We start from the raw sequence: 57,671 nt of genomic DNA, 5'->3' as shown, positions 1-57,671 counted from the left end.
ATCATTTGAAGTTAGAAAGAATGACAGAGATTATGAAGTAGGAGATATACTTCACTTAAAAGAGTTTAGTAATCAGGATTGGCAAAATATGCAAGGAATATTCAGAAAGGTGGTTTACTTGCTTGAAGGAGGACAATACGGAATAGAAAATGGTTACGTAGTGTTAGGTTTAAGAGAAGTTGAAATAAAATAAAAAAGTAGTTAATATTTAAACCTTGTTAAGTCTAAACCCACTCGTTAAAAGAGTGGGTTTTTTGTTATATTTACAATATGAAAAAGGTTACTGTACTTATAATGTTTTTAGTGTCTTTTACGGCCTTTTCTCAGGTTGATTTAACCAGGGATAAAGAAAAGCTTTTTAGATCCGTTTCAACCTATCCAAATGAAAACTTAAAAACTGCTGAAGTCGTTGTAACTAAAAGCATGTACGGCTTAACTTTTGAAAACAAACACTTGTCAGAAAATACAAAAAAGACTGTTAAAAGGTTCTTTAAACAGTCTTTAAATAAGTATTCAAGTCTCAAAAAATACCGTTTAAAACTTGAAAAAAGAATCGACGGTATGTATATCGATGGAATTAAGATATTACATCAACCGTTGTAAAAATCGTTCCTTCTTGTTGTACTTCGTCAATTGCTCCAGCTTGATAATTTGTTTTTGCAATTTTGCTTTTTCCTGTGTAGCTGCACCTGTAGTTTAAAGAATGTGTGTCGGTGATGGTGTCCTCGATGTTTAGTTCTTCAGATAGTAATGTAAATTTACTCGTGTGTTCCGTTTCAATTTCTTTTAAAACTTCATCAACCAGGTTTATAAAATCCATGAACCTTAACGCTTCTTCAGGTGTCTCGTTTAAGCTACTGGTGTCTCTTAATTGTTCCCAACATACACGAAAGGTTAATAATGCTGAAGGCGGATTTTGCAAATAATCGATAGACCATTTTACAAACAAAGCAGGGAATAAATGAGCTTCAAACGCTGATTCATTGTAATCTTGGCCTGCGTATAGGTCAATCGTTTTGATGTATGGTAATCCTTTTTCGGTAAACCTTTCTATGGTTTCAATTCGGTTAAACTTATCGATTATCTTGAGATATAAGTTTTTCATATTAGTTCTTTTTTAATTCGTTAATTACTCGTTTGTGCATGTGTCTTTCAATTCTCCTGGTTAGAACTGCGGACTCGCCCATAAATTGACGTTTAGCGATACGTAGGTTCATTCTACGTGTGTGGCTTCTTACTTTAGTTGTAGCTTTTACGGGTTTTCCGTTTCCTCTTTTAGTCTTTCGTCTTCTTGAGTTTATTTTACGACTATGACTTCTTACGGACACCGTTTTGTTGATAGTTCCACCTTCGTTATGGATTTGGGCGTATGGTACATCAGTACCTATAAAAACATAATAATTCCCTTCAGCTAGTTTGCGAATAGACCGTTTTAGTCGTCCTGATTGACTTAATAACGAGCCTCTCCCTTTTCGTTTTCTAGCTTGCCAACTTTCTCGGCTTCTATCAACCCAATTTTTAGCACGAAATCGCTCTTTAGAAAAGTTGACAGCCAATATCCCCGCTTCATTTGTCATTTTCTTCAGGAATGCAGGCTTGTCAATTTTCTCAAGCTTTTTAAAGAAGTCGTCTTGAAACTTTACACTCATTTTATTACGATTGTTCAGCATTTCTAATAGTTTTCATCATGGTCTCGTTAAACCAATTTTCAACGTCTTGTAACGTTAGTCCTCTTGTTTCGCTTCCTTTGATATTAATGCCTCCTTTGTTTAGTGCATCTATTGTTATGGTGATGTTTCTTACTTTTGAAGCTTCACCAGTAACTTTAGTTACATCGTTTTTCAACTTATCATCAGGATTCGTTGAGTTGGTAGGTGTTTTCGTGCCGTCTCCATAGACTCCCTTGTTAGATTCCTGTTCCTGCTTTTCTTTTTCTTTTTTCTTTTCTTCAGGAGATATCAATTCTAACTTGGCTCTTATGGCTTCCACTTGGTTTTTAGCGTTTTTCGCCCAATCCCATCCTGTTACTTCAGCTATCCATCCAAGTATTCTTTGTAGTGGGTGCATTAATGTATCCAGTAGCACAAGCCCTATTCGTTTTAAACCACCAATGATGCCTTCAGACTTGAAAGCTTCCACGATACTGTCCCAATTTCTTTTTATGAGCATTACAGCATTTATAAGCATCCCTATAGGGCCGAGCATATTTAAAATAACAGAACCCCAAGTATCAAACTTTTTAATAGCGAAAACAATCAACGTTATTAATAAGGTGATAGCAGCTGCAATAAGTCCTACAGGGTTGGCAGCCATAGCAGCATTCAATGCCCATTGTGCAAATGTTAATCCTTTGGTAGCTGCTGCTGCTGCTTGGAAAGCTTTTTGTATTTTAAAGAAAATCATAAGCCCTGTATAGACAGGAATAGCCGTCGTTATCAGGGTTGTTAAGTCGTCAAAGTTCTCGTACACAAAACGCAAAGCAGGTGATAACATATCAAAGATGCCCGCTACAAATGGAAGCACTTTTTCGCCAAGCTTTGAGAATGTCATCTCAAGTTGATTATAAAACGTTGATTTCATTATAGCAAAATCGCCTTCAGCATTTTCTAAAGCTTCTTTTAAGCTAAAAGCAGAACTGTCAAAAGCATTAAACGTGGTTATCATATCTTCAGCTCCCGTCTTCACTTTTGATAAAGCAGCTCTTAAACCTTCAGCTCCACCAATTTTATTAATTACGTTGGTAATGTCCTTGTCCGACATTGTTTTGAACTTGTCGCTAATTTGAATCAAGAGCTTATCGGCTTCTTTCATTGTGCCGTCAGCGTTAAAAACATCAATATTCAAATGCTTCTTTATGTTCTCAGCTTGCGCTCCTAAACTTTGAAAAAACGTTTTTGTTTGATTGGCTGCAATATCTGAGTTTTTGGAAATAGAGGTAAACATGGCAAATATCTTGTTACCAACGTCAACGGTTTGACCTGCTGCACTTGTCGCTCCTGCATATTCTGTTTGTACCTTGGCTAGTTCGTCAAAGGTTGTAATACCGACCTGAACCGTTTTAGCGTTTGAAGCTAAGAGGTTGTCAATTTCGTTCACGCCAATTCCAAAGGCTTTCATACTCTTTGTGGTGGCGTTCATGGCATCGTTGATGTTTGCACCTGTAGCGTTTGAATACCTACCTACTTTTTTAAATATTGCTATAGCGTCATCGCCATACGTTCCTGTAGCACTTTGTAAGTCGTACATTGCGTTAGTTGCTTGAACCAAGTTAGCGCCTACATCGAACGCAGCGTCCCTTATGTCGCTTCTATACTCGTCTAGTTCTGACCTTGGTTTGTCAAGGTTTAGCTGTCTAATAGGTAGGAAAGCGGAATCAAACTTTTCTACAGCGGCGACCCCTTTCGCCGAGAGCGCTCCAAAGGAGAGCATAGCAGCTGTGGCTAAGGCTATGGGGTTTGTGGCTAATTCAAAAGCTTTACCTAAAAGTGGTACTTCATTAATCAAGCTTTGATACTTGATTTTCATCTTATCGATGTTTTGGTTAAACTTCTTACGGAGTTTTGTTACTTTATTGTTGAAAAGCTTTTTACTCAAGTCAATCAACATTGTAAGTTTTGCAGATGCTCCCATGTTATTTTGTTTTTATTAAAAGTCCTTTTCGTAAGTCCTTGCTGTCATTTTTTACCATCTTCCAAGAAGTTATTTTTAGTCCTTGGTTCTGTTCCAGGTCTCCATCAATAACCAGGATGCCGTCTTTAAAAAATCTTAGGTATCTTGATTTAAAAACGCCTTTTTTGAAATCGTGATACCAAACTTCATCAGGGGACTTTAAAGCTTCTTTAATAAGTGGAAATAGTGAAAACTCGTTACTATCAATATGCTTATTAAAAATATCTTCAGTTAGTATCATCTTTCTTTTTAAGTAATCATCAAATCCCATAAAATCGACCTTCTTGTCGTTGGTTGTGATTGTTCCTGATTTTTTAAATAGCTCTTTGGCGTTTGTCTTTGTAATGGTTTTGTCAATTGAAACCTTCTTTAAAGAGTCTTTAAAGGCTTTAAAAGCTTTAAGACCGTAGTTTCCAAAAGTCATTTTATCGATAGTACTTGCAAGGTTTTTAGTACTGGTGTAAAATTCTTTTTTAGTAAATACTTGAGCTAGGTTTGCTCTGTTCACTTCAAAGGCTGAACCTTTGTATTTAGGGTCGCTTTCTCTAAGTAGTTCTTTGGCTCTTTTTCCTGATGTTGGTTTAAGGTCTCCTAAATATTGTACAAATTCACAACGACAACCGTATCCGTTTGGAGCTAGTAAGTCCATTGCTTCCTTGTCGTTTAAATCGAAAATTAAACCATCTAAAACACGGTGAGCGCTCCTTACTTTATCATCGCCAACGGTTCTGTATTGAACAAGATTTGTAACTGTGTCCTTTTCGGCCATAAAGCGAACAAAAGCCGCTGAGTTTTGACCTACGGCAACCGATAGATTGTATTCCGTTAACAAGTAGTTTGTATTGAGTTGTCCTACTTCTTTCTCAGCAAGCTTTTTAAACTCGTTAAACTCTCTTAGTTTTTGGTTTTCCTTATCGATTAACAGCTCTGTCATTGAGGCCAAGCGAGCTTCTGACTTACTGGCTGCAAACTCAAAGATGTTGTACTCCATCATTTGAAGCATTAGTAAGTCAGGTGATGTATATGCAGATTTAGGAGTAACCGCAGACCTTAATCCGTTAAACAATTCTAAACCTTCAGCAGCTATCATTTTACCAATAATACCCGAAGTGTCCTTTTTTTCGTGCAATGCTTTAATCAGGTCTCTTGTTAATTTTTGTAGTTCCCTGGTTATGTTTTTACCTAAAGCTGTAACCTGTGAAGGACAGCAGTTTTCAGGATATTTGTATAGCTTGTTTTCAGGCTGTTTAATCGGTGTTATTGGGCTTTTTTTTTTGCCATCAATTGGTATGTTGAAAGTTTTTGAAAGCCACTCGTCAGGTATTTCTCGCCCTTTGTCAAGTAGCCCGCTAGTGATGTTCCATAGTTCAGTTATCTTGATTTCTTCCTTTGCTGTTTTGAACTCGAATACGTCGTCTTCAGATATGTTGTAACCTTGTAATCTTAATAAAGGGAATAACTGGTCGTTTACATTAAAGGCTATTTCTCTTTTGTCGGCCAAGGCTATTTTGTTATCTAAAGAGCGCTCGTGTACTTCTGTTTGACTTCTATTAGTTCCCTGGTCGGATAACATGGTAGAACCTACAAGCTGCTTGCTTATAATATCTTGATTTGTTTTTATGAATTGTAAATACGTGTTGTAAGCATCTGTTCTGCTCGCTTCTTGGAATTGTATTTGTGTTCCGTGCGGGAATGTACCCACCGAAGCTTCTCCAAGTTCCAACAACATAGCGTGAACGTTATCGATTGTTGCGGTGTCTGAAGTGGTAGTTGTTGCTGTGATTAACGGCATCCCGAATTTCTCGCAAAACTCAGCCCATGCTTGTGTTACATTTTTAATCCATATAAGGTTTGGAATGATGTTGTTTATGATTCCTAAATCGCCACTCTCCCCGATTTGAATTAACCAAGCTTTAAAGAACTCGTCAGAGTAATCAATGAAACCAGGCTTTTGTAAATCGGGTACGATTTTTTGCTGCGTTGATATAACGTTTCTTCGTGGTATTACATGGTGTTTAATAAGTTCGTAGTTGAACTCTGAAAACTCCACCAAGGTGCAGCCAAATATTATTTTTTGGGTGTTACGCTCTAGGTACTTGTAAAACCATTGTTGGTTTAGTATATAAGTAACCTCCTCATTCGTTTCTCGTGTTTTTCTGTTATAAACATGAAAAGGTGTGTTTAGTGTTGACATTATACGCATTTGAATCTGCGATTGTAAATGTCCGTCTGTTAAAAGGTCGTCAACTAAATCATAGTACACATCTAGTTTAGGCTCAGTCGGATGTTGTGCTAGTTTTAAAGCCATTCTCCACTTATCAATATCTTTTCTTGAAGTGTCTTTAAACTGCTCGCCAATTTTTGTGATTTTTGGGTTTCTTCTTCCTTTAGTATTTCCACTATTAGCTGCGGATTGTGGCGAACTCTTTTTAATGCCTATATCAAAACCTAAAATGTTTTTAAGTACTTTCATATTGTGTATTCTGTTAATAGGCTTAAAAATGAATTTAAAGCCTTTTTAAAGGTTGTTTTACCAACGTTGATTTGACGGTCTGTATTTAGAGGTTATTTTTATCCCTTGTAGTTCTTCTCCATTCTCGTCTTTAATTCGAGGTAAATCCGCAGAAGGAGTTGTTGCGCTTTTTTCAGCTTTGAGCCAGTCGATAGCATCTTGATATCTATTAGCTCTTGTATCAGGCATTTTTTTTCTAGCGACACTTGTATATAAATGGTATAGAGTACAATCCAATACAATCATTACAATGTGTTTGTTTCTAGCTTCTCCAGTAGCTGTAAAAATGGCCTCTATATCATACTTACCTGCTAAGTAATTTTTTACTTGAGATATAGCCATTTGCTCTGCCGCATTTAATTTGGTGTCTGAGTAATCCTCTAAAAGAATTGCTTTTATTTCGTTGCGTATTAAAGCGGTGTAATCTTCAGTTGTTATAAAGGCCATTAGTATCTGTTTTTTTTGGTTTTGTTAATTTCTTTACGACTGGTGGTTCTAGGTGGTATTGAGTTTACAATAGCTGCTGTATTTAGTTTCAATATTGCACCATGTAAAGCATCGGGAGCATCATCATGCGCACCACTACCTTTTTGGAAGGCTAAAAGTTGATTGACTAACTCTTGGCAGTCTGTACTATTTTCAATAGCGCTATTAAACCATACATTACCCCGTTCAAAGTAACCTGCCATACTTTCGATACGGTCAAACTTTCCACTCTTGCTTCTTTTGTCAGCTACTACAGGAACATACCAACCAAGCTCGTCGCCCACTAAATCAAAATCGCTTACAAACTCATCTTGTGCAAACAGTCCTTCAATCCAGTAACTCACATTATTTTTTAAAAGGTTGTCGCTTTCCACTTTTTCGTAAAGCCATAGTGCAGCGTTATGTCTTGAAGTTTGACGCACGTAACAATCCAGTATATGAAATTCTCTTTTTGCTTTCCCTACAAGTACTAAGGCTTTGAAATCTCCTGCTATTTTATATGATAAATCGCCATAAAGACAAATCGCATCGTATTGTCTGTATTGTAAACGTTGTTTGTATTGTATTTGCTTGTTTTTGAAAATTGACCCCTCTACAATATGTGCGTGCATATACTCACGCATAAAAGAGCGATAAGGTGTAGTGTGGTACTTTTCTTTCCAATGTGCAGCGGATGTTTTCTCAGGCCATTCAGGTTCGAAAGTGGTAAGGTTTTTAACCGCTTTTACTGACACGATAAAATGTGTTTTTTTAAAACCGTGTTCCTTCGCTTTTTTATTGTTACGCTCGAAGTCTTTTTTGAGTTGGTTTATAATGGTGTTTTTGTGAAAATTGTTGTTTGCAACGACAAATCGTTGACGTTCTGAACCTTCATCGAACGTACCTTTTAAATCTTCCCATACCCAATCAGCAGCTTTTTTGCTTCTCTCATCATTATTACATCTCTCTTTGGTGTCAACATCATCAACGGCGATATAATCGGGTCTTTGTTCCGCTTCACGAAGTCCACGAGGCGACTGACCGATACCCATCGCTTTAAATTTAGCTCCGTCGGTTGTAGAAAAATCTCCGTCTGCCCAATCTCCAAACTTGAATTTTTTTCCGTAATAGTGAATGAATCTTCTATTATGGGTGAGTTGCACTTGGATGTCTGAAATTAGCTTTTTGGCCTTGGGTTCTGTTTGGCCTATCAAAAGCATGAATTTTAGCTTTCCTGTTACATATAAGTATAAAGGAATCCCCATACATAAATGAACCGATTTAGCACCTGACCTGTAAATCTCAGCAAGTAGGTTGCAAATGTCATTTTCTATTAAAAGTTTCGCCAGTTTTTTATGAAACCAAGCGCATTCACTTTTGGCGTAAAAAGGAAACAACTCAGTAAACCAACGAGCATAATCTTTCTCAAGCTCTTTAATGTACTTTCGTCTTTCCGCAGGGGTTTGATTGATGTTAATAAAGGTAGCTTGCGACACCGATTTACAGTGCGCATCATATTGCTTTAAAAGCTTTTCTAACGTCTTATTTAACCCTACATCACTCATTATTGCTCTTGTTGTGCTTTATGTAATAGGAATAGTTTGTGCCACTCTAAAAATGAAACTGCAATCTCAGGGTCTTGTTCGGCCATCCAGTTGTCGAACTCACGAAATACGGTGTAGACGATTTGTACTGAAACTTTATCCGATAAAGTTTCAATCACTCGAGTAATACTAGCAAGCGCTTTTACATCGATGCTTGCGTCTTTCCCTTCAGCTACTTTGGTAAGCTCATCCATCAATGTCTTTTTAATGTTGTGGGGAGCTGCTAAAAACGACCTTCTTTTTTCATCCCAACTAATCGGGTTTTCTCCATGACCTTTACGCCATCTTCCAATAGTTTGTTGTGTGACATCTATTGCCTCAGCAATGGCCTTGGCGGTCATTCCCTGTTCCACAAACATCTTTTCTGCAAGCGCTCTTAACGTTTCTTTATTTGTCCTTTTAGCCATGGATTTAGGTTAGATTTTTTTCAAAAATCCAAACTTTAATTCACTTAAAAACAAATAGTTGCAACCCTTGCGGATAATCTTTTTTACCCCATTATGCAGGCGTATGTTTGTGATAAGATTGGAAAAAATCAAGGGAAACAATGATTATAAAGACTGATAAAAATTTACTTATCGCGTACGGTGATATTTGGTGGGGAGACGGACACTATTTTGTGTCGCATTTATCAAGGCTAGAAGCTGAGTATGACAATATAGAAGTGAGATTGTACACTCCTGGAGGATGTGTGTTTGACGGTGATTTAATATACAATGCGATAAATAAGTCTGATAACATTGAGAAACTTGTTATCGACGGAATGGCTGCCAGTATGGGTGCTATAATAATGGTTTCGCACGATAATGTTGAAATCGTAGAAAACGGGTATGTAATGATACATGCGCCCTCTTCAGGGTCTTATGGCAATGCTAAAGACAAAGAAGCCGAAGCTAAGCTATTAAGAATGATGGAGAAAAACTTCATTTCAAAATTAATGGCTCGAACTGGTAAGTCGAGAAAGTTTGTAGAAAAATGGATGGACGGTAGCGACCATTGGTTAAATGCTGAAGAATGTTTGGAGCTTGGATTGGTATCTAAAATCATTCCTTCAATAGTAAAGACAGCTCGTCCTATTGAGAACCCTGAAAGCATGGGGAATCAAGAAGTGTACAATATGTATGCTTCCTTACTTACCTACGATTTTCCTACCTCAAAAACTGAAATATTAAATAGAAATTCAAATATGAAACAACCATTAATTACTGCTTTGGGCTTGGTTGGATTTACTGCTCAAAGTTCGGATACAGCAATTATTGAAGCTGTACAAGCGAGAATTACAAAAGCGGAAGCCGAAAAGGACGACGCTGAAAAGAAGCTGAAGGAGTACGTCAAAGCTCAAGTAAAAACTGTTTTAGACCAACACGAGGGAAAAACATTTGAAAAAGAGCAGCGAGCTGTTTACGAGAATATCGGACAGACTTCAGGAGTTGACGCCTTAATGACAGTTTTAGGAACTGCTAGTGCTAAAACTCAAGCGCCTAACGTAACAAGCCTAATTCAAAACAACGGTTCTGACGCAAGAGCTGATTGGGATTTTGACAAGTGGCAAAAAGAGGACAGAAAAGGATTGGAAGCAATGGCTGAGAAAAACCCTGCTCAATTCAATCAATTGTTTAACGCTAAATATAATAGAGACTAAGAAATGGCAGGAGAAGTAGATGGATTGTGGCTTGAACAATATGTAGAGCCTCAATTATTAGAGGATTTTAGAAACTATGAGGATGACTTCATGGGTGTTTTAAAGCGCCCAAATCCCGCAGCAATTGATAAGGATGGTATTCGTTTTAACCGTCTTGTAAATAACATAGGTTTTCACGTGAATAAAGACTCTGACTTTGTGCCTAAAGCAATGGCAGGTAAAAAAACGTTAGTGGAGTATGATAAGTTGGATACAGAACCGACAGAGTGTACAGATGCTGAATTACGTGCAATGGCCTTTGATAAAGATGCAGCGATTCGTGTGGAGCATACAAATTCTTGGAAAATTGGTGTGCGTAATTATGTCTTACACAAATTAGCTCCAGCTGCTAACAGCACAAAAATGCCTGTAGTAAGAACAACTGGAGAAAACGTTGATGGTAGAAAACGATTAACCTATGATGACTTAGTTAATTTCTATGCTAAACTGCAAAAATTAAATCTAAATGATAAGGATAGTTGGTATATGGTGTTGAGTGACGACCATGCTACGGACTTAATCAAAGACCGTGCCTCAACTAATAACAATAGAGATATTGTTATTGACCAAAAAACAGGAAAGTTAATTCGTTTTTACAAGATTAAATTCTTTGAAAACAACGATTGCCCTTTTTACGATGCAACAGGAAACTTAAAATCGTTAGGGTCTACACCAGTAGCAACCGATCAAAAAGCATCAATCTTTTTCTATGCACCAAATACGGTATATCATATTGAAGGAGTTGACGTGCTTAAAACAGAGCGTAAAACAGATACACGCTCTAAAGACCCTAAGAATGAAATGAGATTACATTCTTACGGGTTGTGTGATAAAAAACAAGAACACGGATTTGCAGCTATTATCTCAGGTAACGCAGCATAAAACTTTGAATCATGACACAAGAGCAAAGAAAAATAGTAGCGGAAATTTTCAAAGACAAGCCTTCAGTAGATGAAGTTCTCATCAATCCAAAAGGAGAATTTTTTACTGAAGAAAGCTATGCCCTTAACAGCTTACCAAAAGACAAAGACGGTAAGCGTGATGCAAGTAAATTACAAAGAGTCAAAAGACAAGTAAAAAAAGACTAAGCCATGGCAGACTTAAATGCGGTTAATATTGAAAAAGGCCAAATTGGTGTCAATAGATTGGGTGGAACTGATGCAATAAGTGGAATCATTATAGGAGCACCTGCTCCTGATTCCCTTTTGTTAGATACTCCAACAACTATTTACACTTTAAAAGGCGCTAAAGACTTAGGGATTACTCAAGCTTTTGACAATACAAATAAAGTAAATGTGTTCCGTCATGTTTCGGAGTTTTACCGTAATGCAGGCGAAGGAACAGAATTACATTTGATGTTAGTTGCTCAAGCAACTTCAATGAGCGATATGTGCGAGCTAAAAGCTAAAAGCTTGCTTACGCACGCTAAAGGAAAAATTAAGCAATTAGCCGTTGCTGCAAATGTTGTTCCTGGTACACCTCCAACAATGTTAGACGGTATTCCAAAAGACGTACACGACGCTATTGTTAAAGCACAAGGTTTGGCTGATTGGGCGTATAGCTACAATATGCCGTGTCAAGTATTCTTAGAAGGGTATTATTTTGGAGGGAATGCGACAAGTGCTTTGCATTTACGAGAGATTCCTGATTTAAGCGCTCCTAAAGTTAGTGTGTTTATCGGTCAGGATTTTGCTTATGCAGAAACAAGACAAGACGATGCTAAAAAGTTTGCTGAAGTAGGTACGCTTTTAGGGGTATGTTCTAAGGCTAAGGTTAATCAAGATGTTGGAAATAACGAGCTATTTAATCTAACGGATGAGATTAAGAAAACTTGGATTGAACCAGGGCTTTCTTCTCATGTAGCCAACAAAAATACTTTTGAGGATTTACAAATATTAGAAGACAAAGGGTATTTATTTGGCGTAGAGTATTCAGGAATCGCAGGGGTAAGAATAAACAACGACCATACCTGCACACCTATTGTTGTCGATGATAACTATTCTACAAACGAACATACAATTGCTTATGGTCGTGTTCACGACAAAGCGGTTCGAGCTTTAAGAGCTGTGTATTTACCAAAAGTAAAAACCGATTGGCCTGTTGACCCAAAAACAGGAAAACTTACTCCTGGAGTAGTTGTCGCTTTGGAAGATTTAGGAGATAAGATTTTCGAGGATATGAAGAAACGTGGTGAAATCACATTTGGTAAAACCACAGTTGATAAAGAGAGCGATTTGTTGGTAGACAAAACGCTGAGGGTCTCTTACAAAATTGTACCGAAAGGAAACATTGATGAGATATCAGGAACAATCAATCTTAAAACTCAAATATAATGGCTGAAATAATTAGAAACGGAAAAGCCTATGATTCAGGCGATGTAAAGGCCTATATAAATGGCGCTCCTATTGAGGTAAGTAAAATTGTTTACGGAAACGAGCAAGACCATCAGCTTAATTTTTCTTTAGGAAATAAAGCGACCTCATGGTCTATGGGTAAAATTAACCCAAACGCAACGATGGGAATAGCAATGCACGATATCATTCCATTAGAACGAGCTGCTAATGGAAGTATAATGAAAATTAAACCTTTCACTATTACGGTGGAGTTTGTAAACGATTTTAATGTAATCGTTGTGGATAAAATTGTTGCCAAGTTTAAAAACGAAGGAAGAGACGTAACTGGCGATATGGGACTAGAAAAAGAATACGAATTATTTGCGCTTGATGTGCAATTAGACGTAGCAGCATAGTAAAAATTTAACCTTTAAACAATATTTAAAATGGCTTTAAAAGCACAACCAAAAGAAGTAAAAGAAAACCTTAAAAAAGAACACGGACATAAGTTAAAATCTTTGATTTTACCATTAGATGATGTTGGAGTTGATGAGATTGAAGTGTTAGCTGTTATTCCTACTCGTTCGGTAGTAGGTCAAAGTATGAAGTTTATGAACTCAGACCCAAAAAAAGGACAGGAAATCCTAGTTAAAAACTGTTTGTTAACCAACAAAGAGGAAGTAATGGCTGATGATGGGTTGTTTTATGCTGCTGTAGGGTTATTAACTGATTTAATGCCTATCCGCCAGGGAAAGTTTGGGAAAGTCTAGAGCGTTGCCCTGGACTCAATGTTGCCCCAGGAAAGGACTTGTATTTTAAAGCTGATGCTTTAATATCTCATTTTTTACACATTCCTTTTCCTGAAGATTTGTCCGATGATGTTTGGGCTATTAAATGGGCGCAAGTAAACTGGTTAGCCGACCAAGGAATTTTAAGTGTTAAGAAACAAAAATAATGTCAGAATCTATTGTAATCAATTTAGCGGAAAGGTATCAAGCAGCTTTTGGAATTAATGCCAAGGGTGTTAGTGTAAACTTTGCGGTTGTTAATGCTCAAGAGAATGAAGAATTGGAGCTGTCTAATAGCGATTATTCAGTTGAGTATTATGGTGATTACAATAAAGATTCTGAAAAAGTTATTTTCCAGTTTGATGCTCAAAAACTGGTTTTTACTGAAATGCTTTCAGGGGATGATTCTAACATTTACGCTCCGCCATTAATTATGAGTTTCTCGAGAGAAAAGCAGCTCATTGAAACTGAGCCGTCGGGGAGTGATGATTTTGTTGTCGAGCGTTGGTCGACAAGTCCGTGGATAATTGATATTAGAGGTGTGTTGATAGATGTAAAAAACAGACAGTATCCAAAAGATAAAATTAATCAGTTGACACGTCTATTTCAGTTTAACGACGTAGTAAAAGTTGTTGGTGAGCAATTTTATGCACACGAAATAGATAGTATTTATTTTACATCAGTCAATGTGACTCCAGTAGAAGGTTTCCAGGACACGATACAAATTAACTTATCAGCTAAGAGTAAGAAAGGAGTTTTTTACACGCTTTTAAAACCGTTGTAAATGAATTACCACTATTACAATATAGATGTTAAGGTTACTATTAACGATTTAGTTCAATTTACTGCTGTGGATTCTGTGAGAATAGAAAACACAGTCGAAAAGTTCTCTGACATAGCAAAAATATCTCTACCAAGAGAGTTTAAAAATGCCCGACAAGGCGACCAAGGTTTGTCATTAGTACAACGAAACATTTTAGACTTTATAAGCCCTGGACACACCATCAAAATTGAGGCAGGTTATAATGGAAATTTAACGACTGAATTTGAGGGGTATGTAGACGAAATCGGGGCAGATATTCCTTTAGTATTAACATGCGAGGATGAAATGTATAAGCTCAAGAAGAAACCAAAAGTTAACAAGACTTTTGCTTCTGTGAGTTTAGAAGACCTTGTTAAGTTTTTAGCTCCTGAATACGAAGTTGAAGCTTTGCAAATGCCTTTAGGAAAGTTTATGATTGAAAACGCTACTCCTTACAAAGTGATTGAAGAGCTGAAGCAACAATACGGTATTCGATGCTACTTTAAAGGTAAGAAACTTATAGCAGGCCTTTCAATCGATTTTAAACCAGGAACAACACACACGTTTGTTTTTGGGCGAAATATTCGTAAGTCTAGCAGTCTGAAGTATATCACCAAAGAGCAGCGCAAACGCTTTTATAAAGGTATCAGTCATCAAACAGGTACTTCAAAGAAAATTACCTATGAGTTTGGCGACGAATCAGGCGACCACAGAACGCTACACCTTCCTTTAAACCTTAGTTTGTCTGAAGTAAAAGAATGGGTTGAAAAAGCTCATAAAGATAACGTCTTTAACGGTTACGAAGGAAGTATTGACAGTTGGGCAATACCAGTTACTAAGGCAGGTGATAACGCTGAAATAATCGATTTAAACTACCCTGATAAGCATAGAGATATGACGCTGTTTATAGAGAGTGTTATTGTTACAATTAATAAAACTGAGGGCTATAAAAGAGAAAATAAACTGTCCTTTAAAATCAAGTAAAAAATGAAAACAATTTATAGAGTATTAACGTGCTTTTATTTGTTCATCCTTGTTGGTTGTTCATCACAAAAAGCTCCCGTCGAAACTACAAAAACCGAAACCAATAAAATAACTGAGTTGATTATAAGAGACACAGTATTCGAAGTCGAAAAAGACAGTTCTTTTTATAAGTCATGGATTGAATGTGTAAATAATAAACCTGTCTTAAAACCACTTGAAACCGCATCAACTCCAACAAAAGAAACACCTGTGAAAGAAACTAAAAAGTCAGGGAAATATTTAAAAACCCCTGATGTTAGTCTCCATGGCAATGTATTAGAAGTGTCTTGTGAAGCTGAAGCACAAAGGTTATTCTTTCAATGGAAAGAAAAGTTTGTCCAGGAACAAAAGACAATCACAAAAACGGTAGTGCTGCCACCTGTGGAAGTGCCAAGGGAATTAACCTGGTGGCAAAAGTTATGGATAGGACATGGGAAAACATCGGCTTTTGTGTTGTTAGTATGGTTAGTAACTAAAATACAATGGAAAAGTTTATTCAGGCTGTTAAAGTCGCTTTAGAACCAAAAGGTAAAACGAGTATTGGTGTAGTTTCTAAAATTACTGGAGATACTTGTACGGTTGTTAGAGATGGATTACCTGAGCTTTTGGATGTTCGTTTAAATGCAGTTTCAGGAAACTTTAAAAACACGTTTATCGTGTTTCCAAAAATAGGTTCTGAAGTATTGGTTCTTGAAGTAGAAAATGCCCCTGCCGAAACATCGATAGTTAAATGGACTGAGGTGGATAGCGTACAAATTAAGATTGAACAATTTGAATTAGACGCAGATAATTCAGGAATAAAACTATCTAACCAGGGCGAAAATTTCAAGTCAGTTTATAACGATATGATTGACGAGGTAAATAAAATTTTAGTCATACAAGGAAACACAATCAACGTCGGAGCAATGAACAGTATCCGAAGTAGATTTAATAAGATATTTAAGTAATGGCAATTAGTGTAAATGATTTAGCGCAAAGGCTTCAGAGTATTAAAGACGAATATTCTAACAACCCAAACATAAACCCTGCCGTTGCACGAAGAGAAATGTCGGAAAAGGAAGCTCAAGCAATAGCTGACTTTGTTATCGGACGAGAAACAACGGTTACAGGAACAAGTCAATCAGGTGGAACGGTTACAGGAACTGGAGTAATTAAAGAGTGATGAAAGATATATTATTAGACGAAAATGGCGACTTGTTAATCGTTGACGGTGATTTGGTTATTGGAGATGCAAAACAGCAATCTGTTGAAACTTTAATACTAGCGAATAAGGGAGAGTTTAAAGAATTTCCTTTGGTCGGATTTGGAGCAATCAACTACGTTAAAAGCGATGTTTCTGAAGTAGAGTTTAAACGTGATTTAAAAGTTCAATTAGAGTATATCGGATTTAAAAATCCTGAGATTGATTTGTCTGAAGGGTTTGAAAACTTAAAGATTAAAATACAATAAACAAAGATTAAAATGAAATATCAAATAGATACAACATTGAAAGGGATAATGCAAGCAATCAGCTATGCGCTTGTATGTGCTTATGCCTGGTTACATAGTAAAGGAATTGACACGCATGCTTTTACTGTATTAGTGGTTTTTATGGTTTTAGATATGGCTTTTGGAGCTTGGAAAGCAAGAAGAGTAAAAGACTTACCAAACCCGTCTTCAGACATAGCAAAAAAAGGAATTGCTGTAAAGGCTGTAATGTTTTCAATCCCGATTGTTGTTGGGTTAATGTGGAGCTTGTTTGACAAGTCTAATGCTGTAAAAGTGGTTAATACTTTGTTGATAGCGCTTGCCATAGCTGAAGGTTATTCTGTAATTGGAAATGCGGGTGCAATTTACTCAAGAAAAAACATAACTGAGTATGATGCAGTAACGTATGTGTTTAAAACAATTAGCTTAATTATTAAAAACATGTTGGAGCAATTTTTAAACAAGTTAAAAAACGATGCTAGTAACAGTACTAAATAATCAATCGCTGTTTGATTTAGCAGTTCAATTAACGGGTGATGCGATAAACGCTCTTGAATTGGCTAGGGATAACGGACTGACTCCTTCAGACAATTTAGTTCCTGGAGTGGAATTAAAAGTGCCTGAAGAGTTGGTAAAAGATGAGGGGATTTTACAGTACTATAAAAACAATGCAATACGACCTGCAACTGGATTAACGAAGTCAAATATTGATGATATCGTAGGTTGTGAAGGTATAGGATGTTGGGCAATAGGAATAGATTTTAAAGTAAGTTAAATGAACGACGTACAGGATATAAAAAATGAAATGATTGCGGTTAAAAACAACGAATCCGCATTGCAGGACTTAAACAGTAGTAGTAAGGTTTCTGTGTGGAATTTACTGTTTTATATCGTGGCCGTATGTGGTATTGATTTGCGAAAAATGCACAGAGAACATCGTACTTATGTGGATTACCGTTTAGATAATCAGAAATCGGGAACGTTGCCTTGGTATCGTTCAAAGGCTTTAGAGTTTCAATATGGTTTTGACTTAATTCCTGGTACTGATAAATATATTAACGGAGAAGCTACTGAAGAGCAAATAGAAGCTTCAAAAATTATAAAATATGCTACTGCAAGTAATGGGGCTACAAGAGGTTCTATTGTAATTAAAGTTGCTACGGAAAAGGAAGGTAAATTGTCTCCGATAGAACCAGGAGAACAAAACGCACTCGAGGAATATTTCGAGGAAGTAAAATGGGCAGGAAGAGAGATAACTATAATCAATCATTTAGCAGATAAACTCTACTTGAACTTACGAATATATAGAGACCCGCTCATTCTTGACGTAAATGGTATATCAATACTTGATGGAAATAAACCCGTAGAAGATGCACTTCAGGAGTTTATGAAAGAATTGCCTTTTAATGGCGAGTTAGTATTGCAGAGTTTAGTTGATAAGTTACAGCTTGTTAGGGGAGTTAAAATAGCTCATATCATAGAGGTAAAAAGCAGCTCTTTAGATCCTGCCAATGATGCTTACGGAACACCTCAATACATTGAAGTTAGCAAGATACCTGCAAGCGGATACTTTGAAATAGTGGACTTTAATAATGTCAATTATGTGGTATAATATAGATTTTTATATATGGGCGGTAAACTTACTTGTAATCAGACTAAGAAAGCCTAAAATGATTGCTTTTGTAAAAAGTTTGGTAACACCAATAGTCAATATTCACTACGATTTTTTACAAAAGAAAGCGATTGACGAATTTATATTAAATCATAATGGGCAGGTTTGCTACTTGCGTAAGGCTTTGAATGATGTATTTGATAATGAATTAAGGCGCATACGTATAGGTAGCGGAAACCAATACAATCGCCAATACATTTATACAAGGGCAGAACAAAAACCCGTGTATTTAGGTAAAATTTATATACGTGATAAATCAGCTTTTGCCGATACGGGTATTGATTATATAGTGTACGTTCCAAAGAAGATTTTAGCCTCTAGGGAATTGGAACTAATAAAATGGATTGAAATTTTTAACGAAGCAGGAACAGCTTATAAAATTATAGGAGAATGAATTTAATAGACTTCTTACAAACAGGAGGCTTTCCTCTTGAGACAAATACCCTCGATTTTTTACAACAAGCTAATAAGTCACTTAGTGCTTTTGGTGCGATGGCAGGAGATAAAACAATTATTAGTGGTTGTGTAGCTAGTGGGCAAACAGTTAGCGACGGTTATATCTATTATAATGGGGAGCTGCTATTTTTTAAAGGCGGGACTGAAATCGATAACATTGTGATTATTGAGGAAGAGGAGAAAGTAGAGTTTGAGGACGGAACTCTTAAAGGAGTATATAAAAATCGTTATGCCACTTTTGGATTTGCGGGCGATGGTAGCTCTGTAGACTGGAGCGAGTTTAAAAGATTTGACCCGTTAGCCTCTTTAACTACAAGAATTGCCAAGCTAGAAAAAAGAGCTTCGGTGTTTACAAGTGGTGGAGCAATGGTTTTTTGGAATAAGCCTGCAAGTGAAATTCCTGAAGGGTGGCGTGAAGTAGTAAACTGGAGGGGAAGAATGCCTGTAGGATTTTCGCCTGGGGAATATGAATTTAATTACTTGGGGAAAATAGGTGGTGAAAAAACACATCGCTTAACAATAGCAGAAATGCCTAGACATCGTTTTGGTTTTGAAAATAACCAAGCGGGAGGCGATGACGGGAACGGGTATTTGGTATCAGGTAGCGACTATAGAAATCAAAGTTTGTCCAAAGCTTTTACAAAGTATATGGGTAATGATAAGCCACATAATAATCTTCCGCCTTATCGAGTAGTAATGTTTATTGAATGTATAGAAAATAATTAATATGGCTTTTATAGACACACTAAAAGGTTGGTTTAAAACAGGTGACAAGCCAACACAGACACAATTTTATGCTTTTTTTAATTGGATACGAGGTAAGGACGAAAAAGTCCCTTTAGCCGATGTAGATGAGTTACCAGGAATACTAGCGAAAAAAGTTGAAATATCTGTTTTTAACCCTGTGAAAACTGATGTTGATATTCTAAAAGGTCAAGTTGGTAAAGGACTTCAATCACTCAACGAAATATCATTATTGGTGGATGCCGCTTTCGAATTGGTGCTCCCCGAAAATTCAATGTTGTTTGCTTTGGTTATAAATGGAGCTTCAAAAGTTATTGTAGGAACGGACACGGGACTGGATGACTTAGGAGATAGTGCTTACCCGTTTAAAAGAACTTTTCAGGTGGGGCTTCCGCCAAATGATACTATTTGGTTACAGTCAGATACGGCAGTCACAGTTAACCCAATCATACTTCAAATGTAAAATTAATTAAAATCAATTTATATGAACACACAAGATGTAGTAACACAAAAACACACGCAACAATCCACCGCAGGAGGAACTGTTTATTTTCCGTTTGAAAATGGAAAGATAGTTACAGGGGTTTATTTTTCAGAGCCAACTGGTTATGTTGTAAAAGTAGTTGAAGGGTATAAAACTTTAGCTGAATCTCAAGACGATGCCGAGACAGTAAGTTTAGGGATGAAAAAAACTTTTTGCTTGGTGGTAGAAACGACCAGAGCAGTCGCTGTAGATGTTTACAGCCGTTAATCATTAATCATTAATCAAAAAACGAATAGAAATGAAAAAATCAATTTTTACACTTATTGCTGTATTATGTTTAGTACTTACAGCGAACGCACAACGAGACGGGTCTTTTGATAGGTTACAAATAAAAAAAGTATCTGAAGGAACTGAAGTGGATAGTCTTTTGGCGATTAATTCAAAAGGTCATGTAAAATATATACCACAAAGTAAATTAGCAATACCAGTTCCTGATTTATCTAATTACGTTGATTTAAATTCAAATCAAACAATAACAGGAACAAAAACATTCAACTCAAACATATCTGCTAACAATGTAACATCATCTTCTGGTGCTTTGACTGGTGCAGCCATAATTGCAAGGTCAACTTATCCTAGATTCCAAATTAACGACACCGATGTGAATGGAGGAAATGTTAGTCTGAGGTTAGCAGAGACTCCGTCTTTTTTTGATGTTAATGTTGAATTACCAATTGCTTCAGGTAGGCTGTTATTAGAGAATGGTGACGGTAGTCAGCTAGCAAATGTAAATGCGACTACTTTTGGAAATAAAACCGTTTCAGATTTTTTAGATAACTCAAGCAACCAGTATAATATTCTAGGTTTAAAAGAGTTTACAAACCGAATTACTTTTAATGGTGGTTCTTTAGCTTCAAGACTAGATTTAAAACCATCAACAGCAATTTCTATAAATAGCAGTTATGCGGGTATGCAAACAGATAGCAACGGTTATCTTATGTTTAATACACCTAACTCTAATACTACTAATTTCGCTTTTAACAATAGTAATTTAACTGCTAAAAGAACTTATATTTTACCAGATGCTCCTGGTACACTTTTATTAGATACAGCTTTAAATGCAGAATTTGCGAATAAATTCCCTAATAACGGTTCATTTATTCCTACTATGGTAGATAGTGGAGGCGGTGCTACTTTTACTTACAGCCAACAAACAGGGAAATACAAAATAATAGATAATGTTCTGTTTTTTCAGCTTACTATGGCGGTTACACAAACGGGGTCTGTTTCAGGAATTGTACATATTGAGGGACTTCCGTCTGATGGTAGTGTAATCAATTTAGATAATCTAAACATACAAAGAATAACAAATTCAGCTTTAACTGTTTCTCAATTGAATCAAATAAGGCTAGAAGTGTCTACGTTAGGACATATTTTGTTTAAAGACGTTAAAGGTTCTCTTGTAGACCATTTACAATTGTCGGGTACTTCTGTAATAGAGATTACAGGGTATTATTCAATACAATAAAAAAGTATTTAGGGGATAAAAAGAGTCCCCCAACAATTTAAAAACTTCCTACGGTATTTTAAATTTAGCAACAAAGCCCAGTTGGAGGACATAAAGTCTTCTGATTGGGCTTTGTTTCGTTAATACCGTAGGAGCTTCAAAAATAAGAATAGTAATCAAAAAACGAATAATAAATGAGTAAAAATTATGCAACAGCACCTTTGCCGTTTCAAGGGCAAAAACGGAACTTTATAAAACAGTTTAAAGAAGCTTTAAAAACGTATCCTGAAGATTCAGTTTATATTGATTTATTTGGGGGAAGTGGGTTGTTGAGTCATACCGTAAAACAAGAAAAGCCAAACGTTAAAGTAATATATAATGATTACGATAATTTTAAAGAACGTTTAAAGGCTATACCTGAAACAAATAATTTGCTTTCTGAGATTCGTGTATTGGTAGAGCATATCCCAAATAAGAAGGCTATTACTGATGATGTTAGGTATAAAATATTAGATGTGGTAAAGTCAGCAGACAAAAAGGGGTATGTTGATTACATCACATTGTCAGCCAGTCTACTGTTTAGTATGAATTATGTTCAAAGCTTTGAGGAATTAAAGAAACAACGTTTTTATAATAGAGTTCGTAAAAGTGATTACGATGCGAGTAATTACTTAAATAATGTTGATTTTGTTAGGTATGATTATAAAGAGCTGTTTGAGTTGTATAAAAATAAAACTAATGTAGTTTTCTTAGTAGACCCACCATACTTATCAACTGATTGCTCTACTTACAAAAACTACTGGAGGCTATCTGATTATTTGGATGTATTGAAAGTATTAATGAATACTAACTACTTTTATTTTACATCTAACAAGTCCAGTATAGTTGAGCTGTGTGAGTGGATTGAAACAAATACAGGAGGTAAAAATCCATTTAATCAAGCTGAAGTGGTGTATCATTATAATAAAACGAGTCATAATACAGGTTATACGGATATTATGCTGCATAAAAGATATACAACTACTTCTACTCTTTAAAGTTGTTTTAAACCCCGTTTAAATGAGTCTTAAACGGGGTTATTTTTTTCGGGATTTTTGTATTTTTGGGTGTTCAAAAAAATGAATTTTTCGTTTTGCCGATTATATCATATGAACTTAAATAAGTTGAAAATTAATAATTTATATAGAGAAGAGAAGTTTGCTGAAGCCATTCAATATTTACAAAGAATAGATACCATAGCACCCAATGAACATTACACACAGAAAATGCTAGGGCGTTGTTTTTTCAATCTAAAGAAATATGACGAAGCAAAAAAGTACTTTAATAAAGCTATAAGAATTGATAGATCAGATTTTAAAGCGTATACCTATTTAGGAGACATCAATTTTGAAAAGAAAAAGTTTTATAAAGCTCAGCTAGATTATATGGTGGCAACTTTTGCGGGTAAAGAGCCACGAGATGTTGAGTACTATCAATTAGCTAGAGTGTACGAAAAATTAGGAAACCCAAAAGAAGAGGTAAAGTCTTATAAAAGAGCTTTTGAAGAGAATAGAAAAAATTATAAAGCCTTGTACCAACTAGCTAAAACTAGTGAAGATTATTATAAGGATAAACGAATAGCTTATAAACATTACAAAAATTACGTAAATCGTTTTGAAAGAAAAGATTCAGTTTTAACCAAATATGCAAAAGAGAGAATAAAAGAAATTAAAAAGTACTATTTCTTACAAGGAGAGATTTTACAATAGTATTTAATTTTGTATATTCATCTTAAAATCAATAAGATGAATTCTCGTTGTGTAGCTTTTTTATTTTGTGCTTTACTATATTCTTCTTGTGACTTCTTTTCATATTTAAAAAAAGATAACTCACAAGTTGTAGATACAGTAGTTGACTTTACAAAAGTAGATGAGTACCCTGCTTTTAATAAATGTAAAGATCTACTTGATAAAGCAAAAGCGAATTGTTTTAGAAAAGAAATTCATAAAAGAATAACGACGAGTTTACAGCAACATAATTTTGTTACTAAAAATAGTTTAGATGAAGAAGTTTTAATTGATATTCTAATTAATAAAGAAGGGAAATTTGTTTTAACTGAGGTTACTGCTTCTAGTGTTGTTATGACTCAATTACCAGAATTAGATAGTATAATAAAGTTGGCAATAGAAAAATTACCAAGAATTGCTCCCGCTACCAAAAGAGAAATTCCAGTAGTAACAAAATACCAATTACCTATTAAAATTAAAACAGAATAGTAAATTATAGCTTCAAAAGCTCTTCAACAAAATCACGACTATTAGATAAACGAGGAATTTTATGTTGTCCACCTAATTTTCCTTTTTTCTTCATCCAGTCATAAAACAGGCCTTCACGAGCTTGATGTATCTTAGGCATTGCTAAAGTCATATTATTATAACGCTTAGCTTCATAGTCAGAGTTGCAGCTTTTTAAAGCTTCGTCTAATTCTTCAGTAAAAAAGGTAAGGTTTTCAGGAGCTTTTTTAAATTCAATAACCCATTCATGGGCTCCATTTTCTTTACCGTTCATAAAAATAGGACCAACGGTATATTCTTTAATTTCACAGTTGGTTTTATCACTCGCTACTTTTAAAGCATCCTCAGCGTTTTCAATAATTAACTCTTCTCCAAAAACATTGATATGATGCTTAGTACGTCCAGTAATTTTTATACGATAAGGATTGGTTGAGGTAAACTTAACAGTATCTCCTATTAAGTAACGCCATAAACCACCATTTGTGGTAATAATAATAGCATAATTAATGCCTTTTTTTACTTCAGAAAGAGGAATTGCTTTAGAATTTTCTCCGTTGTATTCGCTCATTGGAATAAACTCGTAAAAAATTCCGTAGTCTAACATTAACAACATTTCGTCAGAATCATTTCGGTCTTGAATAGCAAAAAAACCTTCTGATGCATTATAGGTTTCATAATATTTAAAATCGTCTCTTGGAATGAGTTTCTTATACTGCTCTCTATACGGGTTAAAGTTTATTCCTCCATGAAAATAAACCTCCAAATTAGGCCAAACTTCTAAAATATTATCCTTTCCTGTTTTTTCTAATACTCTATTTAATAAAACTAACATCCAAGAAGGAACACCAACTAAGCTTGTAATATTTTCATGAATGGTTTCGTTAATAATAGCTTCCATTTTTGTTTCCCACTCACTCATTAAAGCAGTTTCTTGCTTTGGAGCTGAGCTAAAATCTGCCCAAAAAGGCATGTTTTCAATAATTATAGCCGATAAATCACCAAAATAACTGTTGTTGTCTTCGTATACAGCAGAACTACCACCTAAACGGAGTCCTTTACCAGTGAAAAGCTTTGCGTTTTCATTGTTATTGATATATAAGCATAACATATCTTTTCCTGCTTTAAAGTGACAATATTCAATAGCTTCATCACTTACAGGAATAAATTTACTTTTTGCATTGGTAGTACCACTTGATTTGGCAAACCAACGTATAGGTGTAGGCCAAAATAAATTTTGCTCTCCTTTTCTACAACGCTCAATAAGTGGTTCAATACTTTCATAACGTTGAATGGGAACGTTGTTGGCAAAGTCAGTATAACTTTTAATTGAAGAAAAGTTTTGTTGTTTCCCAAATTCAGTGTTTTTAGCAGCAGTTACAAGCTTTAGTAGTAGCTCGTTTTGAACATCAATAGGATACTTTAAAAACAACTCTACTTGATGTTTACGCTTTTTTAAGAACCAAGAGATGATTGAATTTATAAATGGAAACGTCATAGATTAACTATTAATTCAATTTTTTTACTGTAATTTTGTGAAGCTAAATGTAACAAAATTTAAGACATGCAGTACCAAGGAGTTTTAAAAAAAATGCCTACCGAGAATTTAAACACTGTTCAATACTATTTAGATATGGGAGTGGATTTTTTGAATATGAATCAGTTATTGAATAAAGAATTAACCTTAAGTTTTGTTACTTACGAGTGTTTAAACTGTCATTTAGAAAAGAAAATATACCGTCAAGGTTTTTGTAAAAAATGTTTTTTTGAAATTCCAACTGCAGGAGTTTGGATTATGCGTCCTGAATTGAGTAAAGCACATTTAGGGGAAGAAGATAGGGATTTAGAGTATGAAAAAAGGGTACAGCTACAGCCACATATTGTGTATTTAGCAAACTCAAGTAATGTAAAGGTTGGAGTGACAAGAAAGCAACAAGTACCCACTCGTTGGATAGATCAAGGAGCGCATGAAGCTATTGAAATTGTAGAAGTTCCTAATCGTTATTTAGCAGGAATTACCGAGGTAGCTTTAAAAGAGCATGTAGCAGATAAAACGAATTGGAGAACCATGCTAAAGAATGATATTAAGGATGAAAACTTGGTTGAGTGGCGTGAGCGATTACAAGAGTTTATTCCTGATGAAGCGAAAGAATACTACATAGCGAATAATACTGAAACGAATATTAATTTTCCTGTTGAAAAGTTCCCTAAAAAGCCTAAAAGTTTGAATTTAGAGAAAGAAGGAACGTATACAGGTAAATTGGTGGGAATTAAAGGACAGTACTTAATTTTTGAGGATGAAACAGTGTTTAATGTTCGTTCTAATGAAGGATTGGTGGTTAAAATTGGGCTATTATAATAGTTCAATTTCTTTCTGAATATTTTTTCGTGCTGTTTCCTCAAACTTTTGGTAAAAGTATTCTGTTTTGAATATATTTTCCATTGTTAAAAAATGCTGTAAAGCTTTTTTACGACCTGAATTATAGATTATATTAGGATAAACTGCATATTCTTTTCGAACATTTTTATAATACTGAGTATATACTTCCCAGCTTTGACCTAAGATAGATAAATCAGCATCTGTAAAGTAGTTAGTGTCTGAATTTTCAGATGTTTTATGAGATTTAGTAGCTAAAATCTGTGAAAAACAATTTTCTATAACTTTATTGGGAATTGAAAGTTGATTCATTCTTTTTACAGCTAACTCAGCACTTTTTTCTTCATTGTTGTTTTTTAAAGAATTATAGATAACATCGTGATAAAACAGTGTGAATAGAATTGTGTTCCAACTACTTATTTTGGTTCTTATAGGAGTTAATTGAAAAAGTAAATTTTCAAGATGTTCTAATGTGTGATAATGTCTTTTTTTACTGGTATAATGCTCTTCTATTTCTTGCCACAATAAAATATTGAAGCTATTATCGTTTGAGTAAGTAGCCAACAAGTTTAAAAAAGTGTTCTTTAACATAAAATGAGTAGAAAGAAAAAGGGTTCATTCGAACCCTTTTTTTAATGTTTTACAGCCACATGATTATCGTTCATTTTCAATTCGCTAAGAACGTTTAGCGCTTCATTTACATAAATATCTTTCTGAAGGTTTTTATGCCATGCAACTCTTTTTTCTTCTAAAACAGTATCCTTTTTAAATAAATTTAACTCATATTTAGGAGAGACAAAAGTTAGATGAGAATCAAATTTAAAAATATCTTTAAACTGTTCTCCTTCTTTTGTTTTAGCTTCGCTTTCCTTTTTAAAAGCATCATAGTTTAAAGAATAGACTCTTTCGTCTTGATTTTTCTTTAACCATTTAGCATAGTCATTTATTTTATTAAACTTTTCGTTATTCATTACACGTTGTTTACTGTTGTATACTACATCAGCAAAGTTACTGTATGAATTCGTAGCAGTATATTTTGCTTGTTGTACCTTATCCCAAGGCAAAGCACCGTCTAAATCACGTTCTCCAAAATCCATATAACTATATCGGGTAGGTAAAGAAATATCAGAATAAACTCCTTCAATTTGAGTAGAACCACCATTAATTCTATAAAACTTTTGAATGGTCATTTTTAAAGCACCTAAATCGTTAGGATATTGTTCATAAAAACGGTTTATAGGTAATACATTTTGTACAGTTCCCTTACCGTAAGTTTGTTTACCACCAATAATAACACCACGCTTATAATCTTGCATTGCAGCAGCAAAAATTTCAGAAGCTGAAGCAGAAAATTCATTTACCATTACTACTAAAGGTCCTTCCCATTGAATTTTTGGATCAGTATCAGCTTTTACCAAAGGATCTTCACCACGATATTTTACTTGAACAATTGGTCCTTTGTTAATGAATAAACCACCAATTTCAATAGCTGTTTTTAAAGACCCACCACCGTTGTCACGCAAATCAACAATTAAACCTTGAACATCTTCTTCTTTTAAACGCTCAATTTCTTTTTCCATGTCTTTAGCAGCATCTCTACGGCTTAAGTCATTAAAATCTATATAAAATCTAGGAAGATTAATAATCCCGTACTTTTTGCCATTCTTTTCAACAATACTTGATTTTACAAAAGTTTCTTCAAGCTCAACTACATCTCTAATAATTGGAATTACTTTAATAGAACCATCAATCTTTTTCTTTACAGTTAAACGTACCTCAGTTCCTTTTTTTCCTTTGATAAATTTTATGGCATCATCTAAACGCATTCCAACAATATCTAAAGGCTCTTCATCACCTTGTGCAACTTTTAAAATAATATCGTCAGCTTCTAATTCACCTTGTTTCCATGCTGGACCTCCAGAAATTAATTCAACAATATGGGTGTAAATTCCTTTTTTTTGCAAACGAGCTCCAATACCTTCTAATTTACCAGACATCTCTTGATCAAAACGTGTTTTAATTCGAGGAGACATATAGGTTGTATGTGGATCAAAGCCGCTTACTACACTGTTTAAAAAAGTAGAATACCAATCAGAGTTCTCAAGTTCACCGATACGCATATATAAATCGTCCATATTTTTTAGGACTTTCTTTCTTGCTTCAGCCTCTAGTTGTTTAAAGCTTTTCTTTTTAAAACTTTTATCCTTTTTAGCTTTTTCGTTTTGCTGGTTTTCGGCGTCTTCAATGTTACTTAAAATAGATAGTTTTAATTGCTTTCTCCAGTAATTCATTAATTCAGTTTCGTTTTTAGCATACGGAACCTTATCATAATCAACATCAATAACCTCTTTCTTTTTATAATTGAAAGGTTGTTTTAATAAGGAACGATAGGTCTTTTTACCAGACTCCATCTTTTCTAAAAAGCGTTGATACACCAATTTGTAAAAATCAATATTTGAGTCTCTTAATTGATTGTCAATTTGATATTTATATTGAGAGAATTCTTTTAAATCTTCTTGAGTAAAATAACGTTTATTAGGATCAAGTCCATCGATAAATGTGTTATATACATGTTCGGAAAAGTCGTCATTTAATTTTTTTTGAACGTAATGATATCGACTTAAAATATTTTTTAAAACGTAAACAATTACACGATCTTTTTCTGGATCGTTGTTAGGAACTGTATTAGAACTAACAGAATTAGAAAATAAAAGTGTGATTGCTAAAAATGGTATAATAAACTTCGTCTTCATAAAATCTTCTGTCTTTTTAATTTGTGTTGAGTCGTTGTGTTGCTAAGCTACTAAAATAATGCCAATTTTTTAGCATTATTACTTTTTATAAATGCCTCTAAAAACTTCTTGAGTCTTTTTATGGTCTTCATTTAGAAGATTCCAAACTTGAGTTACAGAACCATCTTTGTTTTTTGTCCAAGTAACCTGATTATAATAATTGCCTTTATCTTTTTTTATAAGATCACTTTTTAAAGTCATAGAATTATCTTTAAAACTACCTTTTAAAACTAATGAAAAACCAGTGTTATCAATCCAAACCTGATTCCAAGTATTATCTTTTTTATTGTAATAATTGTAGCTAGTCCCTTTATTTTTGGATGTTTTTGAATCCCAATTTTCTTGAATAGCACAGGCATTAGGCGTTTTTATAACATTATTGTGACCAATTAATTTTCCTTCAGTGTTATAAACATTCCAATTTCCGACCCAAAAATCAAATTGGGAATAACCTATTTCGTTACATGGTATTGTGGGGGCGTTTTGTGCTGAAATAATTGAAAAAAAAGAAGAAATTATAAAAATAGTTACATAAACAATAATCCGTACCATAATGCTTGGGTTTGATTACCACAATTTTACACATAAAATGAACCAATTTGTCTTTACAAAATGTTAAAAAAAGAATCCATTTTTTATATTACATTTGTTGTAAAACTTACTTACTATGCAAGATAGACCTTTGATTTTAGTTACGAATGATGACGGAATTACGGCTCCTGGTATTCGTATGTTGATTGAAATTATGAATAAAATAGGGGATGTAGTGGTGGTGGCTCCTGATAGCCCACAAAGTGGAATGGGGCATGCTATTACGGTGAATAATGTGTTACATTGTAACCCTATAACCATTGATGAAGGTCCACAAATAGAGTACAGTTGTTCTGGTACGCCTGCAGATTGTGTTAAAATGGCAAAAAATGAAATCTTAAATCGTACACCAGATTTATGTGTTTCAGGAATCAATCACGGATCCAATTCATCCATCAATGTAATTTATTCAGGAACCATGAGTGCTGCTGTTGAAGCAGGTATTGAAGGGATTCCAGCAATAGGTTTTTCTTTATTAGATTTTGATTGGCATGCTGATTTTAGAGCTGCACGTAAGTTTATAGAAAAAATAGCGTTAAATGTTTTATTAAACGGATTACCTGATGGAGTAATTTTAAATGTAAACATTCCGAAGTTGAAAGAAGACGAAATTAAAGGAGTTCGTATATGTAGACAAGCGAACGGTTATTGGAAAGAAACGTTTGATAAACGTAAAAGTCCGTTTGGTAAAGAGTACTATTGGCTTTCAGGAGAGTTTATTAATAGAGATAAAGGACAAGATACTGATATTTGGGCGTTAGAAAATGGTTTTATATCGGTAGTGCCTGTTCAATTTGATATGACAGCACATCACGCAATTCAAAAGTTACACACATGGGACATATAAAAAAAGAAATACTAATAGGAATCATAGTCTCATTGTTGGCAACAACTTGTGGCTTCTTTGTTTATTTAGAGTACATTTCAGAACTTAGTATTTCAGAAACGATTTCTAAAATAAGAGAAGGAGGGGTATTAGGTTCTTTAATAGCTCTGGCAGCAATACCTAACTTATTTGTTTTTTGGGTGTTTTTAAAGAAAAAACAAGATTACAGAGCAAGAGGAGTGTTAATAACTACAATTGCTGTAGCTTTATTAACAGCATATTTAAAGTTTTTCTAATTTTAATACATGAAATATTACATTCTTGTAGGTGAGGCTTCAGGTGATTTGCACGGAGCTAATTTGATGAAGGCCTTGTTAAAGGAAGATCCGAAAGCTGACATTCGTTTTTGGGGAGGTGACCTAATGCAAGAAGTTGGCGGTACACTTGTTAAACATTATAAAGAGCGTGCTTTTATGGGCTTTGTTGAGGTGTTGATGAATTTACGAAAGATTTTAGGAATGATTTCTTTTTGTAAAAAAGATATTGCTCAATTTAATCCTGATGTAATAATTTTTATTGATAACTCAGGTTTTAACCTTCGTATAGCTAAGTGGGCAAGAAAGCAAGGTTTTAGAACCAATTATTATATATCACCACAAGTTTGGGCAAGTAGGGCAGGTAGAGTAAAAGATATTAAAAGAGATATTGACCAAATGTTTGTAATTCTTCCATTTGAAAAAGAGTTTTACAAAAAGTATGATTATAATGTTCGTTTTGTGGGGCATCCTTTAATTGATGGAATTGCAGGAAGAGAACAAGTTTCTATCGAAAAGTTTAGAAAAGAACACGACCTTGGACATAAGGAGGTTATAGCACTGTTACCAGGAAGTAGAAAGCAGGAAATAACAAAAATGTTATCAGTAATGCTTTCATTGGTAAAAGATTTTCCACAATATCAGTTTGTAGTGGCAGGAGCACCAAGTCAATCGTATGATTTCTACAAAGAAATTATTGGAGATGCCAATGTGAAATTCATTAATAATAAAACGTATGACTTGTTAAGTATTTCACATGCTGCTTTGGTTGCATCAGGTACAGCAACACTAGAGACAGCTTTGTTTAAAGTACCTCAGGTAGTGTGTTATAAAGGAAGTAATATTTCTTATCAAATAGCTAAGCGAATAATAACATTAAAATATATATCGTTAGTAAATTTAATAATGGATAGAGAAGTGGTAAAAGAGTTGATACAAAATGATTTTACCAAAGAAAATTTACAGTACGAACTAACACGTATTTTAGAGTTAGAACATCGCCAGAAATTATTTTTGTCATATTTTGATTTAGAACAAAAATTAGGAGGAAAAGGAGCTTCTGAAAAAACAGCGAAGTTGATTGTTGCAGGAGTGAAAAAATAAAAAAGCATGATAAAAAAAATCTTATTTATATGTATAGTATCATTTTTAATGATTTCTTGTGGATCATCAAAAAATGTAAGTACTACATACCAAACAAGAACAAAAAAAGTAACAAAAGTTAAGAAAAACACACAATTAGCAACAACTAAATCATCAAGCAAAATTACAGTTGCAGATAAAATAGTATGGACAGCAGTTACTTATAAAGGTGTGCCATATCGTTTTGGAGGAATGACGAAAAGAGGAATGGATTGTTCAGGATTGATTTTTACTTCGTTTAAACAACGAAACATGCCTATCGCAAGAACGTCTCACCAAATGTATTTACAAGGAGAAAATATTTCTTTACGAGAAGTTCAAAGAGGAGATTTACTGTTTTTTAAAACCTCAAGAAAAAGAGGAAAAGTAAATCATGTAGGGTTGGTAACTTCTGTAGATAATGGAGATATTCGTTTTATACATTCAACTACATCACGAGGAGTAATAGTAACCTCGCTACATGAGAATTATTGGAAACGAGCTTTTATTAAAGCAAAACGGGTGTTGTAAAATGTTAAGAAATCAAATATAGTTTTTAGCATAAACATAACCTTTAGTTAAAGATAAAAATAATTTAATACTTTTGGAGAACCCTCTTAAATCTCTATAAAGTAAATGAAAATATTAGATGTAGTAATAATTGAAGATGAAGATTTAGCAGCAACTTCTTTAGAAAACTTATTGCAGAAAAGTCCTTATCCAATTTCTGTAAAAAAGCGGTTGGAAAGTGTAGAAGATTCAATTCTTTGGCTTAAAGAAAACACTTGCGATTTAATTTTAAGCGATATTCACCTTGGAGATGGTTATAGCTTTGAAATTTTTGAAAGATTGAAAATTTCAATTCCTATTATTTTTACAACAGCTTTTGATGAGTATGCCATCAAATCATTTCAGTTTTTTGCTATAGATTATTTATTAAAACCCTACAGTGAAGAGCTACTTAATAAAGCCATAGAAAAATATGTAAACCTTAATGAGAATAAAGGATACACTGATAAGCTTGAGCAATTATTGTTACAAATGAACAATAAAATACAGCATCAAAAAGAAAAAGAACGCTTTTTGGTGTCAAAAGGAAGTTTATCTATTTCTATTAAAAGAGAGGAAGTCGCTTATTTTATGGCGCAAGGAAAGTACTTGTTCTTGTTTACTTTTGATAACGAAAGTTACCTTTATGATGGAACAATTTCTAGTTTAGAAGAAGAACTATCTGAAAAATACTTTTTCAAGATTAATAGAAAATATATTATTCAACATTCAGCGATTAATAATATATCAAAATATAGTAATAATCGTATAAAAATAGAATTACAACCAAACTTAAATGTAGAAGAGATGCTTTTAGTAAGTGCTCAAAGAATTAAAGAGTTTAAAAAATGGTTGGATAATTAGTTCTTATGAAGTTTCCATTAAAAAAAAGAAAGCATCAATACTACCTGCTGGTAAGTGTATCGTTAATAATATTATTTTTTATTGGATACGAATTAATAACAAATAAAATTACGTCAGAAGCAGAGAGGTTAGTAGAAGAAGCAACAACTCAAAACGTAAGAGAGAAGAAAGGAATATTACAATTTGATTTTAACGAGTTTGATAAGTTTATTTCAGGAGCAGAAAAGATTATAGATAACAGTACTGTATTAAAGAGAGAGCAACTTAAAAATCGATTGGTTTTTAATAGCGAGCTAGCTTTTTCTGAGGAAATTATTGATGCTAGTTTTATTTATTTTTTTAAAGAAAATGAGGCCGTATATACTTCTTTTTTAGGAGAAAAAAAACTTGAAAAAGAAATCCTACATAGGATTAGAAAATTAAAAAAAGAAAATCAGGTTTTTGAAGTAGTATCAACACAAAAAGATACTACGTATTACCAGAAAATTATTGTAAGAAAACAATCAGACAATACTACAATAGTATACGGCTACAGTATTAATTTATTAAAATATTGGAATTATTTTTCACAAAAATATAGTGTTTATGGAGGGTATGTTATTGTAACAGACAAAACAGGTGTTTGTATGTTGCATCCAGATACTAATTACATTGGAAAATATGAAAAGACATTTTTTAATACTATTTCACCCCAAAATATAATTAAAAAAACGAAGAGTAATGAATTGAAAAATAATGGGCCAATAAAAGTAACAGTAAAATCAGAGTATTTAAACCTAGAAGTGGTAAGATATTATGATGTGTTACAAGTAGGTAACTCTGAGTTAATTTTAATAACAAGTTTCCCTTTAAATATTTCAATCAGAGAATCTGTTAACGATATTAAACAATATTTATTATGGATGAGTTTGTTGGCATTACTAACCTTTATGTTAATATTAGCTTTTTCTCGAGGTCAACTAAGGAGTCAATATTTAAAAACGCTTCAGTACGAACAAGAAAGAAAACGATTGGCTATTAGTAACGAGCAATATCAACAAAAAAACGCACGATTACAATTAAGTCAATTACGAAAAAAGCTGAATCCTCATTTTCTATTCAACACCCTAAATTCTTTACATGTTTTAATAGGAGTAGATAAAAAAATGTCTCAGCAATTTGTATTAAAACTTTCAGAGGTATATAGGTATTTGTTAAAAGAAAGAGAAGCAAACTTGGCTACAGTAAAAGATGAATTACATTTTTTAGAGCAATACTTCTTTTTGCAAAAAATTAGATTTAGTAATAGTATAAATCTATCTGTTGTAGATAATAGTGGAGGAAAAGCTTTATCAAAAAAAATACCTTTTTTAGCATTAGAAACATTGGTTGAGAATGCTATTAAACATAATGAAATAACAAAAAAAAATCCTCTTTTTATTAAAGTTTTAATTGAAGAAGACCAGATAATAGTAAGTAACAATTATAATCCAAGAAAAAATAAGAAAGAAGCAAGTTATAGCGTAGGCTTAGGGTATTTAAGTAATTTCTACGCATTTTATAACGTAAAATCATTTAAGACAGAGGTTTTTAATGAAGATTTTAAATGTTATATGCCTTTGTTGTCAAAATAATAAAATTCACTCCTTTATAAAGTAACTTCACTCTCATTTAGTTTTAATCAAACATCTTCATTTCTACATTTGGTTTCTTCTTAATAACAACATAATTTATGAAGGGGCATTCTCAAATGAAGAACATTAATTTAAAAGTACTTAGTTTATTCTTGGTGTTTTTTACCACAATGGTAGCAGCACAAAAGAAAGAAGAAGAAAAAACAGATACTATTAAAAGTACTAGTAAAGTTTCGTACAAGAAATTACAAAAAGAGGGAAACAAAAAAGAGGGACTGTTTAATATTTACAGATTAAAAGAAGACATCTACTTTGAAATCTCAGATTCATTGCTTTCAAAAGATTTTTTAATAGTAAACAAAATATCTCAAGTTCCTTATGCTTTAAACGGGCATGGATTAAATAAGGGTATGGCCTATGAAACTAAATTAATTAGGTTTTATAAAGATACCGTATTAAATAAAGTGTGGGTAAAAACAATTAACCCAAGAGTAACTTCACCAAAAAATAATGCAATAACTCGTTCAGTACGTAATAATTTTGGAGAATCTATTGTAGAAGAGTTTAAAATAGAGTCAGAAAACGAAAAGAAAACATCAGTATTAATTAAAGTAAACAGAGTTTTTAACGGTAAAGATAAAACCTTTAATGACTTATTGTCAAATATTGGCTTAGGCGGGAGTATTAAGACAAAACTATCTAAGATAGAGAAATTAAAAACTTTTTCTAAAAACATTGTAGTAAAATCTCTTTTAACAACCAGTGTATCTGAAGGAAAAAGTGCAGCACTACCTCTGTCAATTGGAGTTACAACCAATATAGTTTTGTTACCAACAAATATAATGAAGCCACGTTTTGGAGATAAAAGAATAGGATATTTTAGTAAGCCTATGGATTATTATTCTGATAGTCAGCATGAAGTAGAACATCGTGAATTAATTACACGTTGGAGGCTTGAGCCCAAAAAGAAAGATGTAGAGAAATATAAAAAAGGAGAATTAGTAACACCAAAAAAGCAAATTGTTTATTATATAGACCCAGCAACACCAAAAAAATGGGTGCCATACATAAAAAATGGAGTATATGATTGGAATAAAGCTTTTGAGCAGGCTGGGTTTAAAAACGCAGTAGTTGTAAAAGAGGTTACTAAAGAAGATAAAGATTTTGATATTGATGATGTTCGCTATTCGGTAATTACCTACGTGGCATCAGAAAGACAAAATGCTATGGGACCTTCTATAGTTGATCCAAGAAGTGGAGAAATTTTAGAATCAGATATTATTTGGTGGCATAATTTAATGAAAGGATTACACCAATGGATTCGTGTTCAAACAGGACCTATAAATCCAGAAGCAAGAGCTAATGTTTTTTCTGATAAAATAATGGGAGAATCTATTAGATTTGTATCTTCTCATGAAGTGGGGCATACTTTTGGATTAAAACATAATATGGGGGCTTCTTTTAGTTATCCAGTAGACTCGTTAAGATCAGCTAGTTTTACCAAGAAAATGGGAGGTACAGCACCATCTATTATGGATTATGCTCGTTATAATTATGTAGCCCAACCAGGTGATAATGTAACCGAAATTAGTCCAAAAATAGGAGTGTATGATAAGTATGCAATCAACTGGGGATATCGTTGGTTAGATATAAAAACACCTCATGAAGAGTTGCCCATATTAAATCAATGGATACGAAAGCATGAAAACGATCCAATGTATTTTTATGGTCCACAACAAAGAAATATTATAGATCCAAGATCTCAAAGTGAAGATTTAGGAGATGATGCTGTGAAAGCAAGTAAGTTTGGGTTAGAGAACTTAAGAAGAATAGTTCCAAACATTATTAAATGGACGTATGAAGAAGGAGAAGATTATTATAAGGCAGCAAAGCTTTATAAAGCGGTGATTGATCAATGGCAACTATACAGCGGACATGTAATGGCAAACATAGGGGGTATATATATAAATAACACAATACATGGAGATGGTAAAAACACTTTCGTTCCAGTACCAACCAAAATACAAAAAGAAGCACTCGATTATATCATAAAAGAAACAATTTTACCACAAAAATGGTTGTTTGCTCCAGATCTTATACACAAAGTATATCCAGTAAGAGACGCTCCTGATGGTGAACGTTTTTACTCTCCAATTTCCATGCACCGTGCTTATCAAACAAATATGATTTATCGTTTAATCGAAACAGACAGATTAATGCGAATTATAGAGAACAAAGTACTGGCTTCAGACAAAAATGATGTGTTTACAGAAGAGTACTTATTCAATGAACTTTTCGAGGCTATTTTTAAGAAAACGATTAATAACAAACCTATAGATATGTTTGATCGTATGACCCAGAAAAATTACGTGGATGTATTAACAGTAGATAGAAATATATTATTAAAGAAAACTAAAGAAACAAACTTAAAAAGTAAGAACTTCAAAAATGTACATTTCTCTTATATACCAAGGGTATCAGACGTAGGTTCAAACAAGAGAGCTGAATTAGAAAGAATCTTAAAATTATTAAAAAGAAAAAGAAAGAAAGGGGACAAGGCTACTCAAAATCACTACAATGATTTAATAGCTAGAATTGAATATAATTTGAATAATTAAGATGATGAACAAAAAAATAATTTACTTACTGCTTCTTATACCATTTTCGGTTTTTGCACAAAACACAAAAACGATTAGTGGAACGGTAATAGACGAAGCTAGAAATGAAACTTTACCGGGGGTTAGTATCTACGCTTCAACCAAAGTAATTGGTAACAAAACGAATATAGAAGGAGTTATTCAAGCTTCAATGATTGGAACAACTACTGATTTCGACGGAAATTTCTCTTTTAAAGCACCAAAGGAAACAAAATATATTATAATATCATATATAGGTTTTGAAACAGAGAAAATAAATGTAGAAAATAGAAGTACAGATATGATAATAACACTAAAAGAAAAGGAAGAGCTTTTAGGGGAAGTTATCGTAACAGGTTATCAAAAAATAGAGAAACGTAAAATTACGTCGTCGTTTGCAAAAATTAAAACAGATGATGTTAAAAGAGCAGGAACAGCTAATATTGATCAGATGCTTTCTGGAGAAATTTCAGGAGTACTTGTTCAACCAACTAGTGGCGCTCCTGGTGCACCCGCTAAAATTCAAATTAGAGGTACTTCAACTTTAAACGGTTCTTCTGATCCTTTGTGGGTTTTAGATGGAATTCCTTTACAAGGGAATGATATCCCTAAAGATTTTAGAGATAAAGATAATATTGATAACTTAAAATCTTTTCCAATTGCAGGAATCAATCCTGAAGATATTGAAGAAATAACAGTTTTAAAAGACGCCTCTGCAACCTCTATTTATGGAGCAAGAGCTGCAAACGGAGTAATTGTAATTACGACTAAAAAAGGTAAAGAGGGGAATATGAGGATAAACTTTAATGCGAGCACATTCTTAACTTTACGTCCTGATTTTGATAGGTTAAACTTGATGAATGCTTCTGAGAAAGTAGATTTTGAATTAGGTTTAGCTCGTAGATCAGACTTAACTTATCAAAGTGAAAGAGGAGAAGTTTCTCGTATTTTACAGGCCTATGGAGAATATAATAATTTCCAAAATAATGGTTTTTCAAGTATAAATCAGTTAGCTCAGAATGCAATTAATAGCTTAAGAAACAAAGATACTAATTGGGGGAATGAGTTGTATCAAGCGGCAATAAATCAACAATACGGATTAACACTTTCAGGTGGAAGTGAAAAATCAAGATATTACTTCTCTTTAGGGTATTTTGATGAAGAAGGAACAACAAAAGGTACTGGTTTAAATAGATACAATCTTACGTTTAAAAATGACTATGATGTAAATGATAAATTAAATGTAGGAGTGTCTGTTTTTGCAAGTAGAAATAAAAGCACATCATATATTACTGGTGCAGATGCATACACTAACCCAGCAAATTACTCAAGAAGAGTAAACCCTTATTTCACTCCATACAACGCAGATGGAGGTTATAATTATGACCCAGACTTGATTGAAAGATCAGATTTAAATTTAAAATACAATCCATTAGAAGAAAGACAAAATACAAATCAAGAGTTAACATCTTATTCTATTAAACCAATAATTGATCTTACATATAAGTTTGATAATGCTTTAACATTATATACTCAATTAGGTATGCAGTTTGACTTTGATCAAACTGAAAAATTTGGAGATAAAAACAGTTACTACACTAGAAAATATAGATTTGGCTCTAGATACCAAGATGAAGACGGTAACGATGCCTTTTTTATGCCAGAAGGAGGTATTAATCAAAACTGGAATAGTGATGCTTTTCAATATAATTGGAAAACAACATTAAATTATAACACTTCTATAAATAATATTCATGAAGTTGATGTAATGTTAGGTACCGAGTTTAGAGAGGATAAACGAACTGAAATTCATACAAAAGGATTTGGTTTTAATACAAATACTTTAAGAACTATACCTATAACAGACGAAAGAGCTTTAGGAAATGAATTGTTTAACCCATATAAGAAAACAATTAATGAAAATGCTTACGCTTCTTTCTTCGGAACAGCTTCTTACACTTATGATAGAAAGTATACAGTATTTGGAAGTTTACGATATGATGGATCAAACTTATTTGGAGTAAATCCAGAGTTTAGGTACTTACCATTATGGTCTGTTGCAGGTTCTTGGAATGTAGCTAGAGAAAGCTTTTTTGATATAGATGCTGTTAATGAATTTAAAATAAGAGGTTCATACGGGGTACAAGGAAATATAGACAAATCAACATCTCCCTTTGTAGTAGGGAATTATAAAGATGAAATTATTTTACCAGGGAATTCTGAACAAGGAATTAATGTAATATCTGCCCCTAACAAAGATTTACGTTGGGAAAAAACAATCTCATCAAATGTAGGGTTTGACTTAGGCTTATTTAATAATAGATTATACGTTTCAGCAGATTATTATTATCGTAAAAGCTCTGACTTAATAGGATTACAAGCAATACCACTAGAATCTGGCTTTAATTTTATTAATACCAATTGGGCAACATTAAATAATAAAGGTGTTGAATTAGCAATAAACTCTAGAAATATTGTCAAAGAAGATTTTAAGTGGAGTACAAGCTTTAATATATCACATAACAAAAATACAGTAGAAAGAATTCAAACCAAAGAAAACGATTTTAAACCTTCTTTATTAGGATACGGAGTAAATGCAGTTTTTGCAATAAAAACAGCAGGTTTAGATAGTAATGGTTTGCCTCTTTTTTGGAAAGATGGAAAAAAAGTAACCGCAGTAGATTTTTATAATCTATCAGAGGGGGTTGATGGAAGCCAGTTAACAAGAGAAGAGCATAGAGATTTATATACTTATGTGGGTAATGGAGATCCTGAATTTAGTGGAGGTTTCATAAATAAATTCCAGTACAAAGATTTTAGTTTAAGTGTTGCAACCAATTTTAACATAAACCAAACTATAAAGCGAACACCTTCGTATCATCCAACGCAAATAAGCCCAACACATAATTATAATAAAGAAGTTTTAAAGGCAGGTACAGGGAATTATCCAGCTTTTATAGGAAGTGCAACACCAGGTTTTGAAACAGATTTAGTGTATAGTTGGTATCATACTTACGATACAGGTAATACATACAGAGATTTAGATATTTGGGTAGATAAAATTTCATACATAAGAATTAATAGTATAAAGTTTGGATACAATGTACCAAGCAGATATTTAGAAAGTATGAATGTTTCAAGATTAAGCTTTAACCTAGAAGGAAGAAACTTATTTGTTTTCGGAACAGATTATGACGGATATTTTGATCCAGAAACCTTTGGTAGTCCATATTCTCAACCAATACCAAAAATTATTTCTTTTGGATTTAATCTTTCTTTTTAAAAAATACAGTAATGAAAAAACATATATACATATTATTAATTAGCATAGTAAGCATCGTTTCTTGTGATGATTACTTAGATATAGAACCGGTAGGACAAGTAATACCAAAATCGGTTGAAGATTACAGAAGCTTTTTAACAACAGCTTATGCAACAGAAAAAAACAACCATATATTAACTACTTATAGAGCAGATGAGCTTCAATTAACTAAAGCATCTTTTGCGTCTGAACTGTACGAAGATCTTTTTATTTGGAATGATGCCAATGCGTCACCACTAACAACACCTTTTTCGTATGCTAGTTTCTATAAAATAATTTTTCATGCAAACCATGTTATAGAAAAAGAAATAGAAATTACTGGAGATGCAGCAGCAATTACCCAATTAGTTGGAGAAGCTTACGCTTTACGAGCACTACAATATTTTCAGTTAATTAATTTGTATGCAAAGGCATATGATACAACAACAGCAGGGAGTGATAATGGAGTCCCTATAGTTACTGAATATAACTTAGACCAAAAGTATGACATTCAATCAGTAGAAGAAGTATATACGCAAATATTAAGTGATCTTTCTAATGCCGAAGCACGTTTAAATATAGAACAGCAAGCTTCTGGTTTTAACTATAGATTTTCAAAAATCGCCTTAAAAAGTCTAAAAGCTAGAGTGTATTTGTATAAAAAGGAGTGGCAAAAAGCTATTGACGCAAGTAAAGAAGCTTTAGCTATAAAAAATACAATACAAGACTTAAATTCAGATAGTTCTATGATGCCTTCAGAGTTTAATTCAATAGAATCTATTTTGGCATTAGACATAGTATCTTCTAATAATATCACTACCGATGCTTCTATTTCTGATCAATTTTTAAATAAATATGATAGAATAAACGATTTAAGATTTAATATTTACTTTAAGAAAGACGGAACAGTATACAGAGCTGCTAAAACAGCTGATATTAAGTATAAATCAACCTTCAGAGTAGCTGAACTATATTTAACCTTAGCAGAAGCATATACACAATTAAACGAATTAACATTTGCAAAAGAACAACTGTTAGTATTAATAAAGAACAGATATACACCAGCTAAAGTTGCAACTTATACTACTTATATTAATTCATTAACAAAACAACAGTTATATGAAGAAATATTAGACGAGCGTGCACGTGAATTTGCAATTGAAGGGCAACGTTGGAATGACTTAAAAAGAACTACGCAACCTGAAATAATAAAGTGGTACGAAGGAAAAAATTATACCTTAAATAAAAATGACAGTAGGTATGTCGTTCAGTTTCCAAACGATGCTAAGATAAATAACCCAAATTTTTAAGATAAAAATATCCGGCAAGTATCAAACGGATAAAAATAAATTGATACTTAATTACTAATTATTTAAATATTTACATTATGAAAAAAGTTTTCCCTTTTTTGTCTTTAATTATTGCACTTGTAATAGTAAGCTGCTCTAGTGATGATAACGATAAAGTAGTACAATCATCTTTAAACAGTATTACAAGTTTTAAAATAAACTTTGAAGGCTTAAGTGAAGATGATGTTATATACGATTTAGGAAATAACATTACAATAAGTGTTCCTTTTAAAACAGATATTACAGGTTTAGTTCCTAATATTACCATATCAGATAAAGCTACTATTTCACCAGCCTCAGGAGAAGCGGTAAATTTTGTTGATGGTGAAGCAATGCCTTTTACTGTTACTGCAGAAAATGGTGATGAGAAAGTATACAATGTTACTATTAATATTCGTGGAGAAGTAGGTAGTGGTTCAAAAATAAAGTCATACAAAGAAGCATCTTCTACTTTTGGTGACATTTTAATAGAGTATAGATATGATGAGGTTTCAAACTTTGTTAAATCGTATGATTATACAGAAGGAGGAAATAAAACAACTTTTGATTTAATTTTTAATGATAAAAATCAAATTATAGAGAAAAGATCAGATGATGATAATGTTGTAACTTATACATATAATGATTTAGGTTTAATTGCTAGTGCTGTAGAGAAAAAAGAAGGTAAAGCTCTCTATTCGTATACATATACTTATGATGATAATCAAAGATTAGTGAAAAATGTTAGAGAAACAAAAGAAGATGGTAGTATAACTAATACATCGTACACGTATAATAAAGAAGGAAATGTAGCTAGTTTAACTATTGGTACAGAAGAATACAAAAGTACCTATGATAAAAAGAACAATCCTTTTAAAGGAATCTATCCAGAAGCGTTCGCTAAAATTAATATTAGTGCAAGTTTGAATGGAGTAAATGTTAATAATCCAATAAAAGGAACTTTTTCTTACGATACTGACGTAACAATTGAATATAATACTGATGATTATCCAGTAACAGCATCTTATGTGTTATTTGGAACATATAACTTTGACATTACGTACACTTATTTTGATTAATTGATTATTCCCCTAGTTAAGCACTCTTAGAATTTATTTTAAGGGTGTTTTTTTATGCAAATTTATAATGAATAAAGTAACCATATTATTAATAGCTATTTTATTAGTAACTTGTAAAACAAGTGCTATAAAAAATGAAGACATAGTTCTAGAATTAACTAAAGAAGAACAGCTAAATAAATTATATCAAGAAAAAATAAAACCTCTGTTTAGTTCATATATTGATATAAAAATACCTAATGAATTTAGGATAGATAAGAACGACAACTCTATTAATGCTGGAGCAGCAGATAATTATATTGAAGTAAGTCAAGGATTAGTAGATTATGATAAAGATTATATAAAAGTTTATGTACTATCTCACGAGATAGGTCACATCGTAACACTTAATCAAGCAAAAAAGTTTAAATTGGGTTCACAAATACCTTCTGGGATTGAAACAAATGATTATAAAAAAGCAGAGTATTTAGCAGACTTAATTGCGATACATTTAATGCTAACCCAAGAGAAAACTTTAGGAGAAGAATTAAAACAGAATTTAGAAGTAGTTCAATCTTTATTAGGGCCAGAAATATTTACACATCCAAGTGCTGTAGATAGAGTAGAGCTAATGAATTTGTATATTGAAAAAAGCTTTAAAGAAGATCCTAAAGTAGCTTTTAAAGAAATTTTTGAAAAGGTATGGAATATGGATTAAAACAAAAGCGCCCCATAGGGCGCTTTTGTTACTTTCTTATTAACTCAATTCCTTAATTCAACATTTGCCACAATTTATCCTTGAGCTCCATTAAGCCTTGTTGAGCTACAGATGAAATAAATAACGCTTCAATGCCTTCTGGTAATTCTTGTTTAATTTCTTCTTTCAATTCGTCGTCTAGCATATCTGATTTTGATATAGCTAATAAACGGTCTTTATCCAATAATTCAGGATTGTGTTTGCGAAGTTCATTCAATAAAATTTCATACTCCTTTTTTATATCCTCGCTATCAGCAGGAATTAAAAAGAGTAGGGTAGAGTTACGTTCTATATGACGTAAAAAGTGATGCCCTAAACCTTTTCCTTCAGCAGCTCCTTCAATAATCCCAGGAATATCTGCCATTACAAAACTTTGATGATTACGATATTCCACAATACCTAAATTAGGTTTTAGGGTTGTAAATGCATAATCAGCAATTTTAGGTTTGGCGGCGGTAATAACAGATAATAAAGTTGATTTTCCTGCATTAGGGAAACCAACTAAACCAACATCAGCTAAAATTTTTAATTCAATACGATACCACCCTTCTTGTCCGTCAATACCTGGCTGTGCATAACGAGGAGTTTGATTGGTTGATGACTTAAAATGCCAGTTACCACGACCACCTTTACCACCTTCTAATAAGATGATTTCTTGTTCGTCTTCAATAACTTCATGTAAAATTTCGTCAGTATCAGCATCACGGATAATAGTTCCTAATGGAACAGGAATGATAACATCAGCACCATCATGTCCAGTACTTCTACTGCTACTACCATCACCACCGTGTTCAGCTCTAAAATGACGTTTAAATTTTAAATGGAAAAGTGTCCACATATTTTTATCGCCACGTAATATAATGTGACCACCTCGACCACCGTCACCACCATCAGGTCCACCTTTCGCAATGTATTTTTCGCGATGCAAGTGTGCAGATCCACGACCACCTTTACCTGATGATGCGTAGATTTTAATATAGTCGACAAAATTTCCTTCAGTCATTGTTCGTTGTTTATTTGTTGAATTGTTAAAAAGCGATTTAATCGTTATTATTTTAACAATTAAACAAGTGTTTGTTATAGTGTATCAAATACGTCTGATAAACGTTGTGTAATTTCTTCAATAGAGCCAACTCCGTTTACTCCGTAGTAGTTGTTTTGTGTTTGGTAATAGTCTTTTAAAACAGCTGTTTTAGTGTTGTATTCATTAAAACGATTACGGATTTTACTTTCATCCATATCATCAGAACGACCACTAGTTTTTCCTCTTTCTAAGATACGTTCAACTAATAAGTCTTCTGGTACTTCTAAAGCAACCATTCCGTTAATACGTTCGCCTTTTTCAGCTAAAAAAGTATCTAAAGCTTTTGCTTGAGATTCTGTACGAGGAAATCCATCAAAAATAAATCCTGCAGAATCTGCATTTTTGTTAACCTCTTCTTTCAACATATTAATGGTAACTTCATCAGGAACTAAATCTCCAGCATCAATATATGTTTTTGCTAATAATCCTAATTCAGTTTTATTTTTAATATTAAATCGGAATACATCTCCTGTTGAAATGTGTACTAAATTGTATTTTTCTTTTAAAACTTCTGCTTGAGTACCTTTTCCTGCACCTGGAGGACCGAATAATACGATGTTTTTCATTTTTGGTGGTGTTGTTAATTGATAAATAGCAGGCAAGTTTCTACCATAACCTTTGTAATCTAATCCGTAACCTACAATAAATTTATCATCAATACTTTTTCCAATATAATTTATATGTAGCTCTTTACGATAGACATCAGGCTTGTAAAAAAGTGTTACTATTTTTAGTTCTTTTAATTTTTTTGTTTTAAAGATTTCATAAATCTCTTGAAGGGTTGTGCCAGTATCAATAATATCTTCTAAAATAATAACGGTACGACCAGATAAATCTTCATTAAGACCAATTAAGCTCTTTACATTTTCTGTTGAAGAAGTGCCTTGGTAAGAAGACAATTTAACAAAACTAATTTCACAGTTTCCTTTATATTCACGTAAAAAATCGGCAGTAAAAACAAAGCACCCGTTTAAAATTCCTATGAAAATAGGAACTTCATCAGAAGGTAAATCTTTTCTTACTTGCTCAGCTAAAGAACTAACAATATTAGAAATTTCATCTGCTGAAATGAATTCTTTAAAATATAAATCGTGGAGTTTTGTAATTTTCATCAGACTGCAAAGATAGTTGCTTGATATTAAATGAAAAAACCGTTTTGAAGTTTATTCAAAACGGTTTTATGTATGTTTTTATTTAAGTTACTTGTTTTCTTCTTTTTTAGAAACGTCAAACATAATTGGCGTTGCAACAAATAAAGAAGAATAAGTACCTACTACCACACCTACGATTAATGCGAACATAAATCCTTTAATACTGTCCCCTCCAAAGAAGAAGATAGCTAACATTACAAGTAATGTTGTTAAAGAGGTGTTGATAGTCCTTCCTAATGTACTGTTTAATGCTTTGTTTACTAAACTAGCAGTAACAGAGTTTTTGCCTTCTGTAAACTCTCTAATTCTATCAAAAATTACCACAGTATCATTTAATGAGTATCCTACTACTGTTAAAATTGCTGCGATGAATGATTGACCAATTTCCATATCAAATGGCATGAATTTGTATAGTAAAGAGAATACACCTAATACTACTAACACATCATGAAAAACAGCTACTACCGCACCAATAGAGTATGCCATTTTTCTAAAACGTAATAAGATGTATAAGAAAACTACGATTAACGATCCTAAAACTGCCCATAAAGCTGATTGCTTAATATCATCTGCAATAGTAGGTTCTACCTTAATGTAGCTCATAATTCCGTTTCCTGCTTTTTCAAAACCAGGTTTAAAGTTTTCGTAAGAAGTGTCTCCTAAGTATGGTTTTAATCCTTGATATAAAGCGTTTTGAACTTGTTCATCTACATTAGTACCTTCTTCATCAATTTTGAAGGCAGTAGTAATTTTTAATTGGTGATCAGAACCAAAAGTTTTTACTTCTGGAGCTGTACCAAATACTTCTTTCAGCTGCTCTGATACCTCATTACCTTTCATGGCTTCGTCAAAACGTACCACATAAGAACGTCCTCCTTTAAAGTCTACCCCTTGCTTTAAACCTACAGTAAAAATAGAAGCTAAGCCTACTACGATAAAGAATCCTGAAATTATATAAGCTATCTTACGCTTTTGTAAGAATTCAATATTAATATTTTTAAACCAGTTTTTAGAGAAACCAGTATTAAAAGGTAACTTAGTTCCTTTTTCAACAGCACCGTCAATAAATAAACGAGTAATGAATACAGCTGTAAATAAAGAAGTAGCAATACCTATCATCAGTGTTAAAGCAAAACCTTTAATTGGTCCTGTACCGAAAGTGTATAAAATAATACCAGTTAATAAAGTAGTAATGTTAGCATCAATAATTGCAGATAATGCTCCTTTAATACTAAATCCTTCATCTACTGATTCACCTAAGTTTTTTCCACCGTTTAAGGCTTCTTTAATTCTTTCAAAAATAATTACGTTTGCATCTACTGACATACCTATGGTTAAGATAATACCAGCAATACCAGGTAAGGTTAATACTGAATTGAATGAAGCTAAAATTCCAAAAATAAATAAGATGTTAACTACTAAAGCAATGTTAGCATAAATACCAGCTCTACCGTAGTATAAGAACATCCAAACCAACACTAAAATAATAGCTAACCCGAATGACCACATACTTGCATCAATAGATTCTTTACCTAATGATGGTCCAACTACTTCAGCTTGAATAATACGAGCAGGAGCAGGTAGTTTACCAGCTTTTAAAACTGTTGCAATATCTTGTGCCTCAGTTACTGTCATGGTTCCTCCTGAAATTTGAGTACTACCACCAGTAATAGCTGTATTTACAACAGGAGCAGTATATACGTAGTTGTCTAATACCACAGCAACGAACTTACCAATATTTTCGCTAGTCATTTTTGCCCATTGCTTAGTACCGGAACCATTCATTAACATGGATACTACAGGTTTACTCAATTGATCGTATTCTTGTTTAGCATCTGCAATTACATCACCACCAATAGGAGCTTTATCTTTTCTGTTAGATTTTATTGCATACAAACCAATAATCTCTGTTCCATCAGTTCCAGCTTGAGTTTTGTAATCCCATAAAAACTTTGTATATTTTAAGTTGTTAGGTAATAAAGCTCTAACCTCCTTGTTCTGTAAGAAACTATTTACTTTCGCAGTATCTTGAACTCTAGCTTGTGCAACTAACGAGCTTACTTGTTGTGGACTCTGAGCTACATTAGGGTATAAATAAGTAAATAAGTTCTTTTGAGTTTCAACTTTTGTAGAATCAGCAGATTCACCCAATAAATCATCAATATCATTGTCTGCCTTAGCAGTATCTTTCACTTGTTCAGTTTCAGAATCATCTTTTAACATTTCAGCAACTTTAGCGTTTGCTGTAAAGAAAAAGTTTTGAACATCTGCATTCGTGTGTACTTCCCAAAACTGTAATTCAGCAGTACTTTGTAGTAGTTTTTCTACACGATCAATATCTTTAGCACCTGGTAATTCTACTTGAATTCTACCAGAGTTTCCAATACGTTGAATGTTCGGTTGTACAACTCCAAATTTATCAATACGGCTACGTAATACTTCAAAAGCAGTGTTGATAGAAGTGTTTATTTCTTCTTGTAAAGTCGATTTAACCTGCTCGTTTGTTTTGTTGAAGTCTATTTTATCACGTAAAGCCTTTGTTCCAAAAATGCTAGGGTCACTTAATTTAATACTACCATTACTTAATTTTTCGAACTCGTTGTAGAATAAATCTAAGTAATTCTCTTGGCTATCTTTTTGAGCTTCATCAGCATTCGTTAATGCTTGCTTAAAAGTTGTGTTTTGAGAATCGTCAGACAATCCGATTAAGATATCTTTTACTGATACCTGTAAAATTGCGTTAATACCCCCTTTTAAATCAAGACCAAGGTTCATCTCCTTGTTTCTGATATCATTGTAAGAGTACTTTGCAAATCCTAAATTTACTATCTCTTTGTTAGCTACGCTATCTAAGTATTTTCGTTCATATCTTGCTAGAGCTCTACCGTTGTTATCACTAACATTAGCTTTAGCATATTGTTTCGCACTATCTTCTACCTTATTGGCAAAGAATGTAAACGATAACTGATAAATACTCACTAGACCAAAAAGTATAGCAAATAATTTAATTAATCCTTTGTTTTGCATTGTAAATAATTTAAATCGACTTTATTTTAAAAACGTGCAAATATAGCGTTTCGTTAAAAGAAAAGCCAATTCTTTTATCATATTTATGTGATTAGATAATAAATAGGGAATATTTGCTAACAAATGTCAGTTTTTAGGGGGATTATATTACGTATATTTACCTATTTTTTAGCAAAATAAATAACTTAAAAATTTTAAATAATTCGCCATGGCGCATTTAACAGATATCGAAATTGCTCAAGCAAAAGAATTACAACATATTAAACATATAGCAAGTAAATTAAAAATTAAAGAAGATGATTTAGAAATGTATGGGAAATACAAAGCTAAATTACCTTTAAGTTTAATAAACGAAGAGAAAGTAAAAGAAAATAACTTAGTGTTGGTAACAGCACTAACACCTACGCCAGCAGGTGAAGGAAAAACAACTGTTTCTATAGGTTTAACAGAAGGATTAAATAAAATAGAAAAACAGGCAACTGTAGTATTGAGAGAACCATCATTAGGACCTGTTTTTGGAATTAAAGGAGGGGCAGCTGGAGGTGGACATTCGCAAGTTGTACCAATGGAGGATATAAACTTACATTTTACTGGAGATTTCAACGCTATAGAGAAAGCAAATAATTTACTGTCAGCTTTAATAGATAACAATTTACAGAGCAGCACTGATAATTTAAATATCGATCCTCGTACGATTTTATGGAAACGCGTGATTGATATGAACGATCGTTCGTTACGTCAAATTACAATTGGTTTAGGAGGAACGGCAAATGGAATACCACGCGAAGATGGATTCAACATTACACCAGCATCAGAAGTAATGGCTATTCTTTGTATGGCAACTTCTTTTGATGATTTAAAAGAACGCATAGGGAGTATTTTTATTGGGTTCACTTTTGATAAAAAGCCAGTTTTTGCACGTGATTTAAAAGCACAAGATGCAATGGCTATTTTATTAAAAGATGCAGTAAAACCAAATTTAGTACAAACCTTAGAAGAAAATCCGGCAATTATTCATGGTGGACCTTTTGCAAATATAGCACAAGGTACTAATACAATTATTGCAACTAAAATGGGGTTGTCGTTATCAAATTATGTAGTAACAGAAGCTGGTTTTGGAGCTGATTTAGGAGCAGAAAAGTTTCTAAATATAAAATCACAATATGCAGGGTTAAATCCTAAATGTGTGGTTCTAGTTGCTACTATTAGAGCATTGCGCCACCATGGAGGATCATCAAAAGAAGAATACAATAGCCCAAGATTAGAGCGTGTACAAAACGGATTTAAAAACCTAGAAAAGCATATAGAGAATATTAGAAAATTTAATATTGAACCTGTAGTAGCTATCAATTCTTTTATTTCAGACACTGAGGAAGAAGTTAATTATGTGATTGATGCTTGTGCTAGTTTAGGTGTACAAGCAGTTGTTTCAGAAGGATGGGCAAAAGGAGGTGAAGGAACTAAAAAATTAGCTGAGGCTGTTGTTGATGTAGTTGAAAACAAAGCTACCCAATACAAACCGTTGTACGATTGGAAAAGTCCTGTAAAAGAAAAAATAGAAAAGATTGCCAAAGAAATTTATGGAGCAGATGCTGTAACCTATGATAAAAAAGCTGAGTTAAACTTGCGAAGAATTGATCGTTTAGGTTTTAATGACTTTGCTGTTTGTATGGCAAAAACTCAAAAGTCATTTTCAGATAATGATAAGTTAATTGGAAGACCAGAGGGGTTTACAGTAAATGTTAGAGAAATAGAAATAGCAGCAGGAGCACAATTTATAATTCCAATTTTAGGAAAAATGATGCGTATGCCTGGGTTACCCGCAACTCCAGCATCAGAAAGTATGACAATAGATAACAAAGGGCTAATTTCTGGTTTGTCATAGGTGTTTTTTACGTTTATAACTTAAATGTGTTTTCATGTTAAAAGAGAGCCAAGTTTTAAAAGGTAATAATAGTTATTAATAAATAAGTCCCGAGTTTGTTTATCACTCGGGACTTAATTTATTAAAAGATTATTCGACAATAAGATTATTTAATTTTATGTTTTTTAGAGCTTTTAAACTCCCCTCTATAGAGTTTAAATCCCCTTTTAAATTATATTTTTTACCTTTTATATTAACAAGTATACCAATGCTGTTAATCTTACTTTCTTTGATTGTTTGGTAAATTTGATAAGTAACACCCTTGTTTTTAAAAACTAAGGTGTCTTTTGTTTTATTGAGTCTGAAATTGTAATCTCCCCCCATCAATTCAATAGGGAATGAGAATTCTACAGTTCTATCAGGTTTAATCAAAGCGTAATTAAGAGCTAATCCATTCATACTAAATAGAACAGCCCGTTTCTTGTTTTTAATAAGATTAAATGATAATATTTTAGAAAGCCCATCATATTTTAAATCTAGTGTTTTAGTGGTTTTGGTATTTTTTTTATTTCCGTTCCATTCTGTTATAGTAGTCGAATAAAAAGGAGTAAAAGCAGCATTTTCTTCTACAATTAAAATAGGAGTAGGTATATTGTTTACTACTTTAAAAGTTGAATATTGATGCCAGCAACAACCACTTTTAGTAATGGTATGAATGGTTTTTGTTTTGTCATCCGTTTGAAACATACCACAATATTCTTGTGCTAATCGAGTAAACTCAGGGCTAAATGTTAGTTTGTTGTTAATTTCTAGATAAATTTTAAAAGACGGTCCATGATAGCAGCTAAACTGTCCATCCATGATAGCTAAGTCTTTAACACCATCGAAATTAAAGTCTTTATAAATTAAAATACTTTGTTTTCCATATGGAATGTTTAACATACTTGTTTTAACAACTCCAGAGGTCTCTAACTCAAAAGTTAATTCATCAGAGTGTATTTCTATAATTTTTGTATTTGTTTTAGATTCGTAAACAGTAATACTTCCTTTTTTGAAAATTTCATTTTCATAACCTTTTTCAATAACCAAGAGTCCTTTATATCTTTCTGAAAAACCTATGATCTCGTAATGAGTTTGACCAAATATCTTTAGAAAAGTAAATATAAACAGTAGCGTAAAATTCTTTTTCATGAAGTAAACTATTGAGATGTTAATTCTAAATGATGTTCCATAAAACAAAAAATATATTAAGAATGAAGGAAAATAAATATAAAAAAGAAATCCTTTGGTTACTGGATAATTAACCAAAGGATTGTTTTATTTTATAATAAAAATATTTTTATGTTAATTCACACCACGTTGTTTGTTAATTTCGTCTTGTAATTGTCTACGTAATTTTTGTTCTTTTTCAATGGTCTTTTTTTTGTATTGTTCAAATTCCTCTTCAGTTTCAGTTAATAAACTTTTTGTTTCTTTAGTAACTACATTACTGTTATTAAACCTGTATATGAAGAAAGCTAAGGCAGCAAGTAAAACAAAAATAATACCCCATACTATAGAGTTGTAGGTGGATTTGTTTAAAGGAATTCCAACAAAAGAAATAGCATCTTCCTTATCAATAGAAGTAACTAAATCTTTGTTTAGTGTATCTATCTTAGTTTGTAATTCAACAATACTTTTTTGTTGTTCATCTATTTTTACCTGTTTAGCAGCAGCATCTGTTTTAATAACCTTTATACTGTCTAAAATACTATTCTGTAGTCTTAAGTATTCATTTTTTTTTACGACCTTATAAATTTGGTAGTTGTTTGATTTCTTATAAAGTTCTTTAAACTGGTTTTCAACCGTATTAGGTTGGTCAGGAGAACTGGTTTGAGCTATAATACTTTGAGATAAAATAAAGATGAATACTATTTTTAAAAATTTCATGATACTGATATTTTTGTTCAATTGATGAATACATATGGTTTAAAAAAACCCAAACGTTAAGGTTTGGGTTTTTAGTATAAGCAAGGTTATGAAACTTATTTTACTTTTTCTACAATGGCCTTAAAAGCTTCTGGATTGTTCATAGCTAAATCAGCTAAAACCTTACGGTTTAATTCGATATTATTAGCTTTAACTTTACCCATAAACTGTGAGTAAGACATTCCGAACTGACGAGCTCCAGCGTTGATACGTTGAATCCATAAAGAACGGAAGTTTCTCTTATTGTTTTTACGGTCACGGTATGCATAAAGCATTCCTTTTTCAACCGCATTCTTTGCTACTGTATAAACGTTTTTACGACGTCCAAAGTAACCTTTTGCTTGCTTCAAGATTTTTTTTCTTCTATTTCTTGAAGCTACTGAATTTACTGATCTTGGCATAATTCAAATGTGTTTTTGTAGTAGGCGACTTACTTAAAAGTTCTTTAATGAGCCCAACTCCATGGTTAATAATTAAATTCCCTGAGCTAACAATTATTTTAAAACTAATTGTTGCTTAATGTTTGCTTCATCAGACTTATGTACTAATGTAGCATGTGTTAATGCAAGCTTACGTTTTTTAGACTTCTTTGTTAAAATGTGGCTTTTAAACGCGTGCTTTCTCTTGATTTTTCCAGTACCAGTTAACTTGAAACGTTTCTTAGCACTAGATTTTGTTTTAATTTTAGGCATCTTTGTTTTTTAGTTTTATCTTGCTTATATTATTGTTCTATGTATTATTTGCTCTTTTTAGGGGCAATAAACATAATCATACGTTTTCCTTCTAGTTTCGGCATTTGTTCTACCTTACCGTATTCTTCTAATTCTTGAGCTAATTTTAATAGTAAAATTTGTCCTTGTTCTTTAAATACAATCGAACGCCCTTTGAAGAATACAAAAGCTTTTAATTTAGCTCCATCTTGTAAGAACTTAATCGCATGCTTCTTTTTGAATTCGTAATCATGTTCGTCAGTTTGAGGTCCGAAACGAATTTCCTTAACGGTAACTTTAGTAGCTTTAGCTTTTAAAGCTTTTTCACGTTTCTTTTGCTCATATAAGAACTTTTTGTAATCAATAACTTTACAAACAGGAGGAACAGCTTTAGGTGAAATTTCAACTAAATCTAATTCTAACTCTCGTGCAATCTCTTTAGCTTTAGCTAATGGATATACACCTACTTCCACGTTATCGCCTACAAGACGAACTTCATCAACATGTCTAATTTTTTCATTAATTCTATGTTGATCTTCTTTAATTACTCTCGCGGGTCTTCTACCGCCTTTTCTTCTAATTGCTATGACTTATAAATTTTAAATTACTATCTATTTTTTAATTACCAAAAGGAACTAATGTCTTACTAACTTCTTTCTGTATTAGAGAAATAAACTCCTCTATAGTAAATGTTCCTAAATCACCTTCACCATGTTTTCTTACAGATACTGTGCCATCTTTTTCTTCTTGTTCACCAACAATAACCATAAAAGGTATTTTACTAACTTCGGCATCACGTATCTTTCTTCCTGTCTTCTCGTTACGGTTATCAACGAGGGCGCGAATTTCGGAATTTTCTAACAAAGTTAAAACTTTTTCGGTATATTTTTGATATTTCTCGCTGATTGGCAGTACAATAACTTGCTCTGGGGTTAGCCAAAGAGGGAAATTACCACCTGTGTGCTCCAATAAAACAGCAATAAAACGCTCCATAGAACCAAATGGTGCACGGTGAATCATTACTGGGCGGTGTAATTGATTGTCAGCACCTTTGTAATGTAAATCAAAACGTTCAGGTAGGTTGTAATCGACTTGAATAGTACCTAATTGCCAACTTCTACCTAAAGCATCTTTTACCATAAAGTCTAACTTGGGACCATAAAAAGCAGCTTCACCTTCTTCAACAACATAATCTAACCCTTTGTCTTTTGCTGCATTGATAATTGCTTGCTCAGCTTTTTCCCAGTTTTCAACTGAACCAATATATTTATCAAGGTTAGCCATATCTCTAATAGATACCTGAGCAGTAAAATCTTCAAAACCTAAAGACCCGAACACGTATAGTACTAAATCAATTACATTTTTAAACTCTTCATCTAATTGTTCAGGTGTACAGAATATGTGTGCATCATCTTGAGTAAAACCACGAACACGAGTTAAACCATGTAACTCACCACTCTGTTCATATCTATATACAGTACCAAATTCAGCAAAACGTTTAGGTAAATCTTTATATGAATAAGGTTTGTGATTGTAGACCTCACAGTGATGTGGACAGTTCATAGGTTTTAGCAAAAACTCCTCGTCTTCTTTTGGAGTAGTAATAGGTTGAAAACTATCTTCACCATATTTAGCATAGTGCCCAGAGGTAACATATAGTTCTTTCTGACCAATGTGAGGAGTCATAACCATTTCGTACCCTGCTTTCTTTTGAGCAGCTTTTAAGAAATCTTCTAAACGACCACGTAAAGCAGCGCCTTTAGGTAACCATAACGGTAAACCTTGTCCTACTTTTTGAGAAAAAGTAAAAAGTTCTAGCTCTTTACCAAGTTTTCTATGGTCACGCTTTTTAGCTTCTTCAAGTAGTTCTAAATATTGTTTTAACTCTTTTTGTTTAGGAAAAGAAATTCCATAGACACGAGTTAACTGGTTGTTCTTTTCGTCACCGCGCCAATAAGCACCAGCAACATTCATAATTTTTACTGCTTTAATAATTCCTGTGTTCGGAATATGTCCTCCACGGCATAAGTCAGTAAAATCACTGTGATCACAAAAAGTAATATCACCATCTTCTAAACCTTCAATAAGTTCTACCTTATATTGGTTGTTTTGTGCTTTATAGTAGGCTAAAGCATCAGCTTTAGAAATAGAGCGCATTTTAAACTCAGCTTTTTCCCGAGCACGCTCTAAAAATTTCTTTTCTATTTTATCAAAGTCTTTTTCAGAAATAGTATCTTCTCCAAAATCAACATCATAATAAAAACCATTCTCAATAGCAGGTCCAATAGTTAATTTTGCATTTGGATAAAAATCTTGAATAGCTTGTGCTAATACGTGAGCAGAGGAATGCCAAAAAGCTTTCTTTCCTGCTGCGTCATTAAAGGTATATAAAACTAACGAGCCGTCTGTGGTAAGTGGGGTGGTGGTTTCAATGGTGTCTCCTTCAAAACTTGCAGAAATAACATTTCTAGCTAAACCTTCACTAATACTTTTAGCAACATCCATTGGAGTGCTGTTCTTTTCAAATTCTTTGACGCTCCCGTCAGGTAATGTAATTTTAATCATTATATATATGTGTTATGTATAATTTCCTTACAAGTGGAAATTTTGAATCGCAAAGATATTGTAAAAGCATTTTGTAAGCAATATATAATAATTAAAGATTATAAGATTAATTTTATAAGCACAATAATTTTAGAGAGCTAATGTTTTTTAAAATGAAATAATTACTTTTAGTTTTTTTAGCGTTTGTTTTTTAGATATGTTTTTTGATTTTTTTAAAAATAAAGGTAAGCTTGAACCATTTGAAATTAAAAATAGTAGTGCAGTCTTACTCTTAATGGCTCCTGGGTTGTATGTTTATTCTGTTTTAATTTTTTATTTTAATAAAAAAGCAATAGAACTCCCTGGTTTAAGAGAAACCTTCGCTGTTGTTTTTTTTATAGCAGGAATAATACCTCTTGTGAAAAAGGAGTGGGCTAAAAAATACTATGGCTATGTGGTTTTTTTAGTGTTATTTTTATTTCAACATTATCTTATATATACGACTAAAGTAAATGATTTTTCAATAGACTATTTGTTAGGAACTTTTATTGTGATGTTTGGAGCTATACTAATTTTAAACAATAGAGGTTTTATAATGGTTTTTAGTGTTTTCCAGTTATTGCATTTAACTTATTGGGGTTTCACATCAAATATAAATATTGTATTAGAATCTGCGATATTAATATCTACTTCTACTATTTTTATTTTTTCAACAATTATTTTAAATGGTCATGTAAGATATCGAAAACAATTACAAGAAATAAATTTGTCATTAGAAAATAGAGTAAAAGAGAGAACAAAAGACTTAGAAATTAGAGCAAAAGAATTGTCAGAAAAGAACGAAGATTTAGAAGAGTTCGCCTATGTAGTATCACATGACTTAAAAACCCCTTTAGGGAATTTACATGCTTTGTCAGAATGGATGTTGGAGAGTAATGTAAATGATTCAGGAAAAAATGAACACATCAATATGCTTCGAATGATGAAAGATCAAGTAGAGCAGATAGATTTATTAATTAATGGTATCCTTAATTATTCCTTAAAAGGGAATGAAAAGGAGGTGAAGAAAGAAATAAAAGTAAATAATATTGTAGAGCAAATAATAGAATTAAATTCTGTTCCTAATTGTATCATAGAAATAAAGAATAAGCTACCAATAATAGAGTATAATGAAACTGAGATAATCCAAGTGTTTGAAAACTTAATAGAGAACGCGATTAAGCACAACGATAAAGAATATATATGTATAGAAATAGGAAGCAAAGAAGAAGATAAAGAATATGTTTTTTATGTAAAAGACAATGGTCCGGGGATAGAACAAAAAAATCATAAAAAAATTTTTAATCTTTTTCAAAAGCTAGAAGAAACATCTTCTTTTCAATCTATAGGGCTGGGGTTGGCTTTGGTTAAGAAGATATTGAAGAGAAGAGGAGGACGTATATGGTTGAATAACGAAGAGGGGCAAGGAACTATATTTTACTTTTCGGTCATGAAAAAATAAAGGACGTGAGTGTAACTAATTATATAATAACGTATTAAAAAATATTTTAAAAAAAAGGTAAAAAAAGTGCTTGTTAAGTGGGGAAAGGTATCTATATTTGCACCCGCCAACGGAGAAGCGGTAAGCTTTAAAGTTAGTGAGAGTTCATTAAGATAGGGGTTTAAGATATTTAAAGAAAAGGTTAAAAAATAGTTTAACAAATTCTTGTTTATTAGGA

60 protein-coding genes (1 of these 60 running past the window's edge) are annotated in these 57,671 nt (G+C 32.9%); 40 read left to right on the top strand and 20 right to left on the bottom strand.

What is annotated here, in order from left to right; genetic code table 11:
• Window positions 1–193 carry the 3' portion of a DUF3850 domain-containing protein gene (locus ABMY20_RS12720; RefSeq protein ID WP_349265468.1) on the top strand. Its footprint begins 62 nt before the window's first position, so only the last 193 of its 255 coding nucleotides appear in the window; the start codon falls outside the window, past its left edge; it ends in the stop codon at window positions 191–193.
• A 77-nt stretch (window positions 194–270) separates the two neighbouring features.
• Window positions 271–603 carry a hypothetical protein gene (locus tag ABMY20_RS12715; protein ID WP_349265467.1) on the top strand — a complete coding sequence of 111 codons (333 nt, stop codon included), beginning with the start codon at window positions 271–273 and terminating at the stop codon, window positions 601–603.
• On the opposite strand, the gene ABMY20_RS12710 is transcribed toward ABMY20_RS12715, so the two are convergent.
• The 7 genes from ABMY20_RS12710 to ABMY20_RS12680 are packed head-to-tail and all read right to left on the bottom strand — an operon-like array spanning window position 578 to window position 8,657.
• On the bottom strand, window positions 578–1,105 hold the full coding sequence (locus ABMY20_RS12710) for a hypothetical protein (RefSeq protein WP_349265466.1): 528 nt from the start codon (window positions 1,103–1,105) through the stop codon (window positions 578–580). The genes ABMY20_RS12715 and ABMY20_RS12710 overlap by 26 nt on opposite strands.
• A 1-nt stretch (window position 1,106) precedes the next feature.
• A complete protein-coding gene (locus ABMY20_RS12705; RefSeq protein ID WP_349265465.1) occupies window positions 1,107–1,670 on the bottom strand; it encodes a phage virion morphogenesis protein in 564 nt (187 codons plus the stop codon).
• A complete protein-coding gene (locus ABMY20_RS12700; protein WP_349265464.1) occupies window positions 1,654–3,630 on the bottom strand; it encodes a phage tail tape measure protein in 1,977 nt (658 codons plus the stop codon). Before ABMY20_RS12700 ends, ABMY20_RS12705 begins: the two co-directional genes overlap by 17 nt.
• A gap of 1 nt (window position 3,631) precedes the next feature.
• On the bottom strand, window positions 3,632–6,142 hold the full coding sequence (locus ABMY20_RS12695) for a DUF935 family protein (RefSeq protein WP_349265463.1): 2,511 nt from the start codon (window positions 6,140–6,142) through the stop codon (window positions 3,632–3,634).
• 57 nt (window positions 6,143–6,199) lie between these two features.
• Window positions 6,200–6,628, bottom strand: coding sequence for a phage protein Gp36 family protein (locus tag ABMY20_RS12690; RefSeq protein WP_349265462.1), 429 nt, complete (start codon window positions 6,626–6,628; stop codon window positions 6,200–6,202).
• The gene (gene terL / locus ABMY20_RS12685) at window positions 6,628–8,211 is read right to left on the bottom strand and encodes a phage terminase large subunit (protein WP_349265461.1); all 1,584 of its coding nucleotides are present in this window, start codon (window positions 8,209–8,211) and stop codon (window positions 6,628–6,630) included. The genes ABMY20_RS12690 and terL overlap by 1 nt, the downstream gene beginning before the upstream one ends.
• Window positions 8,211–8,657 (bottom strand): DUF1804 family protein, encoded by a 447-nt coding sequence (locus ABMY20_RS12680; protein ID WP_349265460.1) that lies wholly within the window; start codon window positions 8,655–8,657, stop codon window positions 8,211–8,213. The genes terL and ABMY20_RS12680 overlap by 1 nt, the downstream gene beginning before the upstream one ends.
• 140 nt (window positions 8,658–8,797) lie before the next feature.
• Between ABMY20_RS12680 and ABMY20_RS12675 the strand changes: the two genes are divergently transcribed.
• From ABMY20_RS12675 to ABMY20_RS12560, 24 genes are all read left to right on the top strand, one after another.
• On the top strand, window positions 8,798–9,892 hold the full coding sequence (locus ABMY20_RS12675; protein WP_349265459.1) for an ATP-dependent Clp protease proteolytic subunit: 1,095 nt from the start codon (window positions 8,798–8,800) through the stop codon (window positions 9,890–9,892).
• Between the two features lie 3 nt (window positions 9,893–9,895).
• Window positions 9,896–10,813 (top strand): hypothetical protein, encoded by a 918-nt coding sequence (locus tag ABMY20_RS12670; protein ID WP_349265458.1) that lies wholly within the window; start codon window positions 9,896–9,898, stop codon window positions 10,811–10,813.
• Window positions 10,814–10,824: 11 nt separating this feature from the next.
• A complete protein-coding gene (locus tag ABMY20_RS12665; protein WP_349265457.1) occupies window positions 10,825–11,019 on the top strand; it encodes a hypothetical protein in 195 nt (64 codons plus the stop codon).
• A 3-nt stretch (window positions 11,020–11,022) separates the two neighbouring features.
• Window positions 11,023–12,264 (top strand): DUF2586 family protein, encoded by a 1,242-nt coding sequence (locus ABMY20_RS12660; RefSeq protein ID WP_349265456.1) that lies wholly within the window; start codon window positions 11,023–11,025, stop codon window positions 12,262–12,264.
• On the top strand, window positions 12,264–12,680 hold the full coding sequence (locus ABMY20_RS12655; RefSeq protein ID WP_349265455.1) for a hypothetical protein: 417 nt from the start codon (window positions 12,264–12,266) through the stop codon (window positions 12,678–12,680). Before ABMY20_RS12660 ends, ABMY20_RS12655 begins: the two co-directional genes overlap by 1 nt.
• Window positions 12,681–12,710: 30 nt before the next feature.
• Window positions 12,711–13,034, top strand: a complete 324-nt coding sequence (locus tag ABMY20_RS12650) for a hypothetical protein (protein WP_349265454.1) — start codon at window positions 12,711–12,713, stop codon at window positions 13,032–13,034.
• 38 nt (window positions 13,035–13,072) lie between these two features.
• Window positions 13,073–13,219: a hypothetical protein gene (locus ABMY20_RS12645; RefSeq protein ID WP_349265453.1), complete on the top strand. Its 147-nt coding sequence runs from the start codon at window positions 13,073–13,075 to the stop codon at window positions 13,217–13,219.
• A complete protein-coding gene (locus tag ABMY20_RS12640; RefSeq protein WP_349265452.1) occupies window positions 13,219–13,836 on the top strand; it encodes a DUF6046 domain-containing protein in 618 nt (205 codons plus the stop codon). The genes ABMY20_RS12645 and ABMY20_RS12640 overlap by 1 nt, the downstream gene beginning before the upstream one ends.
• Entirely contained in the window at window positions 13,837–14,838 is a 1,002-nt protein-coding gene (locus tag ABMY20_RS12635; RefSeq protein WP_349265451.1) for a hypothetical protein, read from the top strand.
• A 3-nt stretch (window positions 14,839–14,841) separates the two neighbouring features.
• Window positions 14,842–15,396, top strand: coding sequence for a hypothetical protein (locus ABMY20_RS12630; protein ID WP_349265450.1), 555 nt, complete (start codon window positions 14,842–14,844; stop codon window positions 15,394–15,396).
• Window positions 15,360–15,824 carry a hypothetical protein gene (locus ABMY20_RS12625; RefSeq protein ID WP_349265449.1) on the top strand — a complete coding sequence of 155 codons (465 nt, stop codon included), beginning with the start codon at window positions 15,360–15,362 and terminating at the stop codon, window positions 15,822–15,824. The genes ABMY20_RS12630 and ABMY20_RS12625 overlap by 37 nt, the downstream gene beginning before the upstream one ends.
• Window positions 15,824–16,039 carry a hypothetical protein gene (locus tag ABMY20_RS12620; protein WP_349265448.1) on the top strand — a complete coding sequence of 72 codons (216 nt, stop codon included), beginning with the start codon at window positions 15,824–15,826 and terminating at the stop codon, window positions 16,037–16,039. Before ABMY20_RS12625 ends, ABMY20_RS12620 begins: the two co-directional genes overlap by 1 nt.
• Window positions 16,039–16,326, top strand: coding sequence for an oxidase (locus ABMY20_RS12615; protein ID WP_349265447.1), 288 nt, complete (start codon window positions 16,039–16,041; stop codon window positions 16,324–16,326). The genes ABMY20_RS12620 and ABMY20_RS12615 overlap by 1 nt, the downstream gene beginning before the upstream one ends.
• 12 nt (window positions 16,327–16,338) lie before the next feature.
• A complete protein-coding gene (locus ABMY20_RS12610; protein WP_349265446.1) occupies window positions 16,339–16,842 on the top strand; it encodes a phage holin family protein in 504 nt (167 codons plus the stop codon).
• The gene (locus ABMY20_RS12605; protein ID WP_349265445.1) at window positions 16,820–17,119 is read left to right on the top strand and encodes a hypothetical protein; all 300 of its coding nucleotides are present in this window, start codon (window positions 16,820–16,822) and stop codon (window positions 17,117–17,119) included. Before ABMY20_RS12610 ends, ABMY20_RS12605 begins: the two co-directional genes overlap by 23 nt.
• Entirely contained in the window at window positions 17,120–17,956 is an 837-nt protein-coding gene (locus ABMY20_RS12600; RefSeq protein WP_349265444.1) for a nucleotidyltransferase, read from the top strand.
• Complete coding sequence (locus ABMY20_RS12595; protein WP_349265443.1) at window positions 17,946–18,410, top strand: hypothetical protein; 465 nt, start codon at window positions 17,946–17,948, stop codon at window positions 18,408–18,410. The genes ABMY20_RS12600 and ABMY20_RS12595 overlap by 11 nt, the downstream gene beginning before the upstream one ends.
• Complete coding sequence (locus ABMY20_RS12590) at window positions 18,407–19,198, top strand: hypothetical protein (protein WP_349265442.1); 792 nt, start codon at window positions 18,407–18,409, stop codon at window positions 19,196–19,198. The genes ABMY20_RS12595 and ABMY20_RS12590 overlap by 4 nt, the downstream gene beginning before the upstream one ends.
• Before the next feature lies 1 nt (window position 19,199).
• Window positions 19,200–19,679, top strand: coding sequence for a hypothetical protein (locus ABMY20_RS12585; protein WP_349265441.1), 480 nt, complete (start codon window positions 19,200–19,202; stop codon window positions 19,677–19,679).
• Between the two features lie 21 nt (window positions 19,680–19,700).
• Window positions 19,701–19,967 (top strand): hypothetical protein, encoded by a 267-nt coding sequence (locus tag ABMY20_RS12580; RefSeq protein WP_349265440.1) that lies wholly within the window; start codon window positions 19,701–19,703, stop codon window positions 19,965–19,967.
• Between the two features lie 31 nt (window positions 19,968–19,998).
• The gene (locus ABMY20_RS12575; protein WP_349265439.1) at window positions 19,999–21,228 is read left to right on the top strand and encodes a hypothetical protein; all 1,230 of its coding nucleotides are present in this window, start codon (window positions 19,999–20,001) and stop codon (window positions 21,226–21,228) included.
• A 173-nt stretch (window positions 21,229–21,401) separates the two neighbouring features.
• On the top strand, window positions 21,402–22,244 hold the full coding sequence (locus ABMY20_RS12570) for a DNA adenine methylase (protein ID WP_349265438.1): 843 nt from the start codon (window positions 21,402–21,404) through the stop codon (window positions 22,242–22,244).
• Window positions 22,245–22,325: 81 nt separating this feature from the next.
• Window positions 22,326–22,955, top strand: coding sequence for a tetratricopeptide repeat protein (locus ABMY20_RS12565; protein WP_349265437.1), 630 nt, complete (start codon window positions 22,326–22,328; stop codon window positions 22,953–22,955).
• Window positions 22,956–22,991: 36 nt separating this feature from the next.
• On the top strand, window positions 22,992–23,462 hold the full coding sequence (locus ABMY20_RS12560; protein ID WP_073184394.1) for a hypothetical protein: 471 nt from the start codon (window positions 22,992–22,994) through the stop codon (window positions 23,460–23,462).
• 4 nt (window positions 23,463–23,466) lie between these two features.
• On the opposite strand, the gene ABMY20_RS12555 is transcribed toward ABMY20_RS12560, so the two are convergent.
• Window positions 23,467–24,975 (bottom strand): GH3 auxin-responsive promoter family protein, encoded by a 1,509-nt coding sequence (locus tag ABMY20_RS12555; protein ID WP_047790535.1) that lies wholly within the window; start codon window positions 24,973–24,975, stop codon window positions 23,467–23,469.
• Window positions 24,976–25,041: 66 nt separating this feature from the next.
• On the opposite strand from ABMY20_RS12555, the gene ABMY20_RS12550 reads away from it, so the two are divergent.
• Complete coding sequence (locus tag ABMY20_RS12550; protein WP_349265436.1) at window positions 25,042–25,836, top strand: DUF2797 domain-containing protein; 795 nt, start codon at window positions 25,042–25,044, stop codon at window positions 25,834–25,836.
• Here the strand turns inward: ABMY20_RS12550 and ABMY20_RS12545 are convergent.
• The 3 genes from ABMY20_RS12545 to ABMY20_RS12535 all read right to left on the bottom strand — a co-directional run bounded on the left by ABMY20_RS12545 (window position 25,831) and on the right by ABMY20_RS12535 (window position 29,198).
• Window positions 25,831–26,445 carry a hypothetical protein gene (locus ABMY20_RS12545; RefSeq protein ID WP_349265435.1) on the bottom strand — a complete coding sequence of 205 codons (615 nt, stop codon included), beginning with the start codon at window positions 26,443–26,445 and terminating at the stop codon, window positions 25,831–25,833. The two genes, ABMY20_RS12550 and ABMY20_RS12545, sit on opposite strands and share 6 nt — an antisense overlap.
• 41 nt (window positions 26,446–26,486) lie before the next feature.
• Complete coding sequence (locus ABMY20_RS12540; RefSeq protein ID WP_349265434.1) at window positions 26,487–28,607, bottom strand: carboxy terminal-processing peptidase; 2,121 nt, start codon at window positions 28,605–28,607, stop codon at window positions 26,487–26,489.
• A 78-nt stretch (window positions 28,608–28,685) separates the two neighbouring features.
• On the bottom strand, window positions 28,686–29,198 hold the full coding sequence (locus tag ABMY20_RS12535) for a hypothetical protein (RefSeq protein WP_349265433.1): 513 nt from the start codon (window positions 29,196–29,198) through the stop codon (window positions 28,686–28,688).
• Window positions 29,199–29,313: 115 nt separating this feature from the next.
• On the opposite strand from ABMY20_RS12535, the gene surE reads away from it, so the two are divergent.
• The 11 genes from surE (at window position 29,314) to ABMY20_RS12480 (ending at window position 43,566) form a co-directional block, all read left to right on the top strand.
• Window positions 29,314–30,084 (top strand): 5'/3'-nucleotidase SurE, encoded by a 771-nt coding sequence (gene surE / locus ABMY20_RS12530; protein ID WP_047790531.1) that lies wholly within the window; start codon window positions 29,314–29,316, stop codon window positions 30,082–30,084.
• The gene (locus ABMY20_RS12525) at window positions 30,072–30,359 is read left to right on the top strand and encodes a hypothetical protein (RefSeq protein WP_349265432.1); all 288 of its coding nucleotides are present in this window, start codon (window positions 30,072–30,074) and stop codon (window positions 30,357–30,359) included. Before surE ends, ABMY20_RS12525 begins: the two co-directional genes overlap by 13 nt.
• Window positions 30,360–30,368: 9 nt before the next feature.
• Complete coding sequence (gene lpxB / locus ABMY20_RS12520; protein WP_047790529.1) at window positions 30,369–31,481, top strand: lipid-A-disaccharide synthase; 1,113 nt, start codon at window positions 30,369–30,371, stop codon at window positions 31,479–31,481.
• Window positions 31,482–31,487: 6 nt separating this feature from the next.
• Window positions 31,488–32,030, top strand: a complete 543-nt coding sequence (locus tag ABMY20_RS12515) for a C40 family peptidase (protein ID WP_349265431.1) — start codon at window positions 31,488–31,490, stop codon at window positions 32,028–32,030.
• Window positions 32,031–32,135: 105 nt separating this feature from the next.
• Entirely contained in the window at window positions 32,136–32,912 is a 777-nt protein-coding gene (locus tag ABMY20_RS12510) for a LytTR family DNA-binding domain-containing protein (protein WP_159615642.1), read from the top strand.
• A gap of 5 nt (window positions 32,913–32,917) precedes the next feature.
• Entirely contained in the window at window positions 32,918–34,525 is a 1,608-nt protein-coding gene (locus ABMY20_RS12505) for a histidine kinase (RefSeq protein ID WP_349265430.1), read from the top strand.
• Between the two features lie 98 nt (window positions 34,526–34,623).
• Window positions 34,624–37,143, top strand: a complete 2,520-nt coding sequence (locus ABMY20_RS12500) for a zinc-dependent metalloprotease (protein WP_349265429.1) — start codon at window positions 34,624–34,626, stop codon at window positions 37,141–37,143.
• Window position 37,144: 1 nt separating this feature from the next.
• Entirely contained in the window at window positions 37,145–40,444 is a 3,300-nt protein-coding gene (locus tag ABMY20_RS12495) for a SusC/RagA family TonB-linked outer membrane protein (RefSeq protein WP_349265428.1), read from the top strand.
• An 11-nt stretch (window positions 40,445–40,455) separates the two neighbouring features.
• A complete protein-coding gene (locus ABMY20_RS12490; protein WP_349265427.1) occupies window positions 40,456–41,772 on the top strand; it encodes a RagB/SusD family nutrient uptake outer membrane protein in 1,317 nt (438 codons plus the stop codon).
• A 77-nt stretch (window positions 41,773–41,849) separates the two neighbouring features.
• Window positions 41,850–42,869 (top strand): DUF4595 domain-containing protein, encoded by a 1,020-nt coding sequence (locus ABMY20_RS12485; RefSeq protein ID WP_173360962.1) that lies wholly within the window; start codon window positions 41,850–41,852, stop codon window positions 42,867–42,869.
• A 67-nt stretch (window positions 42,870–42,936) separates the two neighbouring features.
• Window positions 42,937–43,566 carry a hypothetical protein gene (locus ABMY20_RS12480; protein WP_173360961.1) on the top strand — a complete coding sequence of 210 codons (630 nt, stop codon included), beginning with the start codon at window positions 42,937–42,939 and terminating at the stop codon, window positions 43,564–43,566.
• A gap of 52 nt (window positions 43,567–43,618) precedes the next feature.
• Here ABMY20_RS12480 and obgE read toward each other — a convergent pair whose 3' ends face one another.
• The 3 genes from obgE to secDF all read right to left on the bottom strand — a co-directional run bounded on the left by obgE (window position 43,619) and on the right by secDF (window position 48,867).
• Complete coding sequence (gene obgE / locus ABMY20_RS12475) at window positions 43,619–44,608, bottom strand: GTPase ObgE (RefSeq protein WP_073184416.1); 990 nt, start codon at window positions 44,606–44,608, stop codon at window positions 43,619–43,621.
• A gap of 74 nt (window positions 44,609–44,682) precedes the next feature.
• Entirely contained in the window at window positions 44,683–45,801 is a 1,119-nt protein-coding gene (locus ABMY20_RS12470) for an adenylate kinase (RefSeq protein WP_349265426.1), read from the bottom strand.
• Between the two features lie 87 nt (window positions 45,802–45,888).
• Window positions 45,889–48,867, bottom strand: coding sequence for a protein translocase subunit SecDF (secDF, locus tag ABMY20_RS12465; RefSeq protein WP_349265425.1), 2,979 nt, complete (start codon window positions 48,865–48,867; stop codon window positions 45,889–45,891).
• 208 nt (window positions 48,868–49,075) lie between these two features.
• Between secDF and ABMY20_RS12460 the strand changes: the two genes are divergently transcribed.
• Entirely contained in the window at window positions 49,076–50,752 is a 1,677-nt protein-coding gene (locus ABMY20_RS12460; RefSeq protein WP_349265424.1) for a formate--tetrahydrofolate ligase, read from the top strand.
• Window positions 50,753–50,881: 129 nt separating this feature from the next.
• On the opposite strand, the gene ABMY20_RS12455 is transcribed toward ABMY20_RS12460, so the two are convergent.
• From ABMY20_RS12455 to thrS, 6 genes are all read right to left on the bottom strand, one after another.
• Window positions 50,882–51,922, bottom strand: a complete 1,041-nt coding sequence (locus ABMY20_RS12455; protein WP_349265423.1) for a hypothetical protein — start codon at window positions 51,920–51,922, stop codon at window positions 50,882–50,884.
• A gap of 153 nt (window positions 51,923–52,075) precedes the next feature.
• Window positions 52,076–52,660 (bottom strand): hypothetical protein, encoded by a 585-nt coding sequence (locus ABMY20_RS12450; RefSeq protein ID WP_047790516.1) that lies wholly within the window; start codon window positions 52,658–52,660, stop codon window positions 52,076–52,078.
• Window positions 52,661–52,755: 95 nt separating this feature from the next.
• Window positions 52,756–53,100 (bottom strand): 50S ribosomal protein L20, encoded by a 345-nt coding sequence (rplT, locus tag ABMY20_RS12445; RefSeq protein ID WP_028891166.1) that lies wholly within the window; start codon window positions 53,098–53,100, stop codon window positions 52,756–52,758.
• A 93-nt stretch (window positions 53,101–53,193) separates the two neighbouring features.
• Complete coding sequence (rpmI, locus tag ABMY20_RS12440; RefSeq protein WP_047790515.1) at window positions 53,194–53,391, bottom strand: 50S ribosomal protein L35; 198 nt, start codon at window positions 53,389–53,391, stop codon at window positions 53,194–53,196.
• A 44-nt stretch (window positions 53,392–53,435) separates the two neighbouring features.
• Window positions 53,436–53,954 carry a translation initiation factor IF-3 gene (infC, locus tag ABMY20_RS12435; RefSeq protein ID WP_262706669.1) on the bottom strand — a complete coding sequence of 173 codons (519 nt, stop codon included), beginning with the start codon at window positions 53,952–53,954 and terminating at the stop codon, window positions 53,436–53,438.
• A gap of 73 nt (window positions 53,955–54,027) precedes the next feature.
• Entirely contained in the window at window positions 54,028–55,974 is a 1,947-nt protein-coding gene (gene thrS, locus ABMY20_RS12430) for a threonine--tRNA ligase (protein ID WP_349265422.1), read from the bottom strand.
• A gap of 196 nt (window positions 55,975–56,170) precedes the next feature.
• Between thrS and ABMY20_RS12425 the strand changes: the two genes are divergently transcribed.
• The gene (locus ABMY20_RS12425; RefSeq protein WP_349265421.1) at window positions 56,171–57,454 is read left to right on the top strand and encodes an ATP-binding protein; all 1,284 of its coding nucleotides are present in this window, start codon (window positions 56,171–56,173) and stop codon (window positions 57,452–57,454) included.
• Window positions 57,455–57,671: the final 217 nt, after the last annotated feature.

Source organism: Tenacibaculum sp. SSH1-16, from assembly GCF_040104435.1.
Taxonomy (GTDB): Bacteria; Bacteroidota; Bacteroidia; order Flavobacteriales; family Flavobacteriaceae; genus Polaribacter; species Polaribacter mesophilus.
Note: the sequence above shows the minus strand (reverse complement) of the source record. Positions and strands in the feature narration are given on the sequence as shown.

What these genes read in the sequence shown, in the direction of transcription:
- ABMY20_RS12715 (WP_349265467.1), top strand. Translation starts at nt 271, where the DNA reads ATGAAAAAGGTTACTGTACTTATAATGTTTTTAGTGTCTTTTACGGCC.
- ABMY20_RS12710 (WP_349265466.1), bottom strand. Translation starts at nt 1,105, where the DNA reads ATGAAAAACTTATATCTCAAGATAATCGATAAGTTTAACCGAATTGAA.
- ABMY20_RS12705 (WP_349265465.1), bottom strand. Translation starts at nt 1,670, where the DNA reads ATGCTGAACAATCGTAATAAAATGAGTGTAAAGTTTCAAGACGACTTC.
- ABMY20_RS12700 (WP_349265464.1), bottom strand. Translation starts at nt 3,630, where the DNA reads ATGGGAGCATCTGCAAAACTTACAATGTTGATTGACTTGAGTAAAAAG.
- ABMY20_RS12695 (WP_349265463.1), bottom strand. Translation starts at nt 6,142, where the DNA reads ATGAAAGTACTTAAAAACATTTTAGGTTTTGATATAGGCATTAAAAAG.
- ABMY20_RS12690 (WP_349265462.1), bottom strand. Translation starts at nt 6,628, where the DNA reads ATGGCCTTTATAACAACTGAAGATTACACCGCTTTAATACGCAACGAA.
- terL (WP_349265461.1), bottom strand. Translation starts at nt 8,211, where the DNA reads ATGAGTGATGTAGGGTTAAATAAGACGTTAGAAAAGCTTTTAAAGCAA.
- ABMY20_RS12680 (WP_349265460.1), bottom strand. Translation starts at nt 8,657, where the DNA reads ATGGCTAAAAGGACAAATAAAGAAACGTTAAGAGCGCTTGCAGAAAAG.
- ABMY20_RS12675 (WP_349265459.1), top strand. Translation starts at nt 8,798, where the DNA reads ATGATTATAAAGACTGATAAAAATTTACTTATCGCGTACGGTGATATT.
- ABMY20_RS12670 (WP_349265458.1), top strand. Translation starts at nt 9,896, where the DNA reads ATGGCAGGAGAAGTAGATGGATTGTGGCTTGAACAATATGTAGAGCCT.
- ABMY20_RS12665 (WP_349265457.1), top strand. Translation starts at nt 10,825, where the DNA reads ATGACACAAGAGCAAAGAAAAATAGTAGCGGAAATTTTCAAAGACAAG.
- ABMY20_RS12660 (WP_349265456.1), top strand. Translation starts at nt 11,023, where the DNA reads ATGGCAGACTTAAATGCGGTTAATATTGAAAAAGGCCAAATTGGTGTC.
- ABMY20_RS12655 (WP_349265455.1), top strand. Translation starts at nt 12,264, where the DNA reads ATGGCTGAAATAATTAGAAACGGAAAAGCCTATGATTCAGGCGATGTA.
- ABMY20_RS12650 (WP_349265454.1), top strand. Translation starts at nt 12,711, where the DNA reads ATGGCTTTAAAAGCACAACCAAAAGAAGTAAAAGAAAACCTTAAAAAA.
- ABMY20_RS12640 (WP_349265452.1), top strand. Translation starts at nt 13,219, where the DNA reads ATGTCAGAATCTATTGTAATCAATTTAGCGGAAAGGTATCAAGCAGCT.
- ABMY20_RS12635 (WP_349265451.1), top strand. Translation starts at nt 13,837, where the DNA reads ATGAATTACCACTATTACAATATAGATGTTAAGGTTACTATTAACGAT.
- ABMY20_RS12630 (WP_349265450.1), top strand. Translation starts at nt 14,842, where the DNA reads ATGAAAACAATTTATAGAGTATTAACGTGCTTTTATTTGTTCATCCTT.
- ABMY20_RS12625 (WP_349265449.1), top strand. Translation starts at nt 15,360, where the DNA reads ATGGAAAAGTTTATTCAGGCTGTTAAAGTCGCTTTAGAACCAAAAGGT.
- ABMY20_RS12620 (WP_349265448.1), top strand. Translation starts at nt 15,824, where the DNA reads ATGGCAATTAGTGTAAATGATTTAGCGCAAAGGCTTCAGAGTATTAAA.
- ABMY20_RS12615 (WP_349265447.1), top strand. Translation starts at nt 16,039, where the DNA reads ATGAAAGATATATTATTAGACGAAAATGGCGACTTGTTAATCGTTGAC.
- ABMY20_RS12610 (WP_349265446.1), top strand. Translation starts at nt 16,339, where the DNA reads ATGAAATATCAAATAGATACAACATTGAAAGGGATAATGCAAGCAATC.
- ABMY20_RS12605 (WP_349265445.1), top strand. Translation starts at nt 16,820, where the DNA reads ATGCTAGTAACAGTACTAAATAATCAATCGCTGTTTGATTTAGCAGTT.
- ABMY20_RS12600 (WP_349265444.1), top strand. Translation starts at nt 17,120, where the DNA reads ATGAACGACGTACAGGATATAAAAAATGAAATGATTGCGGTTAAAAAC.
- ABMY20_RS12595 (WP_349265443.1), top strand. Translation starts at nt 17,946, where the DNA reads ATGTGGTATAATATAGATTTTTATATATGGGCGGTAAACTTACTTGTA.
- ABMY20_RS12590 (WP_349265442.1), top strand. Translation starts at nt 18,407, where the DNA reads ATGAATTTAATAGACTTCTTACAAACAGGAGGCTTTCCTCTTGAGACA.
- ABMY20_RS12585 (WP_349265441.1), top strand. Translation starts at nt 19,200, where the DNA reads ATGGCTTTTATAGACACACTAAAAGGTTGGTTTAAAACAGGTGACAAG.
- ABMY20_RS12580 (WP_349265440.1), top strand. Translation starts at nt 19,701, where the DNA reads ATGAACACACAAGATGTAGTAACACAAAAACACACGCAACAATCCACC.
- ABMY20_RS12575 (WP_349265439.1), top strand. Translation starts at nt 19,999, where the DNA reads ATGAAAAAATCAATTTTTACACTTATTGCTGTATTATGTTTAGTACTT.
- ABMY20_RS12570 (WP_349265438.1), top strand. Translation starts at nt 21,402, where the DNA reads ATGAGTAAAAATTATGCAACAGCACCTTTGCCGTTTCAAGGGCAAAAA.
- ABMY20_RS12565 (WP_349265437.1), top strand. Translation starts at nt 22,326, where the DNA reads ATGAATTTTTCGTTTTGCCGATTATATCATATGAACTTAAATAAGTTG.
- ABMY20_RS12560 (WP_073184394.1), top strand. Translation starts at nt 22,992, where the DNA reads ATGAATTCTCGTTGTGTAGCTTTTTTATTTTGTGCTTTACTATATTCT.
- ABMY20_RS12555 (WP_047790535.1), bottom strand. Translation starts at nt 24,975, where the DNA reads ATGACGTTTCCATTTATAAATTCAATCATCTCTTGGTTCTTAAAAAAG.
- ABMY20_RS12550 (WP_349265436.1), top strand. Translation starts at nt 25,042, where the DNA reads ATGCAGTACCAAGGAGTTTTAAAAAAAATGCCTACCGAGAATTTAAAC.
- ABMY20_RS12545 (WP_349265435.1), bottom strand. Translation starts at nt 26,445, where the DNA reads ATGTTAAAGAACACTTTTTTAAACTTGTTGGCTACTTACTCAAACGAT.
- ABMY20_RS12540 (WP_349265434.1), bottom strand. Translation starts at nt 28,607, where the DNA reads ATGAAGACGAAGTTTATTATACCATTTTTAGCAATCACACTTTTATTT.
- ABMY20_RS12535 (WP_349265433.1), bottom strand. Translation starts at nt 29,198, where the DNA reads ATGGTACGGATTATTGTTTATGTAACTATTTTTATAATTTCTTCTTTT.
- surE (WP_047790531.1), top strand. Translation starts at nt 29,314, where the DNA reads ATGCAAGATAGACCTTTGATTTTAGTTACGAATGATGACGGAATTACG.
- ABMY20_RS12525 (WP_349265432.1), top strand. Translation starts at nt 30,072, where the DNA reads ATGGGACATATAAAAAAAGAAATACTAATAGGAATCATAGTCTCATTG.
- lpxB (WP_047790529.1), top strand. Translation starts at nt 30,369, where the DNA reads ATGAAATATTACATTCTTGTAGGTGAGGCTTCAGGTGATTTGCACGGA.
- ABMY20_RS12515 (WP_349265431.1), top strand. Translation starts at nt 31,488, where the DNA reads ATGATAAAAAAAATCTTATTTATATGTATAGTATCATTTTTAATGATT.
- ABMY20_RS12510 (WP_159615642.1), top strand. Translation starts at nt 32,136, where the DNA reads ATGAAAATATTAGATGTAGTAATAATTGAAGATGAAGATTTAGCAGCA.
- ABMY20_RS12505 (WP_349265430.1), top strand. Translation starts at nt 32,918, where the DNA reads ATGAAGTTTCCATTAAAAAAAAGAAAGCATCAATACTACCTGCTGGTA.
- ABMY20_RS12500 (WP_349265429.1), top strand. Translation starts at nt 34,624, where the DNA reads ATGAAGGGGCATTCTCAAATGAAGAACATTAATTTAAAAGTACTTAGT.
- ABMY20_RS12495 (WP_349265428.1), top strand. Translation starts at nt 37,145, where the DNA reads ATGATGAACAAAAAAATAATTTACTTACTGCTTCTTATACCATTTTCG.
- ABMY20_RS12490 (WP_349265427.1), top strand. Translation starts at nt 40,456, where the DNA reads ATGAAAAAACATATATACATATTATTAATTAGCATAGTAAGCATCGTT.
- ABMY20_RS12485 (WP_173360962.1), top strand. Translation starts at nt 41,850, where the DNA reads ATGAAAAAAGTTTTCCCTTTTTTGTCTTTAATTATTGCACTTGTAATA.
- ABMY20_RS12480 (WP_173360961.1), top strand. Translation starts at nt 42,937, where the DNA reads ATGAATAAAGTAACCATATTATTAATAGCTATTTTATTAGTAACTTGT.
- obgE (WP_073184416.1), bottom strand. Translation starts at nt 44,608, where the DNA reads ATGACTGAAGGAAATTTTGTCGACTATATTAAAATCTACGCATCATCA.
- ABMY20_RS12470 (WP_349265426.1), bottom strand. Translation starts at nt 45,801, where the DNA reads ATGAAAATTACAAAACTCCACGATTTATATTTTAAAGAATTCATTTCA.
- secDF (WP_349265425.1), bottom strand. Translation starts at nt 48,867, where the DNA reads ATGCAAAACAAAGGATTAATTAAATTATTTGCTATACTTTTTGGTCTA.
- ABMY20_RS12460 (WP_349265424.1), top strand. Translation starts at nt 49,076, where the DNA reads ATGGCGCATTTAACAGATATCGAAATTGCTCAAGCAAAAGAATTACAA.
- ABMY20_RS12455 (WP_349265423.1), bottom strand. Translation starts at nt 51,922, where the DNA reads ATGAAAAAGAATTTTACGCTACTGTTTATATTTACTTTTCTAAAGATA.
- ABMY20_RS12450 (WP_047790516.1), bottom strand. Translation starts at nt 52,660, where the DNA reads ATGAAATTTTTAAAAATAGTATTCATCTTTATTTTATCTCAAAGTATT.
- rplT (WP_028891166.1), bottom strand. Translation starts at nt 53,100, where the DNA reads ATGCCAAGATCAGTAAATTCAGTAGCTTCAAGAAATAGAAGAAAAAAA.
- rpmI (WP_047790515.1), bottom strand. Translation starts at nt 53,391, where the DNA reads ATGCCTAAAATTAAAACAAAATCTAGTGCTAAGAAACGTTTCAAGTTA.
- thrS (WP_349265422.1), bottom strand. Translation starts at nt 55,974, where the DNA reads ATGATTAAAATTACATTACCTGACGGGAGCGTCAAAGAATTTGAAAAG.
- ABMY20_RS12425 (WP_349265421.1), top strand. Translation starts at nt 56,171, where the DNA reads ATGTTTTTTGATTTTTTTAAAAATAAAGGTAAGCTTGAACCATTTGAA.